This is a genomic window from Flavobacterium sp. GT3R68 (assembly GCF_007109225.1).
In the GTDB taxonomy this organism is placed as follows: domain Bacteria; phylum Bacteroidota; class Bacteroidia; order Flavobacteriales; family Flavobacteriaceae; genus Flavobacterium.
In genome coordinates this window covers 229,356-287,026 of sequence record NZ_VJZK01000004.1, presented here as the reverse complement: position 1 = coordinate 287,026, position 57,671 = coordinate 229,356, and the positions used below count along the sequence as shown (strand labels likewise).

Below are 57,671 nucleotides of genomic sequence, written 5' to 3'. Positions count from 1 at the left end.
CACTTCGCTGACATTCTTGATTCATGGCTTCAGAAAACCGTTCAATATCATCAATCATGATCGCCCGGCTGGTACTGATTTTAAGACTATGATAACAACCCTTGATAAATATCTGACTCCGACCTCATATGTAGAGGTTTATTGGGATGGCCTTTATGGATGCTGTTTTTCAGCAAAGGCAAGTGAAAACAAAATTTTATTCCGACTGTTTGAGGAAGCGCAGAAAAATAATACTATAAATGTTGGAAAAAGCTTAAAAATGATCATTTCCGACTTAAATTCAGGAACGATTAATATCGTTAGCCATAGTTTGGGTGCAAAAGTGGCCGCATACGCACTTTTTGACATTGACAACGACGGACACAAAACCCCTGCTAATAATATTGTCAATATTTATTTAATCGCTCCTGCTATTGCAGCTGATATAATTTCCAATAATTATTATAAAAGAAATTCTACAATAGATTATAAGTCGAAAGACAACTACAGGCTTATGATTGCCTATAATGAAAAAGATTTTGTGCTCCGAAAAAAAGACAATAAAGTAGGACTGTTTGGACCTGGACCAAAAAAATATGGCAATACAACCCTAGGATGTAATTACCATAATGAAGCTGTAAAATTAAAGATGCTTTTCGAAAAACAATTTCCTAACTCCCCAATTAAAATGGCCGACTTAACTTTTGTTGATAAATGCCATCACGTAAGATGTTATTTCGATGATGACAACCTGAAAGGTCTCTTTACATTTTAAATTAGTGACAATTTAAAATGTATTTGTAACTTTAATAATCTAAAATTTTCAACCATGAAAAAATATCTAATGCTATCGATATTAAGCTTCTGTATATTATCCTCCTCATGCAAAAGAACAGACACTGTACCGGAAAGCACCCCTATAATTGATACGGTATCCACTATACAGCCCACTGTAAAAGCTGATGACAATTTCATGAAAGCAATGAACACGATGATTGTAAAAATGAATGCTATTAAAATGACCAATGATTATGACTTTGATTATCCAAAAATGATGATTGTACACCATCAGGGAGCAATCGACATGGCATTAATGGAAGTCGAAACAGGTACCGATAAAAAAATTAAAGCGATTGCTCAAAATATAATCGTTGTAAAAACGGAGGAACAGTCGACCCTGAAAGAGATCTTACAGGATGCAAAACCAAAAAAACATAAAATCAAAGAAATCCATCCTGAAATGCAAAACGCAATGGCGGCAATGATGAAAGAGATGAAGGCGATACAATTGACAGGCAATACCGATAGGGATTTTATAACTATGATGATCCCCCATCACGAAGCTGGAATTGAAATGTCAAAAAGTTTATTTTTTCACAGCAAAAATACGCAGTTAAAAAAAAGGGCTCAAAAAGAAATTAATGAGTACACCAAAGAAGTAAAAGAATTTCAAAACTGGCTTTCAGTACATAAATAAAAGTATATCGAGACCTCGTATGCAAGAATCCCTCGGTGGGTTATCTTAAATAACCTCTGACCCTATTGACAATTTGTTAATAGGGTCTTTTTTTATGAACCCACTTCCGTTTTGAAACTGCTGTGCTATTTGTGTAACAATGATAATCTTTTGTGTAACATTTAACAGTTTTAATAGGGCAATCTTTGTCCCATGAGATTTACGCTCTGTAGCTCTCAAAAAAATCCCAATTATGAAAACAATAAAACTTTTTAAAATTTTCACCTTCATGGCACTACTTTTTGTCTTTGCTTGTGCGGAGGATGACTATGTTGCTACTGAAGGCTTATGTCCTACTGTAGCCAGTACTACGCCAGCCGACAATGATGTGAATGTTCCCCTGAATCAGGTGATATCTGCAACATTTAATAAGCTGATGGATACAAGTACTATTACTGCAACTTCTTTTACAGTTAATGGACCCAATCCAATTGTCGGTGTGTTAACATTTGACTCAACGGCAACTGCAACAACAGTGCACTTTACTCCTTCTTCTAACCTATTGTTAAACACGACGTACACAGGTATCATTACCACGTCAGTAAAAGATACTATGGGAAATGCAATGCAGGTAAATTATGTATGGAGTTTTTCAACAGGAAATTCGATTATACCTAAAGTAATTGCTACTGATCCAATCAATGGATCTACTAACGTTCCGCTTAACAAAATTATTACGGCTACTTTCAGCCAGATAATGAATCCGGCAACAGTTACTCCTGCTTCATTCCGTGTTTCTAACGGAACTGCCAACATCACCGGAGCATTTACTTTTAGTGGTGCCAAAGTTATTTTTACGCCTTCAGCCCAATTAACGGCTAACACGAATTATACTGCTACTATTACAACAGCAGTTAAGAATTCAAATGGCGTTGGTATGACGACTGATTATGTTTGGACTTTTTCTACTGGAACTACTTTAACACCATTGGTTCTGGTTACCAACCCTGTTAATTTAGAAAATAATGTTCCTCTGAACAAAATAATTACCGCTACTTTCAATCAGGTGATGAATCCTGCTACAGTAACCAATGCATCATTCAAAGTGATGGATGGCGGAACTCCTGTTAATGGAACATTTTCATTCTCCGGAGCGACGGTTCTTTTTACACCTTCTGCTACTTTAATGTCAAATACTACATATACCGCTACGATTACAACAGCTGTGAAAAATAGTGCTGGTGTTGGAATGACTAATGATTATGTTTGGAGTTTTACTACATTGGCTTCTACTATAGGCGGTCCTGATGTGCGTAGCCTTTTAAATGTTGGTGGTCTTGGCGGTAATGCCGGGATAACGAATCAGGGACTGAACACTGTCATTAATGGTGGAATTGCAACTACAGCAGCTTCTACTCTAGTGACTGGTTTTCATGATGGCCTTACTGCGGATGTTTATACAGAAACCCCTCTTAATAAAGGACTGGTTACCGGAGGTATTTTTACAGCACCGCCATTTCCTGGAACTGCCACTTCATTTGCCTTCGCACAACAGGCGGTAATGGATGCCAATGCATTATACAACGATCTTTCTCCTGCCTCAATGCCTGGTGGAATTGATCCTGGAGCCGGACAATTAGGTGGTTTAACATTGCCTCCCGGAATTTATAAAGCTGCTGGTGGATCATTCGGCATTGCAGGTAGTAACCTGACACTGGATGCTCAGGGCGATCCGAATGCAGTATTTGTATTTCAGTGTGCCTCTGGATTAACTGTTGGATCTGCGGGTCCTGCTGGTGCCCGAAGTATTATTCTGATTAATGGTGCTTCTGCAAAGAATGTATATTGGCAGGTAGGTAGCGCAGCTACAATTAATGCTGCTGGTGGTGGTGTGATGGTAGGAACTATTGTCGCTAGTGCCGGTGTAACACTTTCTACTTCAGGTAATGCGGTACAGACTGTATTGAATGGTAGAGCGATCTCACTGGTAGCTTCTGTGACTATGGTGAATACCACAATCAACGTTCCGCAATAAGAATCTGAAGATTCCCTTATAATTATACAATTAACATAAAGATATTATGAAATTAAAAAATAAAATACTGTGTACAGCTGTTCTCCTTTTAGGAGCGCAGTCAATCATCGCACAAAATGAAGAATATACGAAACCATCGTGGTTCTTCGGTGTAGCAGGTGGCGCAAATATGAATTTCTTCACCGGTACGACCCAACAATTGTCGGATGATTTTACAGCACTTACCCCTTTCCATAAGGGGTATGGTACTGGCTTGTTCATCGCGCCTTTACTTGAATACCATAAACCAAATACGGTTTTTGGATTTATGTTTCAGGCGGGTTTAGACAGCCGAAGAGGTTCTTTCAAACAAGTTACAGCGAATAGCTGTGGTTGTCCTGAAGATTTGAAAACTGATTTGAGTTATATTACTGTTGAACCTAGTTTGAGAGTCGCTCCTTTTAAAGGGAACTTCTATCTGTACGGTGGACCAAGAGTAGGTTTTAATATCAAAAATGCATACGAGTACCAAACTGGCATCAATCCCGCTTACCCCGATCAGGAGCCATTACCGGCTGTTAACGGCGAATTCAGTAATACGAAAGATGTAATACTGTCCATGCAGATTGGTATGGGATATGATGTAGCGTTATCGTCTCAAAAGAACAAGACACAATGGGTACTTTCTCCTTTTGTAGCTTTCCATCCTTATTTCGGTCAAAACCCACGTTCTTCTGAATCCTGGTCGGTTTCTACTCTTAGAGCAGGTGCGGCATTGAAATTCGGTCGTGGTACCATGGTTGTAAGTACTCCGGTCTCTTATGGTTTTACAATTAATTCTCCGGACAACAGTGTGGTAGAAGCCAATGTAAGAGAAACGTTTCCTTTACGTAATTATGTGTTTTTTGATTTAGGTTCAACAGCTATTCCGGCTCGTTATGAATTATTGAACAAAAATCAGGTTACCGATTTCAAGGAAAATCAATTGGATGCTTTTAAACCAAAAAATCTGTCAGGTCGCTCTACCAGAAGCATGACGGTTTATTACAACATACTTAATGTTTTAGGTGACAGAATGCAAAAAAATCCGGCCGCTACTATTACGTTGGTGGGTTCTTCTGAAAAAGGTGCTGCAGATGGTAAGTTAATGGCTCAGTCTATTAAAGATTATCTAGTGAATATTTTCAGCATTGATGGTAACAGAATTGCTATTGAAGGTAATGATAAACCAAAAATCCCTTCGGAACAACCGGGTGGCCAATTGGAATTGGATTTACTTCGTGCCGGAGACCGCAGGGTTTCTATTGAAAGTAATTCACCCGATTTATTGATGGAATTTCAAAGTGGCCCTGGGGCGCCTTTAAGAGGTGTCGAAATTGCTCCACTGACCGTTGCTCCTGAAAGCAGTTATGTTACACTTAGTGTGAAAGGTGCTGAAAAAGCCTTTACAAGCTGGACCGCTGAAGTGAAAGATGTGAATGGAAAAGTAAAAACTTTTGGTCCTTACAATCAGGAAGAAGTTAAAATTCCCGGTAAAGATATCTTAGGTACAAAAGAACAAGGTGATTATAAAATTACGTTGGTTGGAACCAGTGCTGATGGTAAAGTTACCAGAGAAGAACAAAATGCTCACGTGGTGTTGTGGAAACCTTCTACTCAGTCTGAAAGTATGCGTTTTAGCGTTATCTATGAGTTTAACAGCTCGGATGCGATTGCGATATACGAAAAGTATTTATCTGAAGTAGTAGCTCCAAAAATCCCGACAAATGGTACTGTGATCATCAATGGATATACCGACAGTATTGGTGAAGAAAACAACAACACTGCTTTATCTACTGCAAGAGCTAATGATGTGAAACAGATTTTGCAAAGCAGTTTAGCAAAAAGCGGTAGAACTGATGTGACCTTCAAAGTGAATGGAAATGGGGAGAACCCGGAGTTACAGCCTTTTGGAAATAGACTCCCTGAAGAACGTTTTTACAATCGTACTGTAGTGATTGATATTATACCTAATAAATAAAGACTTTTTGTTTTGGGAGAGAAAGGGGCAAGGATTTATTCTTGCCTTTTTTTTATGCTTAATAGTGAACTGAAGTTAGTTTTAGATTGGTGCGTTTGCCATTTAGATATATGCTTTCGTAACTTAGAATTACGCCAATGTAACTTAGTATTATGCCTCCGTAACTTGGAATTATGCCTACGTAACTTAGGATTAAGCCTACGTAACTTAGAATTAGGCCTCCGTAACTTAGAATTATGCCTCCGTAACTTGGAATTATGTTAACGTAACTTAGAATTACGCCTCCGTAACTTGGAATTATGCCTTCGTAACTTAGTATTATGCCTCCCGTGGCTGGGATACATGCCCTCCATGCTTAAAACAAAAAAACACCATGCTATTATCACATGATGTTTTATTATCGGTTAACAAGTAAAGAAAGGAACTTACATTCGGTCCATGTACCAGTTTAATTGTTTTTCTATCTTTTTGTATTTAAAAACCGTAGCAATTATTTTTTGCAGACGCATAAAAGCCGTTTCGCTTTTCACCACATAATCAGTGGCTTTATGGTGCATACAATTAATAGCCACATCAATCTTATCCTGAGATGATAACATGATTACCGGAATATTAGTATTGAATTGTTTTATGGCATCTAAGGTATCCAAACCGTTCATGGCCAATTTATCAATACCATCCAAATAGTAATCCAGAATAATTACATCCGGTTGCTGGGACAAATTCTGTATACACAATTCGCCTGTGGCAAAAGTTTGTATTTCAAAATCGCCGTGTTGCATAAATTCTATTTCTAACGATTTAAGAAATAAAGCATCATCGTCAACTAAGAACAGTTTTATTTTATTTTCAGTTTTCATTAGTTAGTAGTTTTTAAATTTTTAAGTTCCAGGTGTAATTCTTCATAAGCATTATTACAAACCGATTCGAGTTGTAATACCAATTCATTGATTTCTCCGGAGAGTTCTAAATCGGCAGCATAACCCTGAATTTTCATGGCAATTTCTTTGTGATCAGGACTTAAGCCCATAATCGCAAATGAAGGCATCATTTTGTGTGCTGCGGCCCGCAAAGCGGTCCAGTCTTCGGATAGCACACTTTCCTTCATCGAAGTAATTAATGGCGGTGTTTGTTTCAGATAAACATCTATCATTTCCGACATCAGCACCGGATTTGCTTTCGTTAATTTGGTTAAATATTGCAAATCAACATATTTCACTTTTTCTATGGTCATCTTTCCTTTCATTTCGTGTTCTATAATGACTACAGGTTTTTTTATTAACCCGATTATTTTACTGTATAACAAGCGTTCATCAACTGGTTTGGATAAATAATCGTTCATACCCACCGCTTTACATTTTGCAAGATCGACTGTCGTCACATCCGCAGTAAGTGCCATAATCGGAATATCCGAGTGCATAACATTCCGGATATATTCGGTTGCTTCGAATCCGTTCATTTCGGGCATTTGCAAATCCATCAGTATGATATCATACGTTTTGGTCTCGAGTTTTTCGATAGCTAATTTACCATTGGCGGTAATATCACATTCAAAACCAAAATCATCCAGTAAGGTTTTCATCAGTAGTTGGTTAAGCTCCATATCTTCCACAACCAATATTTTTATGTCTTTAGTTTCACGTTGCAATTCTAAAATCTCCACATCGAGAACCGCTTCTGCATTGGTCTTCCGGAAGGGTAGAACAAAACTGAAATCAGAACCTTCATTAAGAACACTTTTCACTTCAACACTTCCGTTCTGGGCATCAACCAACTGTTTTACAATGGCCAGTCCTAATCCGGTTCCGCCGTATATTCTTGACGTTTCGCTGGTTGCCTGTTGGAAATTTTCGAAGATAGAATCCATTTTATCTTCTTTGATTCCAATTCCGGTATCAGCAATAGAAAATTGAATGTTCATTTCATCCTTCGTTTCACTTAATAACTTTATAGAAACAGTAATTTTTCCTTTAGAAGTAAATTTGACCGCATTACTCACTAAATTTAAAATAATTTGGTGCAATCGAACCGAATCACCGATCAGGACTTCCGGAATGTTTTTGTCATAAACGGTAACTAATTCTAAATTCTTTTCTTTGATTTTGGTTTCAAACAAATGCAGCATAGCTGAAATAGACAAAGATAGTTTGAATGGCGTTTGCTCGAAAGACATTTTTCCGGCATCTACCTTTGCCAGATCAAGAATATCATTGATCAGCACAATCAAGGCATCACCACTCATTTTTATAGCGGTAAGATATTGTTTTTGCTTGGCCGACAAATCTGTTTTGAGCACCACTTTTGTAAATCCGATGATGGCGTTCATTGGAGTACGTATTTCGTGGCTCATGTTGGACAAAAATTGCTGTTTTGACCTAACGGAATCTTCTGCAATTTTTGTGGCTTCTTCGGCTTTGGTTTTAGCTTCTTCGGCAATCAATGTGGCTTCCTCAGCAAATATTTTTGCTTCCAGGATTTCTTTTTGAATAATCTTTTGTTCGGTAATATCTCTGGCCACCACTACGGCTCCGAGTACATTTCCCTTGTCGTCTTTGTAAACCGAACCGTTAAACAAAACGTCGGTGCGCTGGGCGCCATTAATGGTCAGTGGGTAATCCGTAACAAATCCGTTGGCGAAAACCTCCTGGTAAACATCCCGTGCCTTTTCATGTTCCGTAAAATAATCAAAGAAATCACTGTCGATCAATTCCTGACGCGGTGTTTCTGTAATTTTGGAAAAAGCCTCATTCATATCGGTAATTTTCCCCTCAGGACTAATGGTAATCAAAGGGTCGAGACTCGCTTCAATAATACTTCTTGCGTAATTGGCAATAATTAATTCGGCTGCACGTTTCTCTTTCTCATCATTTTGAAAGGCCAGTTCTTTATTGGCAATAATTAATTCAGCGGCACGTTTCTCTTTTTCATCATTCTGAAAAGCCAACTCTTTATTAGCGATAATCAATTCCGCGGCACGCTTTTCTTTTACTCTGTTCTGATAGGCTAATTCAACATTGGCTATCACTAATTCGGCAGCACGGCTTTCTTTTTCGTCGTTCTGAAAAGCCAATTCTTTATTGGCAATAACTAATTCGGCGGCGCGGCTTTCCTTTTCATCGTTTTGAAAAGCCAATTCTTTATTGGCAATAACTAATTCGGCGGCGCGGCTTTCTTTTTCATCGTTCTGAAAAGCCAATTCCTTGTTGGCAATAACTAATTCGGCGGCACGGCTTTCTTTTTCATCGTTCTGAAAAGCCAATTCCTTGTTGGCAATTATTAATTCAGCAGCGCGATTTTCCTTTTCTTCATTTTGGAACGCTAATTCTTTATTGGCATTACGCAAATCGACAGCCCATTTTTGCTCGGCAATATCCCGGGCAACAATAACAACGCCTAATACATTCCCCACATCATCTTTATAGACCGATCCATTGAATAATACATCAGTTAATTTTCCGTCTTTATGCCTTATGGTCAAGGGTAAGTCCACTACAAATCCTTTGGAAAAAACATTCTGGTAAACTTCCCTGGCCTTTTGTGGCTCTGTAAAATAATCAAAAAAGTCGGAACCAACCAGTTTATCACGGTCAATCCCTGTAATATTAACGGTTGCCTCATTCATATCCGTTATTTTTCCCTGGTTGTTAATCGTCACTAAAGGATCTAAACTGGCTTCAATCAAACTAAGTGAATATTGGGAAAGAGCTTTTTGAGAGGCTGAGATTTCTTTAAATTCTTTATTTCTAATTTTCTGGTTCCTGGTAATGATTACGACCAATGCAATAATTACTATGGTAACCAGCACCAGTAAATTCAAAAGTATATCCGAATTAAATATGATGTTTTCAAAAACAATTTCGGACTGCTGAGTCTGCGCTATACCATCAACAGACGCTTTTAATTTTTCAGTATTCAGATAGAATACGAGAAATAGAACCAGCAGCAGCGTAATTGCTATGTAATAAAGGAAGGTTATTTTTTTTTCTAAAATGTATTTCATAATGCTTTTGGGGTCTTCTGCTCAATTTGAGTGATTGTTATCAGTGTATTAGATGCTGTTTCCTAATTCTTCGATTGGAACTCGTTTTTTATTTTTAAGCTTCTGGAACTGCGTTGCCGATAATCCGGTTACTTTTTTAAACTGATTGGATAAATGCGCTACACTGCTGTATTGCATCTTATATGATATTTCAGTTAAATTCAGTTCTTCATACATCAATAATTCTTTTACTCTTTCTATTTTGTGAATGATCAGGAATTGCTGGATAGACATCCCCTGCACTTCAGAAAACATATTTGATAAATAAGAATAATCAAAATTTAATTTTTCACTCAGATAATCCGAAAAATTAATAGAGGGTAATTCATCCGAATGGTGAATCATTTCTATGATGACATTCTTTACTTTCTCAATTAGTACTGCTTTTTTATCATCCATCAGTTCTAAACCGATAGCGTTCAACCGTCCTTTCAGCAACTCTTTTTGTTCGTCGGTAATGTTTTCCATGATTTCAACTTCACCTAAATCTACGACGATGAAATGAAGTTCAAGTTTTTTCAACTCTAATGCAACCGCCGTTTTGCAACGATTACTGACCATGTATTTTATAAATAATTTCATATGTTAATATTAATTGAATCAAAATTATTTAGTGCAAAGTTGATTACTTTTAAATAAAATGCGTTATATAAATCCGATACAAATTTACATAATTCATTGTAATAAAATTGGTTGTTTGATTGGCTAGCTCGAAAATTCTTTTGGAAAATCAATTGATGAAGTCAAGAAAAATTATGCAGAAAGTAGGAATAACATTCAATTTTTTTAAAGGTACAACTTATAAAACAACGCGAGCGTAAATAGTTCTTTCTTTAACTTTTTATAATACATTTCAACAACATTATTTATGTAATTTTACTAATGCCACAGACCGAGTAAAAGGTAAAAAAAATGATTCCAATTTCCGCAGTGATTATTTCTAAAAGCAAGGACACTTCAACAACTTTGGAAAAATTTGGTGAAGAGAATTTCATGATTATGAAAATAATTGGTGGCGCTTCTGATATAAATAATGGAATCGACTTAATTAAGTCAAAAAAACCAGATTTTATTTTCTTAGACAGCATCCTCGAGGAAGAAAATTTCTTTGAAATGCTGGGACAACTAGAATTTCATTCACCCAAACTGATACTTATTTCGGAACAAGAACGGGATGCTGTAAAAGCTTTTAAATATAATGCGACAGATTTTATCTTGAAGCCGATAGAGTTTAATAATATTATTTTGGGTGTTTATAAGGTTATCAAAACGATTGAAATGGAACGCAGTTATCAGGTCCAAAAAGTAAATTCAATCAATCTTCTAAATTCTTTTAACCAAAGCAATGAATATATTGCTGTGTCCTCACTGGATAAAATTGAATTGATTCGGATGTCCGACATTCTCTATTGTCAGGCTGATGGTAAATACACCAATTTTTATCTTGCGGATGGAAAAAAAATAATGTCAAGCCGGAATCTAGGGGAATACAGTACTATTCTGGACAGTGCTCATTTTTTCAGAATACATCATTCGTATATAATTAATTTGCGACATATTGCGAATATATCAAAGAAAGACGGGTACTTTTGTGAAGTTTCAAATGGAATCATATTACCGGTTGCAAAAAGACGTCAGGAAGACTTTCACAAATTTATTAAACTCAAGGATTAGTTAAAACCCATCTACTAAACTAAAAAACTAATATTATGACCGACGGATTAAAATCGAAATTTGAAAGAGTGATGATTATCGATGACAGTATACCTGATTTGTATATTTCCTCTCGAATGATTACTAAAAATAATTTCGCAAAACAGGTTCTTGAATATTCTTCACCAAAGGAAGCATTAATCTATTTAAAGGAAAATCAGGAAAGTACCGAGTTGTTACCTGAGATTATTATTGTTGATATCTATATGCCTTTGATGTCTGGATTTGAATTTCTGGAAGAATATAATAAACTCTCTACTGTCCTGCAAAAATACTCCAAAGTTTTTATCATTTCGTCCACTATTGACGATTCTGACATCATACGTGCCCGAAATTATCCTAATGTAGTGTCATTTCAGGTAAAACCCATTACAAGAGAATTTCTCAATCGCATACAAAACGATTAGCGCTGTTCTCTTATTACCTATAACTAATCCGGCTCACCTTTTTCTTAGAAATTTGATTTTAATTTCATAAAGCAAATAGTATCAACTTAATACTATTTTCACAAAGAAACATATTGTAAGAAACAACCTAATTACACTTACACCGCATTTACGTACCGATTATACCGGTTTTCCTCCACATATTACTTTGCGCTTTAGTTTTCAAAACTGTTCCGCGTACTTTGTAATTCAATTATCGTTTGATAAGCAATTTAATATTAAATAAGCTTCCCATAATCAATTGGATTTATTACAATTTTTGGATACAAAATTACATTATGAAAAATTACATGCCGCGATTGCACAATGCACTTCCACTCTTTTTGCTTTTTTTAATAACTTTTTCTGTTCAGGGGCAACCGACACCCCCCGGCTATAAATATGATGAAGTAACCATGGTGTCTGTTGTACAGAAACGCAACGTAAAAAAACTTTTAACTGTAAAAGGTCCGTACACCGTTGAGTCTGATAACAATCTGACAAATAATGATTTGGATAAAATCTATAAAACCTTTATATGTCTTGAGGATAATTTGAGACTATCCAACACTGAAAAAGTCAAGGAAAATGCTAATGACCTTGCGATGCTTTTAACTGGAGATATGGATCAAATCATTGATACTGCACTTTTCGACCAAATAAGAACAAACGCAAAATTAATCTGTGGCACAAGTGATTTAAATCAACAACGGTATTATTTCTCTTTTATATCCTACAATATGCATCAATTGCGTATTAAATAAAATCAAACTTTATCATCTTGCGATGCAGAAATACAAAGAACAGGGCACTTATCCACCATAAAAGTGACTGTCTGAATCAGATCTGTCAATTTTTATTACCGGTTCAGATTCAGGCAAAACCGGTCACGTTTTTATCAAAAATTACGAGGCTTTATCCGGCAGAAGATTGTGAAGGTACAAAGCTGCAGTATTATCGCAGCTTTCTGTTTTTTGACCAATTCCAATATAGTAAATAAATTAATTCTTCATTTATAAAAAAATAGCTATAAAATCGGTAACTTTAATCCATAATCAAATATGGAACATATGAAAAATACAATTTTATCAATAGTCGCTATCGCATTCTTATTTACCGGGTGTCAAAAAAAAGCGGAGACTACAGTGTCAACTGCTGAAACATCAAAAACTACCGCATTATATAGTTGCCCTATGCATCCCGAAGTTACCGGAAAAAAAGGCGATTCCTGTAGTAAATGTGGTATGGAACTTACAGAACCAGTTACCACAGTTACTGACAGTACATCTACAAAAGTCATAAAAACGGAATAAACCTACGAAGTCATATCAATCATAAGTTCCACTGAACCAAATTGTAGCATTAGCGAATATATTATGTTTGTACTATCTGCGAATCAACAAGGCGCAGAGTTTCCGCACGGCCATATGATATATACCACAAACAAGACATGCTTCCTTGTTAGTGAAATTTCAAACGGAAGTCTTTATCATTGGTTCTAAATTCCATTACTGAATCTGAAATTTTACCCAAAGTGTTGCAACAAACCTCTGATAATTTTCTTAATTTTATTACTTTTAGCAAACAAACAATAGCATTTTGATAAATATCCGAAATTTTTGAATGAGTATGGAAGAGGAAAGACTAACATATGAAGCATTACTCAAAAAAATTAACGACCAGGAGTTAGAAATAATCCGATTAGGTAGGAAACAGCAATTGGGATCTAATTTTGAATTCTATTTAAATGAATCCCAAGACATGGTCTCTGTAGTCAGTAAAGATGGTCATTTTAAGGAAATCAATCCTGCTTTTGTTAAAATATTAGGCTATACTGAAGAAGAGATTCTTAATACCCCATTCATAAATTATGTTCATCCCAGTGATATTGCAAATAGCCAGGCGGAAGTCGCCAAGATTTTCGACGGTGAGGGGTCTCATATTTTTGAGAACAGGTTTATTGCCAAAAACGGCGAAATCGCCGTAATCCAGTGGACAACCAGTGCAAACCCCTCCAAAGACCTCATCTATGCTATAGGAAGGGATATTACCCTGATCAGAGCATCACAGCAAAATTTATTAAGTAGCGAAAAGTTATTAAATGACGCTCAAAAAATAGCTAAAACGGGGAGTTGGGAATATGATTTAACCACCAAAAAAATGCTTTGGTCTGACGAATTATACTCCATTTACGAATTTGAAAAAAAACCGGGCGAAAACCTGTTCATCGAATATACCAAACGTTTTTCACTGGAAATTATAGCAATTTTTAATAATGGAATCCACCAATGTCTCGTCGACAAAATACCTTTTGAAACCGAACAATTGGCCCATTTTCCAAACAAGCGGGAAAAATGGTTTAATCTGAAGATAATACCTATTATAGATCCCAAAGGAAACGTTACGGCAATTAGAGGGACCACTCAGGATATTACATTAAAAAAGCAAAGCGAACAGCTCTTAAAGGCCAAAGAACATGCAGAGGCGGATGTAAAAGCCAAACTTATAGAGAAAAAAAGTAATGCCAAATTCAAAAGCTACATCGAAAATGCTCCGGACGGAGTATTTCTATTAGATCAAAACGGAAAATATTTAGAAGTCAATCGTGCGGAAAGTACAATTACCGGCTACTCTACAAAAGAGCTTTTGAAAATGTCTTTAGACGATTTTACAGCCCCGGATTCTCTGGTGGATCTCGCCAAATTTTTGCAGACAATCAACGTTAAAGACACTGCAACGGTCGAACTGCGGACTATTTGCAAAAATGGGACAATTAAATGGCGTTCCGTAAATGCCGTCAAAATCGAAAATAATAAAATTCTGGCTTTTGTAAAAGATATTACTGAAAGTAAAAAATCAAAAGAATTACTCACCAAGACTTTTGAGCGTATTACCGATGCTTTTGTGGCTCTGGATAACAACTGGTGTTACACTTACATGAACAAGAGAGCGGGGGAGATTTTTAACCGGCGCCCGGAAGAGATGATTGGTAAAAACATTTGGGTAGAATTTCCCGAGGGAATTGGTAAGCCTTTTTATAAAGCATATTATGAAGCAGTCGAAAAACAGCAGTATACTTATTTAGAAGAATATTATGCTCCATATGATGTCTGGTTTGAAAACCACATTTACCCATCTGCTGATGGATTGTCCATTTTCTTTAAAGATGTCACCGAAAAAAAACGGGCAGATTTTATCATAGAACAAAACGAAAAACGTTTCAGGGCACTGGTCGAGAACAATGATGGGATTATTACGCTAATCGATCAAAACATGAAAACGCTCTTTCGCAGTTCATCTTCTGCAAGAGTTAATGGGTATTCTCATGAGGAATATGAAAATCTGGCCCCGGAAGACTACTTCCATCCCGATTACTTAGAATATGTTCTTGAAATGATGAAAAAATCATTGGCAAATCCGGGAATCCCAATTCCAGTTTTATTTCAGGTCAAACATAAAAAGGGACATTATATCTGGTTGGAAGGCGTTATTACTAATATGCTCGATGACCCAAGTGTCAAAGGTGTTATTGCCAATTTAAAAGATATTACCGACAGAAAAAAAGACACGGAAACCCTCATTAGTGAAAGAGATAAGTTCGCCAAAATAGCAGCAACTTCTCCCGGATTGATTTATTCAATGCGCCAAAGTAAGAATGGTACACTATCATATCCTTATGCCAGTGATGCGATTCAAGAGATTTATGGTTTTACATATGACGAAATAAAAGATGACGCATCCAAAATTTTTAAACTTATTCATCCTGATGACCTCGACTATGTAATTAATAAAATAGTAGAAACCAATTCCAAATTAATACCGTTAAAAGAAGAATACAGATACTTACATCCTACAAAAGGTTTGGTATGGCATGATGTAAATTCACTTCCTGTAATTGAACCTCAAGGTACCGTAATTTGCCACGGAATTATTACTGACATAACATCAAGGGTTTTGGCTGAGCAAAAAATAAATAAAGCGAACAGACTCTATTTATTCATCAGTCAGATTGATCAGATGATTGTACGCACCTCTGAAAAACAGACACTATTCAGAGAGGCCTGTGACATCGCGGTAAACATTGGTAAATTCAAGATGGCCTGGATCGGTATTATAGATGAGGAAAGCAGAAATGTGATTCCGGCAATGATAGCCGGAGAAGAGAATGGTTACCTGTCCCGGGTTAAAACTATTTCCACTGAAGATATCCCCGAAGGACGAGGCCCGAGCGGCACGGCCATACGAGAAGAAAGATCCGTAATCTGTAATGATATTGAAAATGCTTCTTGGGAACTGCTTTGGAAAGAAGATGCATTAGAACGTGATTATTTGTCCTCCATGTCAATTCCAATTAAAAAATTTGGTAAAGTATTTGGTGTTTTTTCTTTTTATGCAAATGAGAAAAACTTTTTTGATTCCGAAGAGATTGCGTTATTAGAGGAAGCGACCAGCGATGTGGCTTTTGCATTAGAATATTTTGAAAGTGAAGCGCTGCGAAAAAAGGCTGAAGAAGGTATTTTTGAAAGCGAACAACGATATCATACCCTTACTGAAGTATCTCCGGTTGGGATTTTCCGTACCGATGAAACCGGCTATACCACATACGTGAATCCGAGCTGGTGTGAGATTTCAGGATTACCTTTTGATAAGGCTGTAGGAAATGGATGGCTCGATGCGGTCCACAAAGACGATTTAAAAATCGTGAGCGATGGTTGGCAAAAAGCAGTCTCGTCCCAGCGAAACTCCTTAACGGAATACCGTTTTGTCAGACCCGATGGGACCATCAGGTGGGTAATTGGGCAGGCCACACCGGAAAAAAATTCTGAAAATGAAATAGTCGGTTACATCGGCACTACCACAGACATTACAGAAAGAAAAGTAACTGAAGAAGAATTCCAGAAAATTCACAAAAAAATTGAAGCCATTATTGATGCCATTCCGGATTTGATGTTTGAAGTGGATAAAGCCGGCCACATTTATAACTATCATTCCCATCGCAATGATTTACTGGCGTTACCTTCCGAACTTTTCATTGGTAAAACTATTTCAGATGTCTTTCCAAAAGACGCAGCCACATTGACTTTGGCGGCTATAGATGAAGCTGCAACAAACGGTTTTTCAACCGGACAGCAATATAAATTACAATTCCCAAATGGCCTGCACTGGTTCGAATTATCCATCGCGCCAATGAAAGAAAGTGAAGACCATGAGACTCATTATATCTGCCTTTCCCGTGATATTACCAAGGTCAAACTGGTTGATGATGCTTTACGCAAAAGCGAAGAAAGATATCGTGATCTGTTGAAGAATCTCGATGCCGGAGTAATTGTTCACGCTCCAGACGCTTCCGTTATTATGACCAATCTCAAAGCACATGAGTTGTTAGGAGTTTCTGCTAATCAGAGTACCAAGGAAGTATTGATTGACCCCGCCTGGAATTGCATAAATGATGATAATTCGATACTTCCATTTGCAAATTTACCGGTAAATAGAATCTTAAGAGATAAAAAATCGATACAAAATCAGATAATAGGAGTCGTTCGCCGCAACAATGCAGGCACGTTATGGCTTCTTCTTAATGGTTTTCCGGTCTTGGATGAACATGGTAACATATCTGAAATTGTAGTCAGTTTCATTGATATCTCAGCCCGAAAACGAATGGAGAGTGAAATTATTAAGGCCAAAGAATTAGCCGAATCCGCCAATAAGGCCAAAACCGAATTCCTCGCGAACATGAGTCATGAAATCCGGACTCCATTAAACGGAATTATCGGATTTACGCATTTGCTGATGAAGTCAGATCTTGAAAAAAATCAGTCGGAATATATGTCGACAGTTAATGAATCTGCCACTACGCTAATGCATATAGTCAATGATGTGTTGGATTTTTCTAAAATTGAATCCGGAAAATTGGAATTGGTGATTGAAAAAATTGATATTATTAAACTTACCAAACAGGTAATCGATTTGTTTAAGTATCAGGCCGACCTGAAAAATATCAACCTCTCTATAAATATACATCCAACCGTTCCTCAGTATATTCTTGGGGATTCCATACGATTAAAGCAAATATTAGTCAATTTACTCAGTAATGCCTTAAAATTTACAACTGCAGGGAAAATCACGCTAAGTTTAAAAAATATTAACAGTGGAAAAAAAGAATGTACGCTCCGGTTTTCAGTAAAAGATACCGGTATTGGTATAAAAACATACAACAGTGAAAAAATATTCAACTCTTTTGTACAGGAAGATACGTCTACCAATCGTAAATTTGGTGGAACTGGTTTAGGTCTTACTATTTCAAATCAACTGTTAGCACTAATGGATAGCAAATTGGAATTGAATAGTACATACGGTAGCGGAAGTGATTTTTTCTTTACAATAACATTCAAAATAGGTAAATACAGCCAGGGCGATTCAACTGAATCTACGGGAAACGATGAGGACTTACCTATCATGGAACCTCTTTTCGATAAAAAGATTTTAATTGTTGAGGACAATAAGATTAATATGCTTTTGGCAAAAACTCTGGTCAGGAAAATTATTAAAGACTGCGTCATTTTTGAGGCAAAGGACGGAAATGAGGCATTGGATTTTTATTCAGCCGAAAAAATAGACCTTATTTTAATGGATATACAAATGCCTAACAAAAATGGCTACGAAACGACAGAGGAAATCAGGAGACTGCCTAATGCAGCATCTGTTCCGATAGTCGCCATCACAGCTGGTATAAAGATTGGTGACAAGGAAAAATGTTTAGAAGCAGGAATGAATGATTACCTATCCAAACCTATTATTCAGTCGGATCTTGAAAATATGCTATATAAATGGCTACAAAAAAAAGTGCCTGAAAACTCAGACACTCTTTAAATAATAAAAATATTTTTTTTTAGACTTTTGGCTCTGCTTTTTTGGCAGCACAACAACCACCTTTTTTTTCCGTTGCACATGCTTTCTTTTCAGCAGTTGTACATGCTTTCTCTGTTTTTGTTGTTTTCTTCTGTTTTGGATCTTCCTGAGCATTAACGTTCATAGAAAATAAAAAAGCTACTAATGCGAGTGTTGAAACTAATTTTTTCATAATTTGATATTAATTTGGGTGAATCTTATTTTTTCAGGTTTAAATATAACACTTAATATATTATATCTAAAAGTTTTAACTTTTTAAATTATTTTCATAGAGTGATATCCAGTCGGGAACCGTCATTTTCGTACACAACTCCCCCATCAGATCAAAAGGAATAGCATCCATTTTTTTGAAACGGATACAGCTTTTGCCCATATCCAACTTGAACTTACTGTGATTCGGAAATTCTCCAACAAACCATTCCAACAGTTCAGGATTAGCATATATGCCCATATGATAGACAGCAATAAAATTCTTTTGGGAAGCAATTGCCATAAATGGTAAAGGTAGTTTGGGATCACAATCGAATGTGGAACCCCATAGCCCAGCATCCCATAGCTCATTTTTTCCTCAAAACCTTTCGGCAGATTTTTTAAGACAGTGTTTCTCAATTTTTGGAATACTCCTTTTCGGTCTTCGGGTAAAGATTCAAGATATTCCTGTGGAGTTTTGCTTTCAGATTGCATTTTTCATTTTTTAGAATGCTAAAATTAAAAAAATAATGGCTCAGCTATAAATTATAAAACATCTTAACAATAAATTTCGGATATTTGTAATAGCTTTAATATCAACATTATGAAAAATACTTCTATTTTGTTTTGTTTAATGATGGTTACGTTCTCCGGTTTTTCCCAGCTAAAACCAATCCAGTATAAAGATGACCAACAAATCCTGAATGGTTTCCAAATACTTCCTAAAAAAGCCAACAAAGACAAACCCGGTATTTTAATCTTACCTGCCTGGAAAGGTATTGACAATCATTCCAAAACATCAGCAAAGCAATTATCTGATTTAGGATATTATACTTTTATCGCTGATATTTATGGGGAAGGCAATTATCCGAAAGATGCCAAAGAAGCAGGTCAGCAAGCCGGTCTTTATAAAAACAATCCCGTCCAATATCAAAAAAGGATCCGCCTCGCACTGGAACAATTAATTAAAGCCGGAGCCAACCCTGATAAAATAGTAATTATAGGATATTGCTTTGGTGGAACAGGTGCCTTAGAAGCGGCCAGGGGAAAACTGCCTGTAAAAGCAGTAGTATCTTTTCATGGTGGACTTGGTAAAGACATCAGCAGACCCACCGACAATATTGATGCAAGAGTTCTGGTGTGCCATGGAGCCGATGATCCTTACGTAACAAAGGAAGAAATAACCACGTTCCAACAAGAAATGCGAGATGCTAAAACCGATTGGCAGATGATATATTATTCCAATGCCGTTCACGCTTTTACAGATCCGGAAGCAGGTAATGATAATTCCAAAGGGGCTGCTTACAATGCCAAAGCCGCCAGTCGTTCCTGGAAACATTTCTTAATTTTTCTCAAGGAGGTTTTATAACAACCCCCTAAAATAAAACCCGATTTAAATATTTATTCCGTAAAAATAATTTCCCAAATTTTGTTTCTACTTATTCAAGGCTGTTTTTAATTTTAAAACCAATATACCGATAATATGAAAAAAGCGAACAAACATCCAGGTGATTTTGAAAACCAGAAACAACAGGATTTAGAGGTCAATAAATCCGATGGGACGGGCCAATTTATGACTACTGACCAAGGTCTGAAAATAAATGATGACACCAATTCACTAAAGGCAGGAGAACGTGGTCCATCACTATTGGAAGATTTTATTTTAAGGGAAAAAATTACTCATTTTGATCATGAACGCATTCCGGAAAGAATCGTTCATGCCAGAGGATCTGCCGCTCATGGTTTTTTTGAGCTCTTTCAATCGATGGAAAAATATACCAAAGCCGGATTTCTGCAGGACCCGGGCATTAAAACACCGGTATTTACACGCTTTTCTACCGTGGCAGGATCAAGAGGCTCCACGGATTTGGCCCGGGATGTTCGCGGTTTTGCGGTTAAATTCTATACTCAGGAGGGAAATTATGATTTGGTCGGAAATAATATTCCGATATTCTTCATACAGGATTCCATGAAATTTCCGGATCTGGTTCATGCGGTAAAACCGGAACCTCATAATGAAATGCCACAGGCCGGTTCAGCCCATGATACATTCTGGGACTTTATTTCCTTAATGCCGGAATCTATGCACATGATTATGTGGGCGATGTCAGACAGGGCGATTCCACGAAGCTTGAGAATGATGGAAGGTTTTGGAATACATACTTTCCGGTTTGTGAATAAAGAAAATCAGTCACATTTTGTCAAATTCCATTGGAAACCAAAATTAGGCACTCATGCCGTTGTTTGGGATGAAGCTCAAAAAATATCAGGGAAAAATTCGGACTTCCATCGTCAGGATTTATGGGAAGCAATTGAAAGCGGACAATTTCCGGAATGGGAATTGGGCGTACAGTTAATCCCCGAGGCAGACGAACATAAATTTGACTTTGATTTACTGGATCCCACCAAAATCGTTCCGGAAGAATTGGTTCCGGTTACTATTATAGGCCGTATGGTCCTCGACAGGAATCCTGATAATTTCTTTGCGGAAACTGAACAGGTTGCCTTTCATCCCGGACATATCGTTCCCGGAATCGATTTTACCAATGATCCTCTGTTACAAGGCCGTTTATTTTCCTATACTGATACCCAATTATCACGCTTGGGCAGTCCGAATTTTCATGAAATCCCGATTAACCGGACCATTGCACCCATGCACAACAACCAACGCGACGGCCATATGAGACAGGAAATCAATGTAGGACGGGTAAGCTATCATCCCAATTCGTTAGGTGGTGGATGTCCATTTCAGGCAAAAATAGAAGAAGGTGGTTTTAGCAGTTTCAACGAAAGAATAGATGCGCAGAAAGTACGCGATCGAAGCGAAAGCTTTTCCGATCATTTTAGCCAGGCGACCTTGTTTTTTAATAGCCAGACGCAGGTTGAGAAAAACCACATCATAAAAGCGCTTCGATTTGAATTGGGAAAAGTAGAAACGGTGGCCATCCGTTTGCGGGTGCTGGGCTTATTATCGCAAGTAGACAAAACCCTGGCTAATAAAGTAGCGGAAGGTTTGGGACTAAAAGTACCTGCCACTTTGGAAAAACCAATTAACCAGGGCGTTGGTGCCAATGCTGATAAAAAGAAACACGAACCTAAAAAAGTTACCCAGAAAGTAACCTCTTCTGATGCTTTAAGCATGCTTAAAAATAAGACGCTTTCCAAAACTATCGTCACCAGACAGGTTGCTTTCCTATGTGGGAATGGTGTGAATGGTGATTCAGTTACAACTTTGAAAAACGCCCTTAAAAAAGAAGGAGCGTGCATTAAAATAATAGCACCACATTTAGGAAGTATAAAAACCGCAGATGGAAGTGAAATTACCGTGGATCAAAGTTTCCTGATTGCGTCTTCTGTTTTATTTGATGCAGTGTATGTCCCTGAAGGGAAAGCTAATTTTATGGAATCCACTCCTGAGGCGATTGAATTTGTAAATGAAGCCTACAAACATTGTAAAGTAATTGGTGCCGATATTCCCGAAATGTTGGAAAGAACAAACATGAAACGGAAAATGGACAGTGACGGCGGAGTGGTGATTAATGACGATAAATCGAAAAACTTTGCGCAATCATTCATAAATGCTATGGGCCATCATCGGTTCTGGAGTCGTGAAGCGGACGTCTAAAATAATATATTTAAAAAAGCCTGGTATTATCCAGGCTTTTTTTGATCCTATTCAGAAGCAAGAGGATCCTTTAGCTTTCTTTTACTGGAGAAATTGGCAGGATATTGTTTTTTATGTTTGTCGAGAAGTAAATAGGGCTGTTCACCATAATATTCGTCAATTGGAACATGATAATCGTTCCGCAAACAATATCCTCTGTAACCTGCAGGTATATATCCCGCGGTAATCCAATTCCCATTTTGCTTATAAATATACAGTTGTCTTTTGGTGTCAAAATAAGCATTCAGGTTCGGAAAATAATAATATCTGATATTTACGACGGCTTCCACATTAGATTCTGAAGTAGTCTCCACTACCTTTTTCTTGCCCACAAAAACAGTATCCAAGGAAATTTGGGCCGTTATATTTTGACAGATAAAAAAGATACTGATTAAGGAAATGTAGTTTTTTGTTTTCATATTGTTCTGTTTTACAGATACATACATACATTATAGCCTACATAAAGATACGGATAAATTCACTTTTCATAAAATCAAAACTTGACTTTTTTTTGTATTTGAATTAAAGAAACGGACTGTCATTATTTTTTAGTCATTCTGGGGCTGAAATAAATATTTGTTAGATTTATTTTCGATATTTGCTAACCACTTTTTAAAACTATGAGCAAAGTCTTTTATTTATTTTTACATGGCCCACAAAAGAATGTACCAGGAAAAACGATGGGTTTCCAATATAAAAAGTACCTTATTAATAATTATTAACTGTATATTTATTCTTCTGTTATTATCTTTATTCTCTATTTACACCTTATTCCATTTAAAATAACCTGATTTAACTACCTATGAAAAATTCAATATGTCTTCTGGCCGTCTTAGTGGCTATTTCATGTAAAACTCCCCAAAAAACAGTAACAGCGATTCCGGTTTCGGTTTCGGATAACTCCAATCCCGTTAAATACATGAACTCCATTACCGCAGATGAGTTGAAAACCCATCTTTACATTGTGGCTTCAGACGAAATGCAGGGACGCGAAACCGGTTCTGTCGGACAGAAAAAAGCCGGGCAATACCTGATCAGTCAATATAAAAAAGATCAGATCTCATTTCCGAAAGGAGCAGCAGATTATTACCAACGAATTCCGGCGGCCTACCTGAATAAAAAACGCAACGAAAATTTACCGGATTCAGAAAATATCTGGGCGTTTATTGAAGGATCTGAAAAACCGGAAGAAATCTTGGTTATTTCTGCCCATTATGACCACGTTGGAATGGAAGGTGAAGAAATATTCAACGGTGCTGATGACGATGGTTCCGGAACGGTAGCCTTATTAGAAATTGCTCAGGCTTTCATGCAGGCAAAAAAAGAAGGCCATGGGCCAAAACGTTCGATTTTGTTTCTGCATGTAACCGGTGAAGAACACGGATTGCACGGTTCGCGCTTTTATTCTGAAAATCCATTATTCCCGTTAAAAAACACAATTGCAGATATCAATATTGATATGATTGGCCGCCGCGATTTTGATCATCCGGATACGAATAACTACATTTATCTAATCGGATCCGACCGTTTATCAACTGATCTTCACAATGCCTGCGAAGTTGCCAATAAAAAATACACCAATCTGGAACTGGATTATAAATACAACGATTTAAATGACCCGAACCGTTTTTATTTCCGTTCCGATCATTACAATTTTGCAAAGAACGGTATTCCGTCCGTTTTCTTTTTTAACGGCGTACATGCCGATTATCACAAGGCAACCGATTCTCCGGATAAAATTGAATATGAAGCTCTTGCAAAAAGGGCGCAACTGGCTTTTGTAACCGCATGGGAATTGGCCAATAGGGAAAACCGCCCCCTTGTAGATAAAGACGGTAAATAGCTTCTGATTCCATAAAAACTCCGAAACATTTCGGAGTTTTTTTATTTGTAACATTTTTCATTTTTTGGTATCCAAAACCAATAACCTATAAAAATCCTTTCATGGAGTTTGAAGAAATTTATAAAACCTATTGGCAAAAGATATATCGGGTCTGTCGCGGTTATGTAAGTGACGACGATTGGGCAAAAGACATCACACAGGATACTTTTATTATCGTATGGAATCAACTGCACACCTTTAGAAACGAGTCGGCCATCAGCACTTGGATTTACCGGATTGCGGTTAATAATTGCCTGAAGCAGATTGAAAAACAAAAACGATTGCCAGCGGGTAATTTCCCAGAACACATCACTGAAACTGTCCAAATTCCGATTGACAATAAAATTGCATTTTTATACCAATGCATCAATGAACTGAAAGAAGCCGACCGGATTATCATTTCATTGGAGCTGGAAGATATCAAACAAGCAGAAATAGCATCTATTGTGGGTATTTCAGAAATCAATGTGAGAGTTAAAATTCACAGGATAAAAGAAAAGTTAACCGAAAAATTTAAAAGTTATGAGCGAGACTAATTTCAGAGATTTATGGCAAAGCCAAAAGATAAATGCCGATTCAAATGCAGAGGCAATTGTGACCAAAGCAAAACAATTGCAAAAGAAAACACGACTCCAAATAATATTGGGAAATCTGTTATTATTTGTTACCATGTTATTTATTATTGGCATCGCCATATATTTTAAACCACAGATGATTACTTCAAAAATCGGGATCATACTTGTTTTAGCAGCTATCATCATGCAGATTACAGCTTCCAGCAAGCTTATAGTATGGAATAAAAGCAATGCTCAGAAAAGCAATCTGGACTATTTGCAACAATTAGTGCTGTTTAAGAAGAAACAGGCTTTTTTACAATCGACAATCATGAATATATATTTTGTTTTATTAGGGTTGGGGATTGTCTTGTATATGATTGAATATACGATACGAATGAGCACTTTCGCAGCGATAATGACCTATGGAGTAACACTCGCATGGATTGCGCTAAACTGGTTTTATTTACGGCCAAAAATTATAAACAAGCAACAGCAAAAATTAAATGAAGTCATTTCGAATTTGGAAAGCATCAATGAGCAATTTTTGAAAGAGAATTAAGCCAAATTAAACTTGTTGCTTTGTGATATCCAAAAATTAATAACCTAAAAATTAGATAATTAAAAAAATAATACTTCTCATCTTATAGTATTTTCGCAAACGTCATATACAAAAAAAGCTTCGAATTTCTTCGAAGCTTTTGCGTTTCTGGGTGGCTGACCGGGTTCGAACCGGCGACCCTCGGCACCACAAACCAATACTCTAACCAGCTGAGCTACAACCACCATTTTTTAACGAGTGCAAATATATGACAAATATATTATTTTGCAAATAAAATAATCTAAAAATTATACTAAATCCCCTAAACTATTGACTGCCACATATCTTTCTACAGTAAATCCTTCAGCATAATCAGTGCCGATTAAACGGCCCAAATCCTGTGCCCGATAATGGATGCTGTCCAGAAAATTCTTTGTTGCGATTGGCGTTGCCGGTTCATCGGTATTCGGATTGTAAAATTGGGAACTGTAGGCCATGATGGCATCTGCCTTCTTATCGGTGTATCCGGTAATATCAACCACAAAATCCGGTTCAATGTTTTTCCACTGAATGTAATGATAAACTAATTTTGGGCGCCAGGCGGATTGATTTTCACCATTCAAAACAGTTTCAATCTTTAGCAATCCCGATAAAAAACAGGCATCAGAAACCAATCTGCTTCCTTTACCATGATCGATATGACGGTCATCTATCGCATTACACAATACAATTCCGGGCTGGTATTTGCGAATCATCTTAATAACTTTCATCTGATGCTCTTCGTCATTAATAAAAAAACCATCCCGCATGTGAAGGTTTTCGCGCACACTAACTCCAAGAATTTGTGCCGCTGCACTTGCCTCTTTGTCCCTAATTTCGGCGGTTCCACGAGTTCCAAGTTCTCCCCGCGTTAAGTCCACGATACCGACTTTTTTTCCTAAAGCAATTTCTTTGGCAATTGTTCCGCCGCAACCCAGTTCAACATCATCGGGATGTGCGCCAAAGGCCAGTATATCTAATTTCATACGAAGATTATTTTTGTTTTTTTAAAGGAATATATTATCACCATGAGGAAATACTTTCGACCGCATTTAAATTTGCAAATCATGGCGATTTCATACAATTATTTTTTTCATAGTCAATGATTTATTGACCGTTTCAATCCATTCTTTTTCGGGAATACTGTCTTTTGTTATTCCACAGCCCACATACAAATGCGCCTGTTTGTCTTTTATCTGAAGACATCTAAGATTAACAAACAAATCCGATTTCGCCTTTTCAAAATTAGAAGATTTAAAATTCAATTCCCCCAAAAAGCCAGTATAATACTGCCTGTCGTATTCTTCATTTTTTAAGATAAAGTCTTTGGCAATGCTTTTCGGCAATCCGCACACCGCTGGTGTTGGATGTAAAATAGAAACTACCTGCTCCAAAGTGGAATCCTCGTTTATAATTCCTTCAATGTCTGTTTTAATATGCAAAATATTGCCGGCTTTTAGCGTATATGGACTGGAAACAGCGACCTCAGAAGTGACATTTTTAAGATTATCCAAAATAAAATCCGTTACCAACTGCTGTTCTTCCTTTTCCTTGTTTTCCCAGGATACCTTTGAAGAGCCATTAAAAGATTGCGTTCCGGCTAATGCCATCGTGTAAAACTTATTCTTTTTTGACTTAAGCAAACGTTCCGGCGTAGCGCCCATCCATAAGCCAATTTTAGGATGATACCAGCAATATGTGAAAGCGGACGGATAGGTTCGGACTAATTTTTCGAAAACACCTACAACATCAAAATCCGGGACATCAATAATTTCTTCACGGGATAAAACCACTTTATTAAAAAATCCGTTATTAATGGCATCAATTCCTTTTTGAACCAAGGTCTCAAAATGCGCTTTATCCTGTTCATTTTCAGCGGAAACAAAATTCGAATGATGGTTTTCTTCAAAAGACAGAAAGTGGGATTCCCATTTTACCGATTGTCTTTTCGGAATTAAAATTATCTGACTGCCGTCAAAAGGAGCAAAAATAAAACCGGTTTCATTAAAATCTTCGGCAAAATACAAGTGATCATTTTTCTGAAAATAACCAACCAGTTTATTTTTATTCGGCTTACTGTAAATTACAAACGGTAGATGCTGTGCTTCCTGTTGTTTAACTTTTATAAAAAAATCAATCATACTACTTTATATTAAAGATAAATTGAATTGAAAAAATGCAGTTTTATTTTTTTTTGAAAACCATGTTGGTCAGCTTACAAATTGAAATGAGATTATTTTCCTCATCCGTAATTCTAATTTCCCATAAGTGTAACGTTCGTCCTTTATGAATGATTCTGGCTGTGCCAAAGACAGTTCCTTCCGTTTTGCTTCGCAGATGATTGGCAGAAATTTCAATGCCCCTCACCTCCTCTTCACGAGGATTCCCGATTACAATGGACGCGGCACTCCCGACACTTTCGGCGAGAGCCACTGTAGCGCCACCATGCAATAATCCCATGGGTTGGTGAACTCTTGAATTCACAGGCATTTTTGCAGTCAGAAAATCTTCCCCTGCATCAATATATTCAATACCCAATGTTTGCATCAATGTATTTTTAGCAAATTGATTGCACATGGTTAACACTTTTTCCTTGTCGAAACTCATTAAATTTTCGGGTTTATAAATTGAAAAACACGTTTAATTATGACCAATTTCATAACATGACAGAATAAATATATAATTTTTTTCGTTATCAGAGTAATTAATTTACAAATTGACTCGTTTTTCCTATTTTTACCAAAATTCAACCCTATGCGCAATTCTATTTTTATATTTCTTCTCGGGATTTTGCTTTCGATGACTTCCTGCAGGAAAGATTTTGAGTTTGAACCCAGTACAGGCGATTTAGAATTTTCCAGAGACACGGTCTACCTGGATACTGTATTCACCAACGTTGGATCCAGTACATACACCCTAAAAGTGTACAACAGAAGCAATAAGGATATCAATATCCCTAAGATCCAATTAGCCAAAGGAAACTCTTCAAAATACCGGATTACCGTCGATGGCATGGAAGGCTTAGATGAAGACAACAGCGGTTATGGTGACGGTAAAATTTTCAACAATGTCGAGCTTCTGGCCAAAGACAGCTTATATATATTCATCGAAACCACGGCAGAAATTACAGATGCCAATCCCACAGATTTTTTATACACCGATAATATCCAATTCGATTTAGGAAGCAATCTCCAGAAAGTGGAATTGGTTACCTTAATCCAGGATGCTGTTTTTTTATATCCGCAGAAGTATGTGGATCCCGTTACCCAGGCAGTAACCTATGAATCGTTAACAATAGGTGCCGACGAAATTTATGGATTTTATCTGGACGAAAGCGATCCCGTCCATGGTAATGAATTGGTAATGACGAATCAAAAACCCTATGTTATATATGGATATGCAGGTGTTCCCAGCGGAAAAACCTTGACCATTGACCCTGGCGCACGCATTCACTTCCACGCTGGTTCCGGAATTATTGTAGCAAATGGAGCTTCCATACAGGTTAATGGAGATATTTCTACTACCGATGCATTGGAAAATGAAGTCATTTTTGAAGGCGATCGTTTAGAACCTGATTTTTCGGATATTCCGGGACAATGGGGCACTATCTGGCTGACTTCGGGAAGTGTCAACAATCAATTTAATCATGCAACCATCAAAAATGCGGCCATAGGATTGTATATACAGGATTGTCCCGTTAGTATAAAAAACACTCAGATTTATGATTGTTCCAATTTTGGAATTTTGGCGCAGACCGCAACTATAACTGGCGAAAACATCGTTATCAATTCGGCCGGACAAGCTGCATTAGCCTGTACGCTGGGTGGTTCTTATGAATTCAAACATTGTACGTTCAACAATAACTGGCCAGGATCCAATCAGTTAGCGGTTCTTGTCGATAATTTTTATCTGGATGGAAACAATCAGTCCGTGGCATTCGATTTATTGCAGGCCAACTTTTTTAACTGTATCATTTATGGTTCCAATCAGGTCGAAATGCTGCTGAAAAAAAACGACACCAAACAATTCAATTATCTATTCAATAACTGTCTTGTAAAATTCAGTAGTACCAATCTGACGGCAACAGGAATGTATGATTTTGACACAGATACTGTTCATTACAACGCAATTTACAAAAATACCAATCCGTTGTTCGAGGATATAAATCACAATAAATTGAATATTGAAGCAGATTCACCCTCAGCCGGTAAAGGAAACTTAATTTATCTAGTGACTACTGATGTATTAGGAAATCCACGAACTTCCAACCCACCGGATTTAGGTGCTTACCAAAGCGCTCCTTTTCCGCTGTAATTTCAATTTTTCAAATCACAAAAAATCCATTTTAATTTCTAAAATGGATTTTTTGTGTTCTATACTATTGCAGAAATTGCAATCAAGAATATCATTATTCGATAAAGATTTCTTAACGCCAGACGCTTTCAAAACCTATACTTTTGCTTAGTGTTGAAAAACTATTTGCTTCATAATCAGTTTTTTGATAGATTTTTAGTACATTTAAAAACCAACCACCAAACTTACCACTTATGAAAAAATTCTACACTTTAGTATTACTGACGTTCTGCACAATAACAATTGCACAAATTCCTTCCGGCTATTACAATAATGCAACAGGCAGCGGTTACACCTTAAAAACACAATTGTATACTATCATTAAAGGACATACCGATCGTGGTTATAACGGTCTTTGGACAACCTACAGCACATCGGACAGGGACAACCAATATGAAAATGATAATACAATAATCGATCTCTATTCTGAAAACCCGACGGGAACAGATCCTTATACTTTTTTTTATTCGACAAGCCAATGTGGAACATACAGCGTTGAAGGCGATTGTTATAATAGAGAACATATGATTCCGCAATCCGTGTTTAATTCGCTTTCACCAATGGTTGCTGATGCACATTTTATACCTCCCACTGATGGAAAAGTAAACGGGATGCGGGCTAATTATCCCCACGGAATGGTCACTTCGCCTACATACACCTCACAAAACGGGGGTAAACTGGGTCCAAATTCCAACTCTGGAATTGCGGCGGGATACACCGGAACCGTTTTCGAACCAATAAATGAATTCAAAGGGGATATCGCCAGAATGTATTTTTATTTTGCCACCCGATATGAAAATACGGTTTCAGGTTATTCCTATGCCATGTTTGATGGCTCCAGCAATAAGGTTTTTACAACGCCATTTTTAAACATTCTTTTAGCCTGGAATACCCAGGATCCGGTGAGTGCAAGGGAAATTGCACGTAACAATGCGATTTATGCCCGTCAAAATAATCGTAATCCGTATATCGACCACCCGGAGTATGTACAAAAAGTGTGGAATCCCACCGCTGATACACAAGCACCAACCGCACCTGGAAGTTTAGTTTCAATATCCAAAACAACCTCCACGATTTCAATAAGCTGGAATACCTCGACAGATAATGTTGCGGTGACTGGTTATAACATATACGTAAACAGTGTTTTAAAAGCCACCGTAACAAGTTTATCTTACACCATAACAGGATTACTGTCATCCACTCCGTATTTCATTTATGTAAATGCAAAAGATGCTGTTGGAAACCTTTCAATATCCAGTAATACACTAACTGAAACAACTTCATCGGGGACAACAGCGACCGATTTGTTGTTTTCAGAATATATTGAAGGATCTTCAAATAATAAAGCATTGGAAATCGCCAATTTAACAGGCGGCGCAGTAAGTTTATCAATCTATAGCATAAAAAAACAAACCAATGGTGCCGGAGCATGGAGTACAGGATTAAGCTTGTCTGGGACCTTAAATAGCGGCAGTAAATTTACCATTGTCAATAGTCTAATGGCATCCAGTTGCTATGCGACCGGTTCTGCAAACATATCGACAGCCGCGGGAGAAATGACTTTTAATGGAAATGACGCCGTAGGTTTATTTAAAAACGGCATACTGATTGATATTATCGGAACCTTCAATGGTGGAACGGCAAACTTCTCGGCTGATGAAACATTAAGAAGAAAGTCCACGGTAACAGCACCAAGCACTACTTTTAATAAAGCCACGCAATGGGATGTATTTACATTAGATACCTGCAATAATTTAGGCAGTCGTCTCAGTGAAAATATAGAAGAAAATAATCTCTATTTCAATGATGTAAGAATATATCCCAACCCTTCCAATGGTAATTTCACTATTGATTTCGGAAAGGCTGACAGCGGTAGTTCCATCGAGATTTATTCATTATTTGGACAAAAAGTTTTTGAAAAGAACAATACTGATAATTCGTCACTTTCCCTTTCGAACCTGCAAAAAGGAATCTATTTATTAAGGGTCACCAAAGATTCAAAATCCATTACCAAAAAAATAATAATCAATTAACCAAAAAGCGGCAAATTGCCGCTTTTTTTAATTCGGAATTTAATCTTAAATGATTAAATTTGCAGCGCAACAATAACTACACACACAATGATTCATTTCTTCGGTAACCAAACCAAGACGGTTTTTGCAGTCCAAACGCAAAACCAAATTTCTACGGAAGACATTTCAAAATTAAACTGGCTTTTTGGCGACGCACATAAAATAGAAAAATCCGTATTAGCGGATTTTTTTGTTGGTCCACGTGTCACTATGATTACGCCATGGAGTACAAACGCTGTCGAAATTACTCAAAACATGGGAATTTCCGGAATCATCCGAATTGAAGAATTTCAAAAAGTAGCGGAAGATTTCAAGGATTTTGACCCGATGCTTTCGCAAAAATATTCCGAATTACATCAGGATATCTTTACCATCAACATCCAACCGGAAGCCATTTTGGACATTGAAGATATTGCAGCCTACAATACCAAAGAAGGTTTGGCCTTAAGCGATGAAGAAGTGGATTACCTTAATAATTTATCAACTAAGTTAGGACGAAAATTAACCGATTCAGAGGTTTTTGGTTTCTCTCAGGCCAATTCGGAACACTGCCGCCATAAAATTTTCAATGGAACTTTTATCATCGATGGCGAAGAAATGCCATCTTCCCTATTCAAATTAATTAAAAAAACATCTGCGGAAAACCCGAACAATATTGTTTCAGCTTATAAAGACAATGTGGCTTTTGTAAAAGGCCCTAGAGTACAACAATTTGCTCCCAAAAGTGCTGACAAACCAGATTTTTACGAAGTGAAAGACTTTGACTCGGTAATTTCATTAAAAGCGGAAACCCACAATTTCCCCACGACTGTCGAGCCATTCAACGGAGCGGCTACCGGTTCTGGTGGAGAAATTCGGGATCGTTTGGCTGGTGGACAAGGTTCTTTACCTTTGGCAGGAACAGCGGTTTATATGACTTCTTATTCCCGTCTGGACGAAAACAGGCCATGGGAAAAAGGAATGGACCAACGAAGATGGTTGTACCAGACTCCAATGGATATTTTAATCAAAGCCTCAAACGGAGCTTCTGATTTCGGAAATAAATTTGGACAGCCGTTAATTACAGGTTCCATCCTGACATTCGAGCATGAAGAAAAGGGCCGGAAATTAGGTTTCGATAAAGTGATTATGCAAGCCGGAGGAATCGGCTTTGGAAAAGAAGATCAAGCTATTAAGAAAAAACCACAGACAGGAGATAAAATTGTTATCCTTGGTGGTGAAAATTATAGAATCGGGATGGGTGGCGCTGCAGTTTCCTCTGCGGATACCGGAGCTTTCAGTTCGGGAATTGAATTGAATGCCATCCAACGCTCAAACCCTGAAATGCAAAAACGTGCTGCCAATGCCATTCGTGGTTTGGTGGAAAGCGATATAAATCCAATTGTTTCGATTCACGATCACGGTGCGGGAGGACATTTAAACTGTCTTTCGGAATTGGTGGAAGATACGGGAGGTTTAATCAATCTAGACAATTTACCTGTTGGAGACACTACCCTTTCCGCCAAGGAAATCATCGGAAACGAATCCCAGGAACGAATGGGATTAGTCATTGGACAAAAAGACATTGACACTTTACAGCGGATTGCCGATAGAGAGCGCTCCCCGATGTATCAGGTGGGAGATGTTACCGGAGATCATCGTTTTACATTTGAATCAAAAACTACCGGTGCCAAACCTATGGACTTTGCTTTGGAAGACTTTTTTGGAAGTTCACCTAAAGTAGTAATGACAGATAAAACCATCGATAGAAAGTATGCTGATTTAGAATATAGCATCAGAAATATTTCAACATATTTAGAGCAAGTACTACAATTAGAAGCTGTGGCCTGTAAAGACTGGCTGACCAATAAAGTGGACCGTTGTGTTGGTGGAAAAGTAGCCAAACAACAATGCGCCGGGCCTTTACAATTGCCTTTGAACAATTGTGGTGTAATGGCATTGGATTATTTAGGAAAAGAAGGAATTGCCACATCAATCGGACATTCGCCAGTTGCGGCGTTGATTGATCCTGTTGCAGGAAGCAGGACCGCTATTGCTGAGGCATTGTCCAATATTATCTGGGCACCCATAAAAGATGGCTTGAACGGAATTTCCCTGTCAGCCAACTGGATGTGGGCCTGTAAAAATGAAGGCGAAGATGCACGTTTATACCAGGCAGTAAAAAGCTGCTCTGATTTTGCAATCGAATTAGGAATCAATATCCCGACGGGTAAGGATTCGCTTTCGATGAAACAGAAATATCCAAACGAAGAAGTGATTGCACCGGGAACGGTAATTATTTCGGCGGCCGGAAACTGTACTGACATTCAAAAAGTAGTAGAGCCTGTTTTACAAAGAGACGGTGGCTCTATTTATTATATCAATCTGTCACAAGATGCTTTTAAATTAGGTGGTTCATCGTTTGCGCAAACATTGAATGTTATTGGAAATGAGGCACCAACGATTAAAGATTCAGCTTTTTTCAAAAGAGCATTCAATACGATTCAGGAATTAATTCTGGAAAACAACATCGTTGCCGGACACGATATCGGAAGTGGTGGATTGATTACCACTTTATTGGAAATGTGTTTTGCCGATGTGAATTTGGGTGCCAAAATTGATTTCTCGGTTTTGGAAGAAAAAGACATTATCAAATACCTTTTTGCTGAAAATATCGGGATTGTTTTCCAGGCGAAAACTGATGCTGCGGTGGAATCAAAATTAAAAACCAATAACGTTTCTTTCCATAAATTAGGAATAGTTACCAATGAAGCTGTTTTAGATTTTGGACCATGTAAATTAGACATTCCAAAATACAGGGATATTTGGTTTAAAACCTCCTTCCTATTAGACCAAAAGCAATCTAAAAACGGAATGGCTCAAGAGCGTTTCGACAATTATAAAAACCAACCATTAGAGTTTATTTTCCCGGCACACTTTACCGGTAATAAGCCTGTATTGGATGAGATTGCTTCGGGCACTCGCAATGACAGACCAAAAGCAGCCATCATCCGTGAAAAAGGAAGTAATTCCGAGCGTGAAATGGCCAATGCGATGTACTTGGCCGGTTTTGATGTCAAAGATGTGCACATGACCGATTTGATTTCGGGACGTGAAACTTTGGAAGACATTCAGTTTATTGGTGCAGTCGGAGGATTCTCCAATTCAGATGTTTTAGGGTCGGCCAAAGGTTGGGCGGGAGCGTTTTTATACAATGAAAAAGCTAAAACAGCATTGGATAATTTCTTTAAAAGAGAAGATACACTATCTGTCGGAATTTGTAATGGGTGCCAATTGTTTATTGAATTGGGATTAATCAATCCGGAGCACGAACAAAAACCAAAAATGCTTCATAACGACAGTAATAAACACGAAAGTATTTTTACTTCTGTAAAAGTGCAGGAAAACAAGTCGGTGATGTTATCGAGTCTTGCCGGAGCGACACTTGGAGTTTGGGTTTCGCATGGTGAAGGAAAGTTTGAATTGCCATTAGGGGAAGAAAATTACAACATTGTTTCTAAATATGCATACGATGGCTATCCTGCCAATCCGAATGGTTCACATTTTGATGTGGCGATGCTTTGCGATACGACAGGACGTCACTTAGTGATGATGCCACATATTGAACGCTCTACTTTCCAATGGAACTGGGCTCATTATCCGAAAGACCGAAATGATGAAGTTTCACCTTGGCACGAAGCTTTTGTGAATGCCAGAAAATGGATTGAAAAAGTATAAGACTATTAAATTGATAAAAGCGCTCTATTAAAGGAGCGCTTTTATTTTATGATTTATTCACAATAAAAATTCACAGTTTTATAAAGTTCTTCAACATCTACAGGCTTACTCAGCACCTTTTTGATTTTTGAAGCTGTAAATAACTCTTTGTTGACATCTTCCGAGATAGCTGTTAAGGCAACAATTGGAATATCCGGTTTGAATTTCGAAATGTAGTCTGACGCTTCAAAACCATCCATAATGGGCATCATGATATCCATCAAAATCAAGCAATAGTCATTCTCCTTCACGATATTACAGGCTTCAAATCCGTTGTTGGCCACATCACACACATAGCCTTTTTTAGTAATAATCTGTTTTGTGATTAGCTGATTTATTTTATTGTCTTCTACTAATAGAATTTTAATTTTTGAAGGGTCCTTTATTTTTTTAGGTTCTGATAGTGTTTCAAATTTTTCATTTTCATGGTAATTTTCAAAATCTAATGAGAAAGAAATCTTGGTACCTTTATCAGGCACGGAATCTATTGAAATGGTTTTATTAAATAAAGCCAGGGTTTTTTTAACCAAAGTCAGTCCCAAACCACTTCCTCCATATTCATAATTAATTTTTTCAGAACCCTGGATAAACAAGTCAAATATTTTATCCTTAATTTCGGGGGCGATGCCAATACCGGTATCACTGATTATGAATTGGATTTCCGTTCTATTTTCATTTACCAGCATTTTTTTAACTTCCACAATAACATTCCCGTTTTTTGAAAACTTGAAGGCATTGTCAATTAAACTAAACAAAACCTGATACAGTTTGGCTTGGTCTAATAAAAGTTTATCTGGTATTTCATTATCAAACAGCAGCGAACTACTGTTATTATTATTCCTGTTTTTTTTAACTGAGGCCAGAATTTTTGAAATTAATTCCCTTAATGAGACAATATCCTTTTTAGGTATGTAATCGTTATCAAAAGTATCTAATACATTAATCTCAATGATATTCCCAGACAAATTATAAAGGTTTTGAACCGAAGCTTGTAACTGATCTATGTTTTTTTCATAATTGGTTTTGTCTTCTTTCATTAAATAAAGAAGTCCGTTTAATGTATAAATAGGTGTTCGCAATTCATGTGAAATGGTATCTAATAATTTCTTTTTAATGTTTAACGCATCTTCAAGTTCGGAATTGGCTTTATATAGCAGTGCATTCTTCTCTTTTAATAAATGATTAATGGAGCTTTTAAATTTAGCATTACGATATTGAAAGTATGACAGTATTATTAAACTGATAATCGTTATTAAACAAAGTGCAAGCAAGTAATTTTTGTACTTTAGATTTTCATTTATAAGTTCGTTTTGCTTTATTACCGACTGAAATTCAATATTTTGAACCTCCAATTCCCTTTTTTGATTTAAGGATTTATTCAGTTTTACCACCCTGTACACCAAACGTTTTTTAAAATAGTCATTGGCAATTTTTAAATTGATTGCTGCTTCTTTATAATTTTTTTCTTTTTGATACAATTCTCCTAAAATCAGATAATAACGGGATTTCAGTAAAAAATCATCATCGTGATGTAAAAAGACATTTGATTTTTTTACCGTATTTAAATATTGCAAGGCTTTTTCATACTGATTTAGATTGTAATAGCTTTCAGCAATAATCAAATCTATTTCCGGTTGATCCGAATCTCCTCCGGTTTCTTCATTAATCTTTAAAAACTTGAAGGAATTCAGCAAAGTACGATTCCAATCTTGTTTGTTTAAATATAAAAGTGTCAGATTATAATACAAATCGACCTGTTTTTCTTTTGGAGCATATTTGGTTAGATATATTTCAGATAAGAGTGTGTATTTTTCATCTAAAGCAGTCATTCCCTGTGCATTATAAAATACTGCCAAATGTTCATAATATTCCCCCCGAATACTATTATTGCTATGCTTTTCTAATACTTTACCAGTTTTATCTAATGTTCTTTTGCTCGAATTATAGTCGTATTGTGTTATATGGAAATAAGAAATTTCTAAATACAGGTATAAAAGCTGGTCGTATTTTTTTTGAGAGATTAACTTTTTTTCTAATTTATTTATGATTTGGGTTCCTTGTTCATACAATTCATAATTATTCTGTGAAATCAGCTTTTTAGCTTTTTCAAATTCCCTTAAAACAGTACTATCAATGGCAGATTGTTGTGGAATGGCAAAGGAAGGCGTAATAAAAAAAAAGCATAGGCACAGTAAACACAATATTGAAGCTATAAAGCCTTTGTTTCCTATGAAATCATTACCTACTATATGGATGCGTTTCACAATTCAGTTAAATTAGTTTTTAATGAATTTACAACAATAATCACTTTTAATCAAATAATCCCGAAGCTATTAAATTTCAAACTGTTACAAAAACTAGATTCAAATTACGATGTAGGATGGGATCAGGACCCAGATGCAGAATTTTTTCACAATAAAACCTCAAACCGTGCGGTTATGTAACAACATATTAGCGCTAAATTTCCTGATTTTTTTGCACAATAAAAAAGAGGACTAAGTCCTCTCTATATATTATCAATTTTTTTGCTTGGTGAATTTTACAATTAAACAGTTTCAAATTCCATGTGATCCAAGGTTTCTATCGCTTCATTAACTTCAAGTTTAGAGGCTTTGAGTGCATTAAACTTTTCTAATTGCTCCAGTTCACCATCTTCACCAGAAAAATAAGGAAAAACATCCATGATCGGAGATTCCGAAATAGCAGGAATAGAATATTCACCCATGGTATTTTTCATTATAGTAACAGTGTTATCAAAAGCTTCTTTTACGTCGTTGGCCTGCACTAAAAAATACATATTCGATTTTCGTTCTTTGCCAGTTTCTTCATCATAAGCCAATAAGGAAATTTTTGATTTAAACCAACGGTCAGTATTTTCAAAAGGATGTATTTCCGCGTAGTTTGCTACTTTTATATTGGTGATTTTAAATTCTTCACTAATATAAGCTTTCATTTCTTCATTAATCCTACTTTCAGCTTCTGTATAAGATAACGCATCTACCAAATAAGGTTCTGTCGTAATTTTTTGTCCTCCAGTATCATCCGTTTTTCTATATTTTACTTTACATTCATACCACATAGTGCTCATATTTTTTTTAAGGATGTCAAAGATAGATTTTAAAGGAACTGAAATCTACAATTCATAAAATAGATATTCACAATTTCGAATGCTGATTTAAATATAATAATTACAATAAAAATTCTATTTAGCAATAATTTAGAAATCTAATCAATGGGTATCAAGCTCGTGTACCTTTTCGTTGGTCATAGACGGAAGGCTGGAAAACCTCTATGTTCTTGATGCCATTATGCCAGCCTATCCATTAGCTAACTATTACTAAATAGAATTATTGAAAATTATAAACAATGCCCATTTTATTTAGCCAGAAGTGATTCGCTATAGTAAGCAATTTCGTCAACAATCAGTCCGCTGTCATTAAAAGTGTCTATAAAAAGTATTGGTAAGACGATTTTTTTATTATCGGCTTTTCGGGTGAGTCTCATATTCCACCAAGACTGCACCACTTTTTGATTCCCTAAATCATAATTCAGATAATCCGGATAACCAACCACATCGATACTTGTAATATCATATTTTTCGAACATTATTTTGTCCATTTCTTTCATCTGATCCAATGTCAGACTCTTTTCATCAACAGCCATATTACAACTTCTGAATTGGGCATTCTTATCATAAAAACTATAGGCTTTTTTAAAATCCTTATTTTCAAAAGCATGAATCATTAACCTTACTTTATTGATATATTCATGATTGTTGTAGATTACACCATTTTTCCGTTCGGTATAACTATTACCAATTTCTTCCATAGCTCCGGGATCAGCATAATTGATCATCGTTTTAATTTTATTGTCCTTATTATTAACAATAAACAATCTGTGAATCGGCATATCCAATGATACTCCGGTTTTATTATGTATTCCTTTCAAATGATCCCAAGTTTGAACCCAAGTCACATCGTCATTTTTACCGTCTTTATATTCAATTGCATCCGGATATGCACCTTCGGAGCGCTTTAGACTTACATAATCGAAATTGTTTTTCCAGGATCTGACTTGACTTATAAATTGTTTCTTATCTCTTCCTTTATCTTCCTTATTCGTATTCGATCCATAATACGCTTTAAAATCATCTGTCAAAAAACTCGCCACCTTAACAGAGTCGCCCTTTATAAAGGCTTGCTGCATCGCTTCCACTGCAATAATTGCAGGATGTTCCACATAAATAGTCCCATTGACTTTTTTTTGTCCGTAAGTGATGCAAGCCCAAACCATCATCACAATGAATAATGCTCTTTTCATCTTGAATAAATTTATTGTTAATAATACTACAAATTTACGAAATTACAAATTCAACAGATTGTAAATCAACAGATAAGATTTAAAAAAAATAAAAAGCTTCAGTCAATTAAAAAACTCATCCGTAAAAGAATGAGGTCTTGTAGGAGTTTAATAATGGAAAGTTTACCAAGGAATAGGATTGTAATCTTTTAAGAATTTTCCGCACCAGTGTTTTCCTGTATTAATACCATCAAATAAAGGGTCCATAACCCGCGCTGCGCCATCGACAATATCTAATGGCGGTTGAAAATCTTCCAATTCCTGCTTCCTTTGGGCCAATTCTGCCGGATCTTCATCAGTAACCCAACCGGTGTCGACTGCATTCATAAAAATACCATCTTTCGCCAAAGTACCTGAAGCTGTATGCGTTAACATGTTCAGCGCCGCTTTGGCCATATTGGTATGAGGGTGACGGTCTTCCTTAAAATCCCGATAGAACTTCCCTTCCATAGCCGAAACGTTGATGATGTGTTTTTTTCCGGTATTGTCTTTCTTCATTACTTCTGAAAGTCGGTTACACAATACAAACGGCGCTACTGAATTTACAAGTTGCACCTCTATCATTTCAGTAGTTTCTATTTGTCCGAGCTTTAAACGCCAACTATTTGTCTTTCTTAAATCTACCTGTTGTAAATCGGCATCCAATTCTCCTTCCGGAAAAACTTCCTTTGAAACCAACGCATTGTCAAAACTATAAGGAATCTGAGACAACTTTGCAGAAGCTCTTAATCCAATTCCCGGTTCCGGACCATGCCAGGTCACAGGCATATTCTGATTGGACGAAACTCCCGTGGTCAATGCTTTCAATTCCTGTAAACAATCAGTATGGTCCAGCAATAGATCCTGTGCCTGTTTGGGTAAAGAGGCAATTGGACGTTCTTCGTTTTCCATCAAATGGGTATAGAATCCGGCTGGACGCCTAACAGTTTGTGCCGCATTATTGATAAGGATATCCAAACGCTGGTATTTCTGTTCTATGAAATTACAGAATATCTCCACACTCGGGATGTGTCTTAAATCCAATCCATGAATCTTTAGGCGATGTCCCCATTCGGAGAAATCTTCCTCCTTCGAAAAACGCAATGCGGAGTCAACCGGGAAACGGGTTGTGGCTATCACACTTGCTCCTCCACGTAAAAGCATCAACGTAATATGGTATCCTATTTTTAAGCGAGAACCGGTTATGACAGCTATTTGTCCTTTTACATCTGCAGTCTGAAAACGTTTGGCATAATTAAAATTACCACAATCAGTACACATCGTATCGTAGAAGTGATGCATTTTTGTGAATCCTGTTTTACAGATATAGCAATTTCGGGGATTTTCTAATTCCAATTGTTCTTTATTTGCCAAGTCGGCCATTGCCAACAATTTTGGAGCCACAAATACACTTGCTTCTCGTGCGTAGCGTATTCCCGTTTCTTTACGGGCGGTTCTGTCTTTCTTTTCCTGTTTGCGTTTGGCGACTGCCTTTCCGTCTTTTTTTCTACGCGAAAGTTCATCACGGTCCGGTCTTGAAAATATTCCTGCTGCTTTAATTAAAGCAGTTCTTTGTTCTTTCGGAATATCAAATATTTGATCCGTGTCATTAACCAATTGTGTCAATAATGCGATGCACTTGTCGATTTCTTCCGAAGCAATCGCGTTTTTAGTATCTATTTCCATCTTCTCCATCATAAAAACTTATATCGATCTTGGCGTAAATTCCAAGATTGCAAATATAGTTTTAATAATTTGGCTAAAATTCCCCTCGTTCAGATTTTTAAGGCAACTATAGAACTAAAAAAACTCATAATCGCTTATGAGTTTTTAATATGTTATATGAAAATTATTTCTTTTCTGCTGCCAATTGCTTTCGGGACTTGTAGGCTTTCAAATATTCTCCTTTCGGAGTTCCGTCATCAAAAGAGCTCCATTTCAGTAATGTCCTCACGCCTTTTCGAGCTTCGTCATTGGTGAAATTTTCGTACTCAACCCTATATATTGCCGAATACATTTCGGCCCGACCGATACCGTGATAACAGTGAATTAAAACCGGATAATTGTCTTTGTTGTCCATGATCTTAAAAAACGTATCCAGATTTTCTTGTTTTGGAACCTGATCGGAACCATTATTAAAATAATTCACACCGTCAATTTTGGCTATTGCTTCTTGCTCCGCCGTTAATTCTTTAGGAATTTCAGGGTTGTTAACCAAATCATTCGTACCGGGAAAACGCAAATCAACAATGGACTTGATATGGTACTTTTTTACATAATCGGCAATTTCATCCGGCGGAATAACACCAGATTTATAGACTTTGCCTTCGGTAATGGTTTCAAAATTGTGGTTGATGTTCATATCATAAACATACTTCCCCACCAATACCAATACAATTGCAAGTATTGAAAAACCAATTATTTTTTTATTCTTACTCATAATATCGAAAATTATTCGGCGCAAATTTACAATTAATTACTTAACATACAGCTTTTTATCCACAACTCTATTCATATAGTCCTGAATGAATGCTTTGCAGTTTAATTCCAATTCATTCATCTCTTGGTTTCTGGCTTTTATGAGGTTATTTTTCAATCCCTTATCATTCTTCTCATAAAAACCTAAGGCGTTCTTACCATCAAAAGTACAAATGTAATTGCCTTTTGAAAATTGGTAAATAGTTCCGGTCGAATTCATGACAAAAGGCGCACTGGATTTTTTATCCAATAGACTTCGGCCCCAACTCCTGAATGGCTTCTGATAACCAATCATATCCAAAATAGTCGGATATATATCAATCTGTTGTGCCAAATCATCATCCACACCCACATATTTACTATTTGGTTTGTAAATCAGAATTGGAACTGCAAAACGGTTTATCGGCTTTTGAAATTCATCATATAACGTCTGGTTTCCATGATCGGCAACCAAAACAAAAATCGTATTGGAAAACCACGGAGATTTTTTGGCTTCATTAAAAAAGCGTTTTAATGCAAAATCAGTATATTCCACACACTTGTGTATTGGAAGTTCCCCTTCATGAAAGGTATTTTTATATTTTTCCGGAATGATGTAAGGTTCGTGTGATGAAACTGTAAAAACCGTAGCGAAAAAAGGTGATTTCTTAGTATCGAGCGTTTTTTTCATGTACTGAAGAAAGGGCTCGTCCCAGATTCCCCAAAAACCATCAAATTCCGAATCATCATTGAATTCCGTTCTTCCGTAATAATTGTCAATCCCAAGAATATTACCAAATCCCAAAAATCCCATAGAACCATTAGCGGCCCCATGAAAAAAGGACGTATTATAGCCTTCGCTTTCTAACGTGGAAACCAGCGATTCAATTTTTTGCTTAGGATAAGGTGATGATGTAAAGGCATCCTTGAAAGCCGGAATTCCTGCTAATATGGAGGACATCCCGTGGATGGATTGTCGGCCGTTGCTGTATGCATTGGTATAAATCATGCTGTGTTGTGACAACGAATCCAAAAATGGCGCATGGCTTTTATAATTAGGGATGCCCGCCTTTTTATTAAAAGCGCCGATATATTCCCGTCCGTAACTTTCAATAATTAAAACCACCACATTTGGTTTCGTAACCGGATTATTGTGGTATTCTTTTATCGGCTGAACCTTACTGGAAATTACCTGTTCATTGATATCCGGATAATTAGGTTTTATGAAACTGTTGCTTGATATGGTCCTGATAATGGCAAAAGGCGTATTCAGTACAATGTCCGAATGCACAATATTTTTTACATGTCGGCTGGCATCCAGAATATTGATAGGCCTTGTTGATTTTTTGAAATCCCCACCCCGGATTCCTCCAATGATTAGGACTGCAATAACCAGAAAACCTAACATGGAAAATCCAAAGTAGTGTAATTTTTTATCTGGTTGGGAAACCTTAACAATAACTCTTTTATACAGGAAAACCCACAATATGCAAGTCAGAATAAATAGGATGAACACATGCCAGTAATTCACTAAAAAACTTAAAAACAAGGTCGTTTTATTGGTTTCGTGTTCCAAAACATTCAGCGCCACAATTGTGGTCCGTGCAAAAGTATATTTGTAATATATAAAGTCAATAAAATTGGTGGAATAGGCCAATAAATTGGTACTGAAATAAAGATAATATAGAAACTTTTGATATCCAACAGTAGTATTTTTAATAAACGGAAGAATGGAACAAACAATAAATAATAAATTGACATACAAGATTGCGGTCGTATCGAAAGCTAAGCCATAATAACATAGTGAAAGGAAATCCATAACCGAATCCACTTTCAATAGATCCATATTGTAAAAATAAAAGAGAATACGGGAAATAAAGTAAAAAAGATAAACTAACAACAACCTAAAAGACAATGCTTTATATTCATCTAACCGAAGATGCTTTTTCATTTCAATACAATTTAAAAATCAATTTGTGCAAATATATTACATTAAGAAGAGGAGTCCGTTAAAATTAAATCAAATAAATCTTTTACTGGGGCTAAAAAAGGTGCAAATATTTTCTGAATTAATTCCAAGCTATAATTGTCGAATAATTAATTATTACTTAATTTGCAACAAACTAATGCCATACCACAATGACCGAAATAACGCGCTTATTTGATTTTCCTTATTACCAGAAAGAGAATTTCAATATTCCTGATGCTTTAGTAACAAAATATGACGGGATATGGGTAAAGACTTCTACTGAGGAATACATCGCAAAAGCGAATGCCATTTCCAGGGCGCTACTGCGTCTGGGTGTTCAAAAAGATGATAAAATTGCGGTCATTTCATCCAATAACAGAACCGAATGGAATATTATGGACATCGGGGTATTGCAAACCGGCGCTCAGAATGTTCCCATTTACCCCACTATTTCAGAAGAAGATTATGAATATATCCTGAACCATAGTGGCGCCATTTATTGTTTTGTATCCGATGCTGAAGTTTTCCGAAAAATCAGCCTTATCCGAAACAATGTTCCTAATTTAAAAGAAGTGTATTCGTTCCACGAAATTCCAAACTGTAAAAATTGGACGGAATTATTGACTTTAGGTGCCGATACCAGTAATCAGAATACGGTTGAAGAAAGAAAAAATAACGTTAGAACCGAAGATTTAGCCACCATAATCTATACTTCCGGAACCACCGGAAGACCAAAAGGCGTAATGCTTTCCCATAGAAATATAGTTTCTAATGTATTGGACAGTGCGCCCAGAATTCCATTTGCCGCAGGAGCCAGCCGGGCGTTAAGCTTCCTACCTATATGTCATATCTTTGAAAGAATGATTTTATATTTATACCAGTATTATGGTGTATCCGTATATTTTGGCGAATCCATGGAGAAAATCAGCGAGAACATCAAAGAGGTAAAACCTACTGTGATGACGGCTGTTCCAAGACTTTTGGAAAAAGTATATGACAAAATCTATGCGAAAGGAACCGAATTAACCGGAATCAAAAAGAAACTGTTCTTTTGGGCCATTAATTTGGGATTGAAATATGAACCTTACGGGGCTAATGGCGCTTTGTATGAATTCCAACTCAAAATTGCACGTAAACTCATTTTCAGTAAATGGAAAGAAGGCCTTGGTGGCAATCTTGATTTGATGGTTTCAGGTAGTGCCGCTTTACAGCCAAGATTGGCCCGCGTTTTTGCTGCTGCAGAAATCCCTGTAATGGAAGGCTATGGCTTAAGCGAGACCTCTCCTGTTATTTCTGTAAACGATATGAGAAACAGGGGCTTCAAAGTGGGTACCGTCGGTAAAGTAATTGATAACGTCGAAGTGAAAATTGCTCCCGATGGCGAAATTCTCTGTAAAGGCCCGAATGTTATGATGGGTTATTATAAGGAAGAAGAAAAGACTGCTGAAGCATTGCAAAACGGATATTTTCACACAGGAGATATCGGAGAATTTGACGAGGATGGCTTCCTTAAAATAACGGACCGTAAGAAAGAAATGTTTAAAACATCCGGCGGAAAGTACATCGCACCACAGCTGATTGAAAATACGATGAAGCAATCCCGTTTTATTGAACAAATAATCGTTATAGGTGATGGAGAAAAAATGCCTGCCGCTTTCATCCAGCCAAGTTTTGACTTCCTGAAAGAATGGGGACATCTCCATAAAATCGAAATCGGTACTACCAATGAGGATATCATAGCAAATCCCACTGTTATTGAACGAATTCAGCAGGAAATTGACACCTTAAATGAAAAATTCGGTAATTGGGAAAGAATAAAACGTTTTGAACTGACTCCGGACATTTGGTCTATCGAAGGTGGACACCTCACTCCTACCCTAAAACTGAAACGAAAAGTAGTGATGGAAAAATACAAAAATTTGTATTCCAAAATATACGGTTAATAGTCAACTCCTCGTTTGAGGAGTTTTTTTTTGCTTTTTAGTGATATAAATCATCTCATCTTTAAAAAAAATAATATAAGTATTCCTGAATTCTTCAAACGACTCGTCTAGTTTTAAAGCTATTTTATGCTTCACTTAACAAAAAAATAATTTTAATTTATTATGCGTGCATAATATTTTTTATTATATTTGGTATTCAGATTATCAGATATGAAAGATAAAACTATAGATTATATATTAAGAGCAACCTGGCAAGCAATTTCACGAATGTATAACGAAGAAGCTTCTAAATATGGCGCTACAATGGCCACCGGTTTTGCCTTATTGAGTATCGACAAAGACAAAGGAACTCCTTCTACAGCTCTGGGCCCGAAAATGGGAATGGAAGCGACCAGCCTAACCCGAACCTTGAAATCCATGGAAGACAAAGGATTGGTCTTCCGGAAAAAAAATCCTGATGATGGCCGCGGTGTACTGATTTACCTCACCGAATTCGGAAAAGAAAAAAGAGATTTGTCCAAAAACACCGTGCTGAAATTTAACGAAACCGTCAAACAGCATATTACAGATGAAAAACTCCAACACTTTATAGAAGTTTCGGAAATTATCAATGAATTAATTCAAGAAAAAAATATTTTTAACCAACCCGAAAAAAATAAAAATGACATCGCCATAAATCAAAAAAACAATCAATAATTTATGATTGGCGATACCATATTCCAATAAAAAAACAAATAGTAACTACGTATGAAACGCACAATTAAAAAAGTTGCAGTAATCGGATCCGGAATTATGGGCTCGGGAATTGCTTGTCATTTTGCAAACATAGGTTTAGAAGTACTGCTTCTAGACATCATTCCCAGAGAACTGACCGAGGCTGAAACTAAAAAAGGGCTTACACTCGACAGCAAGATGGTCCGCAACCGATTGGTAAACGAACATTTGTCCAATGCATTAAAATCTAAGCCCTCCCCCATTTACAATCAAAAGTTTACCAGCAGGATTACAACTGGCAATACTAACGATGATATGTCCAAAATTGCCAATGTCGATTGGATAATCGAGGTAGTTGTCGAACGTCTGGACATCAAAAAAATGGTTTTTGAGCAAATTGAACAATTCCGTAAACCGGGAACATTGATTACTTCAAATACTTCGGGAATCCCAATTCATTTTATGAGTGAAGGAAGAAGCGAAGATTTTCAAAAACACTTCTGCGGGACACACTTTTTTAACCCTGCACGATATTTAAAATTATTCGAAATTATTCCGGGTCCACAAACTTCAACTGAGGTTTTGGATTTCCTGACTGTATATGGAGAGAAATTTTTGGGCAAAACTTCGGTCGTAGCCAAAGATACTCCGGCATTCATTGGAAACAGAGTTGGAATTTTTGGAATCCAGAGTTTGTTTCACCTTGTCAAAGAAATGGATTTGACCATTGAAGAAGTAGATAAATTGACCGGACCGGTAATTGGCCGACCAAAATCCGCCACTTTCAGAACAGTTGATGTCGTTGGTTTGGATACTTTAATTCATGTTGCCAACGGGATTTACGAAAACTGTCCGACCGATGAGGCACACGATTTATTCAAAATGCCGGATTTCATCACCAAAATGCTCGAAAATAATTGGCTGGGAAGTAAAACCGGACAGGGATTTTATAAAAAAGTGGATAAAAATATCCTTTCGCTGGATTTAAATACTTTGGAATACCGGCCTGCAAAAAAAGCATCGTTCGCGACTTTAGAGTTAACCAAAACTATTGATAAACCTATTGACCGCTTCAAAGTATTAGTGAAAGGAACAGATAAAGCAGGTGAATTTTACAGAAAAAGCTTTGCCGGAATGTTTGCCTATGTTTCCAACAGAGTGCCGGAAATTTCAGAGGAGTTGTACAAAATTGATGATGCCATGAAGGCCGGTTTCGGTTGGGAAAATGGGCCCTTCGAAATCTGGGATGCCATTGGTGTTGAAAAGGGAATTGAAATTATGAAAGCCGAAGGTCTAGAACCTGCAGCATGGGTAAATGAGATGTTGGCTTCCGGAAATTCCAGTTTTTATACCGTGAAAGAAGGAGCTACTTATTTCTATGCTATTCCTACAAAAACTCAGGTGAAAGTTCCGGGTCAGGATGCCTTCATTATTTTGAACAACATCCGCGAAAGCAAAAAAATCTGGAGCAACAGCGGTGCAATCATACAAGATATAGGAGACGGAATTTTAAATCTGGAATTCCAATCCAAAATGAATACCATCGGCGGCGATGTATTGCAGGGAATCAACAAAGCAATTGACTTGGCCGAAAAAGAATACCAAGGTTTGGTAATCGGAAACCAGGCTGCTAATTTCTCCGTTGGGGCCAATATCGGAATGATATTCATGATGGCTGTCGAACAGGAATATGACGAATTGAATATGGCTATCAAAATGTTTCAGGATACGATGATGCGCGTACGTTATTCGGGTATTCCTGTAATTGTGGCGCCACACGGAATGACACTGGGCGGCGGCTGTGAAATGAGCATGCATGCCGATAAGGTGGTTGCTGCGGCCGAAACGTATATCGGTTTGGTGGAATTTGGTGTTGGGGTAATTCCCGGCGGAGGCGGATCTAAAGAAATGACTTTGCGTGCCTCGGATTTATTCCGCAAAAACGATGTCGAACTGAACGTTTTACAAGAATATTTCCTGGCTGTAGCCATGGCCAAAGTATCCACTTCAGCTTATGAAGCATTCGATTTGGGAATATTACAACACGGAAAAGATGTTGTGGTTGTCAACAAAGACCGTCAGATAGCAGAAGCCAAAAAACACGCATTGCTGATGGCGGAAGCTGGTTATACACAACCTATCCGTCGTAACGATATCAAAGTCCTAGGAAAGCAGGCATTGGGAATGTTCCTTGTCGGGACGGACCAGATGCAAGCTGGGAACTACATCTCCGAACATGACAAAAAAATTGCCAACAAACTGGCCTATGTAATGGCAGGTGGCGATTTATCCGAACCGACACTAGTATCCGAACAATATTTATTGGATATCGAGCGCGAAGCATTCCTTTCCTTGTGTACCGAAAGAAAAACACTGGAAAGAATACAGTTTATGTTAACCAAAGGGAAACCGCTAAGAAATTAAAAATTATAAATTTTTAATTAAAAAATTTAAAATGTCCATATGAAAACAGCCTATATAGTAAAAGCATACAGAACCGCAGTTGGGAAAGCACCTAAAGGCGTGTTCCGATTTAAAAGACCTGATGAATTGGCGGCAGAAACCATTCAGTTTATGATGAACGAATTGCCAGATTTCGACAAAAAGCGTATTGATGATGTAATGGTCGGTAATGCGATGCCCGAAGCAGAGCAAGGTCTGAATGTGGGACGATTAATCTCATTAATGGGATTGAAAATCGACGATGTACCGGGCGTAACCGTTAACCGATATTGTGCATCAGGAATTGAAACTATCGGAATGGCTACAGCCAAAATCCAATCCGGAATGGCCGATTGTATCATTGCCGGTGGTGCCGAAAGCATGAGTTTCATCCCCATGGGAGGATACAAACCTACACCGGACTATGCCATTGCGAAAGATGGACATGAGGATTATTACTGGGGAATGGGACTTACTGCTGAAGCCGTTGCAAAACAATTCAATGTGTCCAGAACCGATCAGGATGAATTTGCCTATCAATCGCACATGAAAGCTTTGAAAGCACAAGCCGAAGGTAAATTCGACAGACAAATTGTCCCGATTACAATTGAGCAGACTTTCATCAATGAAAATGGTAAGAAAGAAACCAAATCCTATGTAGTCAATAAGGATGAGGGGCCGCGTGCAGGAACTTCGGTAGAAGCATTAAGTGCTTTGAAACCGGTATTTGCTGCTGATGGAAGCGTGACGGCCGGAAACTCATCCCAAATGAGCGACGGAGCTGCATTTGTCCTAATCATGAGCGAAGAAATGGTAAAAGAACTAAACCTTACTCCTATTGCCCGGTTGGTCAGTTTTGCCTCGGCAGGTGTTGAGCCAAGAATTATGGGAATCGGTCCTGTAAAAGCCATTCCGAAAGCATTGAAACAAGCCGGACTGCAATTAAAAGATATTAATCTGATTGAATTGAATGAAGCTTTTGCCTCACAATCACTGGCTGTAATCCGTGAATTGGGCATAAACCCCGAAATCGTAAACGTTAATGGCGGTGCAATTTCTTTAGGCCATCCATTAGGGTGTACCGGTGCCAAATTATCCGTCCAATTGTTTGACGAAATGAAGCGCCGGGGAGATAAATACGGAATTGTTTCCATGTGTGTGGGTACCGGACAAGGTTCTGCGGGAATTTATGAATTACTATAACCAACCAATATAAAAAGAAATTATTATGAAAGATATAACGCGCGGAGGTCAGTTCCTTGTTAAAGAAACCAAATGCGAAGACATTTTTACACCGGAAGACTTTTCAGAAGAACAAAAAATGATGCGTGACTCGGTAAAAGAATTCGTGGATAAAGAAATTTGGCCAAACAAAAACCGATTCGAAAATAAAGAATACGCCTTCACAGTAGAATGTATGCACAAGGCAGCTGAAATGGGTTTCCTGAGTATTTCTGTTCCTGAAGCGTATGGCGGAATGGGATTGGGATTTGTAGATACTGTTTTGGTTTGCGATTATATTTCCGGAGCAACAGGATCGTTTTCCAGTGCTTTTGGAGCACATACCGGAATCGGGACTATGCCTATTACCTTATACGGAACCGAAGAACAAAAGCAAAAATATGTTCCTAAATTGGCTTCAGGCGAATGGTTTGGGGCCTATTGCTTAACCGAACCGGAGGCAGGATCCGATGCAAATTCCGGTAAGACGAAAGCAGTTTTATCAGAAGACGGAACACATTATAAAATTTCAGGACAAAAAATGTGGATTACAAATGCCGGTTTTTGTAATTTATTCATTGTATTTGCCCGAATTGGGGATGACAAAAACATTACGGGTTTCATCGTCGAAAATAACCCCAATAACGGGATTTCGATGAATGAAGAAGAACATAAATTAGGAATCCGTGCTTCTTCTACTCGCCAGGTCTTCTTTGCTGACACCAAAGTTCCTGTGGAAAACATGCTGTCAGAAAGAGGAAATGGCTTTAAGATTGCAATGAATGCGCTAAATGTTGGTCGGATCAAATTGGCAGCCGCCTGTCTCGATGCACAACGTCGAATTACCACCAATTCAGTAAAATATGCTAATGAAAGAATTCAATTCAAGACTCCTATTTCACAATTTGGGGCCATCCGTTCCAAATTAGCGGAAATGGCAGCTAACTGTTATGCCGGAGAAAGTGCCACATACAGAGCTGCAAAAAACATAGAGGATAGGATTGCAGGGCGTGAAGCAGAAGGAGCGAGTCACCAGGAAGCGGAATTGAAAGGTGTTGAAGAATATGCAATCGAATGTTCAATATTGAAAGTAGCCGTTTCTGAAGATATTCAAAATTGTGCCGACGAAGGAATACAGATTTTTGGAGGAATGGGGTTTTCAGAAGATACACCGATGGAAAGTGCCTGGAGAGATGCAAGAATTGCGAGAATCTATGAAGGCACCAATGAGATTAACAGAATGCTTTCGGTTGGTATGCTGATCAAAAAAGCCATGAAAGGTCATGTGGATTTGTTAGGTCCTGCCACGAAAGTTTCTGAAGAGTTAATGGGAATTCCTTCTTTTGAAACTCCTGATTATTCCGAATTATTTGCCGAAGAAAAAGAAATGCTGGCTAAATTGAAAAAAGCATTCCTTATGGTTGCCGGTGGTGCCGTTCAAAAATATGGGCCGGACTTAGATGAACACCAACAATTGCTAATGGCGGCTGCGGATATTCTGATAGAAATTTACATGGCGGAGTCCGCGATCCTGCGAACTGAAAAATTAGCTAAAAAAGAAGGAGAAGCCAAAGTACAAGAGCAAATTGCCATGGCAAAATTATATTTGTACAAAGCCGTTGACATTGTAACTCAAAAAGGAAAAGAAAGTATTATCTCTTTTGCCGAAGGCGACGAACAACGCATGATGCTAATGGGATTGAGAAGATTTACCAAGTACACCAATATGCCTAATATTGTACAAATAAGGGAAACTATTACCACCAAATTAGTGGAGAAAAATGCCTATTGTTTTTAAAATTTTTGGTTAAGTTAAATGTTGGAAACCGTATCATTCAAAAGATGATGCGTTTTTTTTTAACTTCCAACCAATTTGCCCTGATTATATCGATGATTTGGCCTTTCATATCTTAATTTTTAAATTTTGAATTTCCTCTTAAAATTTATCAAAGTTTTTCTTAAGAAATTTTCTTTGCTTATTTATTAAGAAAGGGGATTATTTGTCCTGTCAAAAGAGAAAATCTGAGCATCCTTATTTTCTTTTCCCTGAATTAAATCTGTAATAATTTCGGCAGCTATAAGACTGAAAGTAATTCCATTTCCTCCGAAACCCAATGCAAAATAACTGTTTGGTAATTTATCATAAGTCCCGATATAAGGAAGTCCATCTTTGGTCGAACCGAAAGTGCCTGTCCAGTTGAACTCTTCCGTAAAATCAAGGTTTGGAAACATTTTTTTCACATCGTTGACCAGTTGCTTTGTCTTTTTTTTAAGCAACATGTCTCTTTTTTTCGGGTTATAAAAAGGCTCATCCCGTCCTCCAACTAATATTCGGCCATCGGGAGTAGTTCTTAAATACAAATAGGGATCTGCCGTGTTCCACAATAAAACTTCGTCTTTCCAGAATTTCTTCACGTTATATTGTTCACTGATAACGGCATACGTAGATTGTAAATCCACAATTTTTTCATCTATATATTTGATGCTTTCAAAGCCTGTGGAATATACAAGTTTTTTGCATTTCATGGTATACCCGTTTTCAGTCTGGAGTTCAACGTTGTTTTTATTATGAGTGATTTTTATAATGGACGATCGATCATACGTATTGAATTGTTCGCCTTTTTTATATTGAAATAAAGCATGTGTCAGCGCATATGCATTGGTCTGTCCACCATGATTGGAAAGGATGCCTCCGGGAGATGTAAAACCGTAGTCACTTTCTATTTGCTCTTTCTTCAGATACAGCACCTCAAAACCAGCCTGTTGGCGCGCTGCAAATTCCACTTTAAGAGATTTGAGGTCTTTTTTATGGGCGGCAAAATAGAGGCTTTTTTTGAATTCAAAATCAACTTTCAATTTTTTTGCAATTTTTCCAAGTTCTGTAATTGCATAATTACATAAGTGATAGGATCTTTCGGCATTTTTCTTTCCCACTAAGCTGATAAGCTCATGTAAAGGCGTATCAATTTCATATTGCAATAAGGAAGTGCTGGCGCAAGTACTGCCTAGTCCGATGGTACGTGCATCAACCACAATACAGCTGATTCCGGCTTTCACGAGATAATACCTGACTAAAGCTCCTGATATTCCGCCGCCTAAAATGACCACCTCAGTTTCGACATCTCTGTCCAACTTCTCATAACTGAATGGAAGTCCATCGTTTATCAGCCAAAATGGGTATCCCGATTTTAAATCCATAACTTATAAGTAAAATGTTTCTTCCTATAAATTTAAGGATAAAAAAAGAAGCTACCTCTTTTAAACGCTAAAAGACAGTTAATTCCGATGTTAATTTGGCGGAAGAAACTGCTCACGTGGTTTTTTATTCGACCACTTTAATTTTATTTGAGTAACTTTATACAAATAATCAATTCGATATCATGAAAAAATTAATCCTTTCCATTATAGTAATTACTGCAATTATTATAGGTTGTAAAAGTACTGTCGTTAATTACGACAGAAAAATAGACCTCCGTTTCGAATCAAAAAGTGACAGTAAAGTTTCCGGGAAAGCAATGTTTGGTGAAAAGGATGGAAAAGTTACTTTGGAGGCGCAATTAAGCGGATTAAAACCGGGAGTTCATGCTATTCACATTCATGAAAAATCGGATTGTTCGGCTGCTGATGGAAGTTCTGCAGGCGGCCATTGGAATCCTACCTTTAAAAAACATGGAAAACTCGGAACGGGAGAAGCTCATAAAGGTGATATCGGAAATTTTACTGCAGATGAATCCGGCAATGCAACCGTGATTTTTACTACAGCCGAATGGTGCATCGGATGTTCGGATGAGACAAAAAATATTATTGGGAAAGGTTTAATAGTTCACCAGGATCCGGACGATTACATATCCCAGCCATCGGGAAATGCAGGAGCGCGGGTTGCCTGTTCAGCAATTATCAAATAATTACATTGTGGTGGATTTGACATTGAAAGAAAAAGAACAACTGTATTTTAAAAATATGGCAGAATGGCGAACTTGGCTGCACGAAAACCATCATACCTCAAAAGGGGTTTATCTTATTTTTTATAGGGTTGGAAGTGAAACTGAAAGTATGCGCTGGGAAGAAGCTGTACAGGTAGCGCTTTGTTTTGGCTGGATTGACTCGACTGTAAAAAATATCGATCATGAACGCCGGCAACAAATGTTTGGTCCCAGAAAAGACAAAAGCGTCTGGAGTAAACTCAACAAAAGCTATATCGAAAAACTGACCAAAGATAACCTGATGCACCAGAGTGGTTTGGCCAAAATTGAAACCGCCAAGCAAAATGGCTCCTGGACTTCTTTGGATGCCGTGGAAGAATTAATGCTTCCATCTGATTTAGAGGCTGCATTCAACCAAAATATGGAAGCTTATGACAATTATCAGAAGTTCAGTCCTTCGCGTAGAAAAAGCTATTTATATTGGCTGAACCAAGCTAAAAGAGAGGACACCCGAAATAAAAGAATATCAGAAATTATCACCAATTGTGCTCAAAACAAAAAATCCAGAGAGTGATTCCTTTCCAAAAATAATGATAAAAACTTAACTTAAAATGCAATACCCATTCACAAAATAAATATAGCTTTGTGAATTCAAATTATAGAAATGATTAACCCTTCGGCAATTGGTTGGATAGATAAATTTTTCCTGAAGCAAAACCCTTCAGCGGTTTTGACTTTGACCAGTCCCGATGTGTTGTACAAAAAAGTACGGGAAACCGGTTTCATATACGGGCATATTGTAGATTTCAATACGAATTTTCCAATAAACACTTCCGGCTGGGTTCATGATGAATTTTCTAAAATCGCCTTGCTGAATTCTCTACATGGTATTTACAACCTGATTACGGAGGAAAACAATCCCGAAAATTTTATTTTAAATGCGGTTTCTTTCTACAAGGAAATGAATCCTGAAGGCTTCAATTTGTTCAAGAGAGTATTGCCCACAGGTTCGCCTGCTTCACATTTGGAGAAAATAATTGATGACAGGGTTCAGACGAATATTGATATCATCAGTAAGAACTTTTCTCCGATAGTCACCAATGCTTTACTTTTTGTGGATGTATTGGCGTTCCGACAGTATTTAGTTCATGGCCGCATTCCGGAAAAGTATTTGAAGAAAATCGAGGAAACTATTGTCAGCATAGTTTCATTAGCTTTAAAAACCAAATCCAATAAATCAAAATATGATGATTTATTGATTAAATTATTTGAAGCTTCTGTCCGATATAGTAAATTCTCTAAAGTAAATGTGCAGAATCTGGAAGATCTCAAATTGGATTATTTCCCGTATGAACTCGAAAAATATTATTTGATTGACATGGCGGGAATGGCATTGTGGAGTGATGGCATCATTGAAAAAAACGAAGCCTATTTTTTACACAAATTAGCAGAAATCATGAACGTTCCAGATGATTTTGTAAACGAAAGCATCACCAAGACCAACGATTTCATAACGAAGTATAAAAATGAAATCCCGTATTTTAATTATTCCAATCCGGTAAAACATTTTTATGACCAGACTACCCAAAGTGTTGTAGTGTTAATTACGCGAAATAAAAAGCGGCTGTTCAAAGAAATATCTGAAAGTAAAGAATTGATGATATTGTTGGCCACTTCAACGCGCAGGGATTTGGATGAAAAAGAAAAAAAGAAAGTCAAGAAACAACTGTTGGATATCTGTAAGTCAATCCCATCGTTAACAATATTCCTATTACCCGGAGGAAGTTTATTACTCCCGATATTGATTAAATTCATTCCAAAAATGCTTCCCTCCTCATTTAATGAAAACCTCGATATAGAATAAAAAAAAGACCGCTAAATTTAGCGGTCTGTATTTTTATTTAAAACTTAATTGGTATACCTGATCTAAATCTTTATCTGAACTGAAATTGACATTCAAATCGGTCACAAAGCCGGAATTTAATCCATAGACCCAACCATGTATTGTCAGTTCCTGACCGTTTCTCCACGCCGATTGCACTATTGACGTTTTAGCCAGATCAAAAACCTGTTCCTTCACGTTCAATTCCACAAAGGCATTAAAGCGATCATCTTCATTAATAATCGAATCCAGATACAGGTGGTGCATTCGATAAACATCCTTAATGTGGCGGATCCAGTTGTCTATTATACCTATAGAATCGTTCCCCATCGCAGCTTTCACACCACCACAACCATAATGTCCACAAACGATAACGTGTTTTACTTTCAGTACATTCACAGCATAATCCAGTACGCTTAACATATTCATATCAGAGTGCACGACCATATTGGCGATATTTCTGTGAACAAAAACTTCCCCAGGTTTGGCACCAATAATTTCATTGGCAGGAACACGACTGTCCGAACATCCAATCCATAACAATGGTGGTGTTTGTCCTTTGGCCAGATCTTTAAAATAATTGGGATCCTTCTCCAAAGCGGATTCAACCCAAGCCTTATTGTTGTCTAGTATTTTTTTATAAAAATCGCTCATTGTTTTTCTATTATTTTTTAATTGCAAAAATGTTAATATCTATTTTTCTACGCTGTAAAATAATTGACCTATAAATAGTAATTGCAAATATAGGTTAATTCTTTTTTTTATACTTTATTTCGTTAATTCCTCTAAAATAATTTCTCTTTTGATGGTCTTTCGCTGTGCCGCATCATAGTAATGTTCGAAGGTAACTTTATTAGGAGTTTCACCGCTATTTTCCAATCGGTATGCCTTTTTAAATCCTTTCAGTTTTACCTTGATATTTTCATCAATGGCCCTTGTGGTTTTAAATTCATGGATCAAGTCCAAAATATCGTGGGCAATATAAACCGTATCATGTGCATGGATAACCACTTTTGAATTTTCCGGAATGTCATTCAACGTGCTTTTGATGGCTGCCTTATTCAAAAATGAAACTTCCTGAGCCAGATCGATGTGAATGATATCACCATCCGCATATTGTTCTTTCCGGAAACTGTATGCTCTTTTGAGATTCCCTTTCAAAACAAAAATAATACTG

General features: G+C 37.1%; 43 protein-coding genes, 1 tRNA gene and 1 pseudogene (2 of these 45 cut by a window edge). 25 read left to right on the top strand and 20 right to left on the bottom strand.

Annotated features, from left to right (window positions below; translation table 11 throughout):
- Both FNW07_RS09900 and FNW07_RS09895 read left to right on the top strand, forming a co-directional pair.
- A protein-coding gene (locus tag FNW07_RS09900; protein ID WP_126742543.1) for an alpha/beta hydrolase crosses the window boundary here: on the top strand, positions 1 to 754 show its 3' portion. Its footprint begins 341 nt before the window's first position; only the last 754 of its 1,095 coding nucleotides appear in the window; its start codon lies off the left edge, out of view; the stop codon is at positions 752 to 754.
- 54 nt (positions 755 to 808) lie between these two features.
- Positions 809 to 1,456 (top strand): DUF305 domain-containing protein, encoded by a 648-nt coding sequence (locus FNW07_RS09895; RefSeq protein WP_126742545.1) that lies wholly within the window; start codon positions 809 to 811, stop codon positions 1,454 to 1,456.
- 45 nt (positions 1,457 to 1,501) lie between these two features.
- On the opposite strand, the gene FNW07_RS13800 is transcribed toward FNW07_RS09895, so the two are convergent.
- The gene (locus FNW07_RS13800) at positions 1,502 to 1,726 is read right to left on the bottom strand and encodes a hypothetical protein (RefSeq protein ID WP_185964642.1); all 225 of its coding nucleotides are present in this window, start codon (positions 1,724 to 1,726) and stop codon (positions 1,502 to 1,504) included.
- On the opposite strand from FNW07_RS13800, the gene FNW07_RS09890 reads away from it, so the two are divergent.
- Together FNW07_RS09890 and FNW07_RS09885 are read left to right on the top strand one after the other, a co-directional pair.
- Positions 1,725 to 3,470 carry an Ig-like domain-containing protein gene (locus FNW07_RS09890; RefSeq protein ID WP_255512745.1) on the top strand — a complete coding sequence of 582 codons (1,746 nt, stop codon included), beginning with the start codon at positions 1,725 to 1,727 and terminating at the stop codon, positions 3,468 to 3,470. The two genes, FNW07_RS13800 and FNW07_RS09890, sit on opposite strands and share 2 nt — an antisense overlap.
- A 46-nt stretch (positions 3,471 to 3,516) precedes the next feature.
- Positions 3,517 to 5,469, top strand: coding sequence for an OmpA family protein (locus FNW07_RS09885; protein WP_126742549.1), 1,953 nt, complete (start codon positions 3,517 to 3,519; stop codon positions 5,467 to 5,469).
- 425 nt (positions 5,470 to 5,894) lie between these two features.
- On the opposite strand, the gene FNW07_RS09880 is transcribed toward FNW07_RS09885, so the two are convergent.
- From FNW07_RS09880 to FNW07_RS09870, 3 genes are read right to left on the bottom strand one after another with little or no spacing between them, the layout of a single operon-like run.
- A complete protein-coding gene (locus FNW07_RS09880; RefSeq protein ID WP_126742551.1) occupies positions 5,895 to 6,329 on the bottom strand; it encodes a response regulator in 435 nt (144 codons plus the stop codon).
- Positions 6,329 to 9,469, bottom strand: a complete 3,141-nt coding sequence (locus tag FNW07_RS09875; protein WP_126742553.1) for an ATP-binding protein — start codon at positions 9,467 to 9,469, stop codon at positions 6,329 to 6,331. The genes FNW07_RS09880 and FNW07_RS09875 overlap by 1 nt, the downstream gene beginning before the upstream one ends.
- Positions 9,470 to 9,517: 48 nt before the next feature.
- Entirely contained in the window at positions 9,518 to 10,090 is a 573-nt protein-coding gene (locus tag FNW07_RS09870; RefSeq protein ID WP_185964639.1) for an AraC family transcriptional regulator, read from the bottom strand.
- 330 nt (positions 10,091 to 10,420) lie between these two features.
- Between FNW07_RS09870 and FNW07_RS09865 the strand changes: the two genes are divergently transcribed.
- From FNW07_RS09865 to FNW07_RS09845, 5 genes are all read left to right on the top strand, one after another.
- The gene (locus tag FNW07_RS09865; RefSeq protein ID WP_126742555.1) at positions 10,421 to 11,182 is read left to right on the top strand and encodes a LytTR family DNA-binding domain-containing protein; all 762 of its coding nucleotides are present in this window, start codon (positions 10,421 to 10,423) and stop codon (positions 11,180 to 11,182) included.
- Positions 11,183 to 11,217: 35 nt separating this feature from the next.
- Positions 11,218 to 11,628: a response regulator gene (locus FNW07_RS09860; RefSeq protein ID WP_126742557.1), complete on the top strand. Its 411-nt coding sequence runs from the start codon at positions 11,218 to 11,220 to the stop codon at positions 11,626 to 11,628.
- Between the two features lie 317 nt (positions 11,629 to 11,945).
- Entirely contained in the window at positions 11,946 to 12,410 is a 465-nt protein-coding gene (locus FNW07_RS09855) for a DUF3347 domain-containing protein (RefSeq protein WP_126742559.1), read from the top strand.
- Positions 12,411 to 12,716: 306 nt separating this feature from the next.
- Positions 12,717 to 12,959, top strand: a complete 243-nt coding sequence (locus FNW07_RS13885) for a heavy metal-binding domain-containing protein (protein ID WP_199745212.1) — start codon at positions 12,717 to 12,719, stop codon at positions 12,957 to 12,959.
- A gap of 310 nt (positions 12,960 to 13,269) precedes the next feature.
- Positions 13,270 to 18,516 carry a PAS domain S-box protein gene (locus FNW07_RS09845; RefSeq protein ID WP_126742561.1) on the top strand — a complete coding sequence of 1,749 codons (5,247 nt, stop codon included), beginning with the start codon at positions 13,270 to 13,272 and terminating at the stop codon, positions 18,514 to 18,516.
- Between the two features lie 19 nt (positions 18,517 to 18,535).
- Here FNW07_RS09845 and FNW07_RS09840 read toward each other — a convergent pair whose 3' ends face one another.
- On the bottom strand, positions 18,536 to 18,727 hold the full coding sequence (locus FNW07_RS09840; RefSeq protein WP_126742563.1) for a hypothetical protein: 192 nt from the start codon (positions 18,725 to 18,727) through the stop codon (positions 18,536 to 18,538).
- 75 nt (positions 18,728 to 18,802) lie between these two features.
- Positions 18,803 to 19,239: pseudogene (locus FNW07_RS09835) on the bottom strand (DUF1801 domain-containing protein).
- Positions 19,240 to 19,348: 109 nt separating this feature from the next.
- Between FNW07_RS09835 and FNW07_RS09830 the strand changes: the two are divergent.
- Both FNW07_RS09830 and FNW07_RS09825 read left to right on the top strand, forming a co-directional pair.
- Positions 19,349 to 20,113: a dienelactone hydrolase family protein gene (locus tag FNW07_RS09830; RefSeq protein WP_126742565.1), complete on the top strand. Its 765-nt coding sequence runs from the start codon at positions 19,349 to 19,351 to the stop codon at positions 20,111 to 20,113.
- Between the two features lie 114 nt (positions 20,114 to 20,227).
- The gene (locus FNW07_RS09825; protein WP_126742567.1) at positions 20,228 to 22,369 is read left to right on the top strand and encodes a catalase; all 2,142 of its coding nucleotides are present in this window, start codon (positions 20,228 to 20,230) and stop codon (positions 22,367 to 22,369) included.
- 47 nt (positions 22,370 to 22,416) lie between these two features.
- On the opposite strand, the gene FNW07_RS09820 is transcribed toward FNW07_RS09825, so the two are convergent.
- Complete coding sequence (locus tag FNW07_RS09820) at positions 22,417 to 22,827, bottom strand: hypothetical protein (protein WP_126742569.1); 411 nt, start codon at positions 22,825 to 22,827, stop codon at positions 22,417 to 22,419.
- Between the two features lie 383 nt (positions 22,828 to 23,210).
- Here FNW07_RS09820 and FNW07_RS09815 point away from each other — a divergent pair, with 383 nt between their 5' ends.
- From FNW07_RS09815 to FNW07_RS09805, 3 genes are all read left to right on the top strand, one after another.
- Positions 23,211 to 24,251 (top strand): M28 family metallopeptidase, encoded by a 1,041-nt coding sequence (locus tag FNW07_RS09815; RefSeq protein ID WP_126742571.1) that lies wholly within the window; start codon positions 23,211 to 23,213, stop codon positions 24,249 to 24,251.
- Between the two features lie 101 nt (positions 24,252 to 24,352).
- The gene (locus FNW07_RS09810) at positions 24,353 to 24,826 is read left to right on the top strand and encodes an RNA polymerase sigma factor (RefSeq protein ID WP_126742573.1); all 474 of its coding nucleotides are present in this window, start codon (positions 24,353 to 24,355) and stop codon (positions 24,824 to 24,826) included.
- Positions 24,813 to 25,406 (top strand): hypothetical protein, encoded by a 594-nt coding sequence (locus FNW07_RS09805; RefSeq protein WP_126742575.1) that lies wholly within the window; start codon positions 24,813 to 24,815, stop codon positions 25,404 to 25,406. Before FNW07_RS09810 ends, FNW07_RS09805 begins: the two co-directional genes overlap by 14 nt.
- A gap of 150 nt (positions 25,407 to 25,556) precedes the next feature.
- Here the strand turns inward: FNW07_RS09805 and FNW07_RS09800 are convergent.
- The 4 genes from FNW07_RS09800 to FNW07_RS09785 form a co-directional block, all read right to left on the bottom strand.
- Positions 25,557 to 25,630 (bottom strand) — tRNA-His (locus tag FNW07_RS09800).
- A 63-nt stretch (positions 25,631 to 25,693) separates the two neighbouring features.
- Entirely contained in the window at positions 25,694 to 26,410 is a 717-nt protein-coding gene (bshB1, locus tag FNW07_RS09795) for a bacillithiol biosynthesis deacetylase BshB1 (protein WP_126742577.1), read from the bottom strand.
- A 90-nt stretch (positions 26,411 to 26,500) separates the two neighbouring features.
- Positions 26,501 to 27,565: an isochorismate synthase gene (locus FNW07_RS09790; protein WP_126742579.1), complete on the bottom strand. Its 1,065-nt coding sequence runs from the start codon at positions 27,563 to 27,565 to the stop codon at positions 26,501 to 26,503.
- 43 nt (positions 27,566 to 27,608) lie between these two features.
- Positions 27,609 to 28,031, bottom strand: coding sequence for a PaaI family thioesterase (locus FNW07_RS09785; RefSeq protein WP_126742581.1), 423 nt, complete (start codon positions 28,029 to 28,031; stop codon positions 27,609 to 27,611).
- 147 nt (positions 28,032 to 28,178) lie between these two features.
- On the opposite strand from FNW07_RS09785, the gene FNW07_RS09780 reads away from it, so the two are divergent.
- From FNW07_RS09780 to purL, 3 genes are all read left to right on the top strand, one after another.
- Entirely contained in the window at positions 28,179 to 29,738 is a 1,560-nt protein-coding gene (locus FNW07_RS09780) for a hypothetical protein (RefSeq protein WP_126742583.1), read from the top strand.
- Positions 29,739 to 29,971: 233 nt separating this feature from the next.
- Positions 29,972 to 31,810, top strand: a complete 1,839-nt coding sequence (locus FNW07_RS09775) for an endonuclease (protein WP_126742585.1) — start codon at positions 29,972 to 29,974, stop codon at positions 31,808 to 31,810.
- An 87-nt stretch (positions 31,811 to 31,897) separates the two neighbouring features.
- Entirely contained in the window at positions 31,898 to 35,566 is a 3,669-nt protein-coding gene (gene purL / locus FNW07_RS09770) for a phosphoribosylformylglycinamidine synthase (protein ID WP_126742587.1), read from the top strand.
- Positions 35,567 to 35,619: 53 nt separating this feature from the next.
- On the opposite strand, the gene FNW07_RS09765 is transcribed toward purL, so the two are convergent.
- The 6 genes from FNW07_RS09765 to FNW07_RS09740 all read right to left on the bottom strand — a co-directional run bounded on the left by FNW07_RS09765 (position 35,620) and on the right by FNW07_RS09740 (position 44,351).
- Positions 35,620 to 37,869 carry a response regulator gene (locus FNW07_RS09765; RefSeq protein WP_126742588.1) on the bottom strand — a complete coding sequence of 750 codons (2,250 nt, stop codon included), beginning with the start codon at positions 37,867 to 37,869 and terminating at the stop codon, positions 35,620 to 35,622.
- Positions 37,870 to 38,150: 281 nt separating this feature from the next.
- Positions 38,151 to 38,693: a DUF4494 domain-containing protein gene (locus tag FNW07_RS09760; RefSeq protein ID WP_126742590.1), complete on the bottom strand. Its 543-nt coding sequence runs from the start codon at positions 38,691 to 38,693 to the stop codon at positions 38,151 to 38,153.
- A gap of 287 nt (positions 38,694 to 38,980) precedes the next feature.
- Positions 38,981 to 39,925: a nuclear transport factor 2 family protein gene (locus FNW07_RS09755; RefSeq protein ID WP_126742592.1), complete on the bottom strand. Its 945-nt coding sequence runs from the start codon at positions 39,923 to 39,925 to the stop codon at positions 38,981 to 38,983.
- A 162-nt stretch (positions 39,926 to 40,087) separates the two neighbouring features.
- Positions 40,088 to 41,638 carry an SDR family NAD(P)-dependent oxidoreductase gene (locus FNW07_RS09750; protein WP_126742823.1) on the bottom strand — a complete coding sequence of 517 codons (1,551 nt, stop codon included), beginning with the start codon at positions 41,636 to 41,638 and terminating at the stop codon, positions 40,088 to 40,090.
- A 154-nt stretch (positions 41,639 to 41,792) separates the two neighbouring features.
- A complete protein-coding gene (locus FNW07_RS09745; protein ID WP_126742594.1) occupies positions 41,793 to 42,383 on the bottom strand; it encodes a dual specificity protein phosphatase family protein in 591 nt (196 codons plus the stop codon).
- A 36-nt stretch (positions 42,384 to 42,419) separates the two neighbouring features.
- Entirely contained in the window at positions 42,420 to 44,351 is a 1,932-nt protein-coding gene (locus FNW07_RS09740) for an LTA synthase family protein (protein ID WP_126742596.1), read from the bottom strand.
- Positions 44,352 to 44,539: 188 nt separating this feature from the next.
- Between FNW07_RS09740 and FNW07_RS09735 the strand changes: the two genes are divergently transcribed.
- The 5 genes from FNW07_RS09735 to FNW07_RS09715 all read left to right on the top strand — a co-directional run bounded on the left by FNW07_RS09735 (position 44,540) and on the right by FNW07_RS09715 (position 52,487).
- Positions 44,540 to 46,312 (top strand): long-chain fatty acid--CoA ligase, encoded by a 1,773-nt coding sequence (locus FNW07_RS09735; protein WP_126742598.1) that lies wholly within the window; start codon positions 44,540 to 44,542, stop codon positions 46,310 to 46,312.
- A 210-nt stretch (positions 46,313 to 46,522) separates the two neighbouring features.
- A complete protein-coding gene (locus tag FNW07_RS09730; RefSeq protein ID WP_126742599.1) occupies positions 46,523 to 47,008 on the top strand; it encodes a MarR family winged helix-turn-helix transcriptional regulator in 486 nt (161 codons plus the stop codon).
- A gap of 51 nt (positions 47,009 to 47,059) precedes the next feature.
- Positions 47,060 to 49,450, top strand: coding sequence for a 3-hydroxyacyl-CoA dehydrogenase/enoyl-CoA hydratase family protein (locus FNW07_RS09725; protein WP_126742600.1), 2,391 nt, complete (start codon positions 47,060 to 47,062; stop codon positions 49,448 to 49,450).
- A gap of 39 nt (positions 49,451 to 49,489) precedes the next feature.
- A complete protein-coding gene (locus FNW07_RS09720; protein ID WP_126742601.1) occupies positions 49,490 to 50,671 on the top strand; it encodes an acetyl-CoA C-acyltransferase in 1,182 nt (393 codons plus the stop codon).
- A gap of 25 nt (positions 50,672 to 50,696) precedes the next feature.
- Positions 50,697 to 52,487 (top strand): acyl-CoA dehydrogenase family protein, encoded by a 1,791-nt coding sequence (locus tag FNW07_RS09715; RefSeq protein WP_126742602.1) that lies wholly within the window; start codon positions 50,697 to 50,699, stop codon positions 52,485 to 52,487.
- 185 nt (positions 52,488 to 52,672) lie between these two features.
- Here the strand turns inward: FNW07_RS09715 and FNW07_RS09710 are convergent, their stop codons facing one another.
- Positions 52,673 to 53,887, bottom strand: coding sequence for an FAD-binding oxidoreductase (locus FNW07_RS09710; protein ID WP_126742603.1), 1,215 nt, complete (start codon positions 53,885 to 53,887; stop codon positions 52,673 to 52,675).
- A 182-nt stretch (positions 53,888 to 54,069) separates the two neighbouring features.
- Here FNW07_RS09710 and FNW07_RS09705 point away from each other — a divergent pair, with 182 nt between their 5' ends.
- From FNW07_RS09705 to FNW07_RS09695, 3 genes are all read left to right on the top strand, one after another.
- The gene (locus FNW07_RS09705) at positions 54,070 to 54,594 is read left to right on the top strand and encodes a superoxide dismutase family protein (RefSeq protein ID WP_126742604.1); all 525 of its coding nucleotides are present in this window, start codon (positions 54,070 to 54,072) and stop codon (positions 54,592 to 54,594) included.
- Entirely contained in the window at positions 54,554 to 55,186 is a 633-nt protein-coding gene (locus tag FNW07_RS09700) for a YdeI family protein (RefSeq protein WP_126742605.1), read from the top strand. Before FNW07_RS09705 ends, FNW07_RS09700 begins: the two co-directional genes overlap by 41 nt.
- A 90-nt stretch (positions 55,187 to 55,276) precedes the next feature.
- Positions 55,277 to 56,476, top strand: a complete 1,200-nt coding sequence (locus FNW07_RS09695) for an LETM1-related biofilm-associated protein (RefSeq protein ID WP_126742606.1) — start codon at positions 55,277 to 55,279, stop codon at positions 56,474 to 56,476.
- A 33-nt stretch (positions 56,477 to 56,509) separates the two neighbouring features.
- Here FNW07_RS09695 and can read toward each other — a convergent pair whose 3' ends face one another.
- Both can and FNW07_RS09685 read right to left on the bottom strand, forming a co-directional pair.
- Positions 56,510 to 57,148 (bottom strand): carbonate dehydratase, encoded by a 639-nt coding sequence (gene can, locus FNW07_RS09690; RefSeq protein WP_126742607.1) that lies wholly within the window; start codon positions 57,146 to 57,148, stop codon positions 56,510 to 56,512.
- A 114-nt stretch (positions 57,149 to 57,262) separates the two neighbouring features.
- Positions 57,263 to 57,671, bottom strand: partial view of a SulP family inorganic anion transporter gene (locus FNW07_RS09685; protein ID WP_126742608.1) — the 3' end only. 1,247 nt of this gene lie beyond the right edge of the window; only the last 409 of its 1,656 coding nucleotides appear in the window; its start codon lies beyond the right edge, outside the window; its stop codon occupies positions 57,263 to 57,265.

Coding starts and splice junctions, on each gene's coding strand:
- FNW07_RS09895 (WP_126742545.1), top strand. CDS start 809: ATGAAAAAATATCTAATGCTATCGATATTAAGCTTCTGTATATTATCC.
- FNW07_RS09890 (WP_255512745.1), top strand. CDS start 1,725: ATGGCACTACTTTTTGTCTTTGCTTGTGCGGAGGATGACTATGTTGCT.
- FNW07_RS13800 (WP_185964642.1), bottom strand. CDS start 1,726: ATGAAGGTGAAAATTTTAAAAAGTTTTATTGTTTTCATAATTGGGATT.
- FNW07_RS09885 (WP_126742549.1), top strand. CDS start 3,517: ATGAAATTAAAAAATAAAATACTGTGTACAGCTGTTCTCCTTTTAGGA.
- FNW07_RS09880 (WP_126742551.1), bottom strand. CDS start 6,329: ATGAAAACTGAAAATAAAATAAAACTGTTCTTAGTTGACGATGATGCT.
- FNW07_RS09875 (WP_126742553.1), bottom strand. CDS start 9,469: ATGAAATACATTTTAGAAAAAAAAATAACCTTCCTTTATTACATAGCA.
- FNW07_RS09870 (WP_185964639.1), bottom strand. CDS start 10,090: ATGAAATTATTTATAAAATACATGGTCAGTAATCGTTGCAAAACGGCG.
- FNW07_RS09865 (WP_126742555.1), top strand. CDS start 10,421: ATGATTCCAATTTCCGCAGTGATTATTTCTAAAAGCAAGGACACTTCA.
- FNW07_RS09860 (WP_126742557.1), top strand. CDS start 11,218: ATGACCGACGGATTAAAATCGAAATTTGAAAGAGTGATGATTATCGAT.
- FNW07_RS09855 (WP_126742559.1), top strand. CDS start 11,946: ATGAAAAATTACATGCCGCGATTGCACAATGCACTTCCACTCTTTTTG.
- FNW07_RS13885 (WP_199745212.1), top strand. CDS start 12,717: ATGAAAAATACAATTTTATCAATAGTCGCTATCGCATTCTTATTTACC.
- FNW07_RS09845 (WP_126742561.1), top strand. CDS start 13,270: ATGAGTATGGAAGAGGAAAGACTAACATATGAAGCATTACTCAAAAAA.
- FNW07_RS09840 (WP_126742563.1), bottom strand. CDS start 18,727: ATGAAAAAATTAGTTTCAACACTCGCATTAGTAGCTTTTTTATTTTCT.
- FNW07_RS09830 (WP_126742565.1), top strand. CDS start 19,349: ATGAAAAATACTTCTATTTTGTTTTGTTTAATGATGGTTACGTTCTCC.
- FNW07_RS09825 (WP_126742567.1), top strand. CDS start 20,228: ATGAAAAAAGCGAACAAACATCCAGGTGATTTTGAAAACCAGAAACAA.
- FNW07_RS09820 (WP_126742569.1), bottom strand. CDS start 22,827: ATGAAAACAAAAAACTACATTTCCTTAATCAGTATCTTTTTTATCTGT.
- FNW07_RS09815 (WP_126742571.1), top strand. CDS start 23,211: ATGAAAAATTCAATATGTCTTCTGGCCGTCTTAGTGGCTATTTCATGT.
- FNW07_RS09810 (WP_126742573.1), top strand. CDS start 24,353: ATGGAGTTTGAAGAAATTTATAAAACCTATTGGCAAAAGATATATCGG.
- FNW07_RS09805 (WP_126742575.1), top strand. CDS start 24,813: ATGAGCGAGACTAATTTCAGAGATTTATGGCAAAGCCAAAAGATAAAT.
- bshB1 (WP_126742577.1), bottom strand. CDS start 26,410: ATGAAATTAGATATACTGGCCTTTGGCGCACATCCCGATGATGTTGAA.
- FNW07_RS09790 (WP_126742579.1), bottom strand. CDS start 27,565: ATGATTGATTTTTTTATAAAAGTTAAACAACAGGAAGCACAGCATCTA.
- FNW07_RS09785 (WP_126742581.1), bottom strand. CDS start 28,031: ATGAGTTTCGACAAGGAAAAAGTGTTAACCATGTGCAATCAATTTGCT.
- FNW07_RS09780 (WP_126742583.1), top strand. CDS start 28,179: ATGCGCAATTCTATTTTTATATTTCTTCTCGGGATTTTGCTTTCGATG.
- FNW07_RS09775 (WP_126742585.1), top strand. CDS start 29,972: ATGAAAAAATTCTACACTTTAGTATTACTGACGTTCTGCACAATAACA.
- purL (WP_126742587.1), top strand. CDS start 31,898: ATGATTCATTTCTTCGGTAACCAAACCAAGACGGTTTTTGCAGTCCAA.
- FNW07_RS09760 (WP_126742590.1), bottom strand. CDS start 38,693: ATGAGCACTATGTGGTATGAATGTAAAGTAAAATATAGAAAAACGGAT.
- FNW07_RS09755 (WP_126742592.1), bottom strand. CDS start 39,925: ATGAAAAGAGCATTATTCATTGTGATGATGGTTTGGGCTTGCATCACT.
- FNW07_RS09750 (WP_126742823.1), bottom strand. CDS start 41,638: ATGGAGAAGATGGAAATAGATACTAAAAACGCGATTGCTTCGGAAGAA.
- FNW07_RS09745 (WP_126742594.1), bottom strand. CDS start 42,383: ATGAGTAAGAATAAAAAAATAATTGGTTTTTCAATACTTGCAATTGTA.
- FNW07_RS09740 (WP_126742596.1), bottom strand. CDS start 44,351: ATGAAAAAGCATCTTCGGTTAGATGAATATAAAGCATTGTCTTTTAGG.
- FNW07_RS09735 (WP_126742598.1), top strand. CDS start 44,540: ATGACCGAAATAACGCGCTTATTTGATTTTCCTTATTACCAGAAAGAG.
- FNW07_RS09730 (WP_126742599.1), top strand. CDS start 46,523: ATGAAAGATAAAACTATAGATTATATATTAAGAGCAACCTGGCAAGCA.
- FNW07_RS09725 (WP_126742600.1), top strand. CDS start 47,060: ATGAAACGCACAATTAAAAAAGTTGCAGTAATCGGATCCGGAATTATG.
- FNW07_RS09720 (WP_126742601.1), top strand. CDS start 49,490: ATGAAAACAGCCTATATAGTAAAAGCATACAGAACCGCAGTTGGGAAA.
- FNW07_RS09715 (WP_126742602.1), top strand. CDS start 50,697: ATGAAAGATATAACGCGCGGAGGTCAGTTCCTTGTTAAAGAAACCAAA.
- FNW07_RS09710 (WP_126742603.1), bottom strand. CDS start 53,887: ATGGATTTAAAATCGGGATACCCATTTTGGCTGATAAACGATGGACTT.
- FNW07_RS09705 (WP_126742604.1), top strand. CDS start 54,070: ATGAAAAAATTAATCCTTTCCATTATAGTAATTACTGCAATTATTATA.
- FNW07_RS09700 (WP_126742605.1), top strand. CDS start 54,554: ATGCAGGAGCGCGGGTTGCCTGTTCAGCAATTATCAAATAATTACATT.
- FNW07_RS09695 (WP_126742606.1), top strand. CDS start 55,277: ATGATTAACCCTTCGGCAATTGGTTGGATAGATAAATTTTTCCTGAAG.
- can (WP_126742607.1), bottom strand. CDS start 57,148: ATGAGCGATTTTTATAAAAAAATACTAGACAACAATAAGGCTTGGGTT.